The organism is Microcystis sp. T1-4 (assembly GCF_000297435.1).
GTDB lineage: Bacteria > Cyanobacteriota > Cyanobacteriia > Cyanobacteriales > Microcystaceae > Microcystis.
This window is the reverse complement of record NZ_CAIP01000421.1, coordinates 1-45,198: the sequence shown is the minus strand read 5'-3', so window position 1 is coordinate 45,198 and position 45,198 is coordinate 1. Positions and strand designations below refer to the sequence as shown.

Below are 45,198 nucleotides of genomic sequence, written 5' to 3'. Positions count from 1 at the left end.
ATCAGTTATCAGTTATCAGTTATCAGTTATCAGTTATCAGTTATCAGGAGTCAGTTATCAGTTATCAGTTATCAGTTATCAGGAGTCAGTTATCAGTTATCAGTTATCAGTTATCAGTTATCAGTTATCAGTTATCAGTTATCAGTTATCAGTTATCAGTTATCAGGAGTCAGTTATCAGTTATCAGGAGTCAGTTATCAGTTATCAGTTATCAGTTATCAGTTATCAGTTATCAGTTATCAGGAGTCAGTTATCAGTTATCAGTTATCAGGAGTCAGTCTCGATGAAAAAATTTTCACCCCCACAGATGAAAGAGGTTTCCTTCCCTACACCCCACACCCTACACCCTACACCCTCTTTCAAGTCAGGAGATTACTTTTTATTTATTCTCCCCACTCCCCAATTCATAATTCATAATTCATAATTCATAATTCATAATTCATAATTCATAATTCATAATTCATAATTCATAATTCATAATTCATAATTCATAATTCATAATTCATAATTCATAATTCATAATTCATAATTCATAATTCATAATTCATAATTCATAATTCCCAACCCCTAATTTACTAACAAGAGGTCAAATACTATGTCTAACAACAATTCTGAACGAGTAGTGCGTCGTGGTCGAGTTTTTCCGGAGATTCAATCTACAGAGGAAGAAAAGGCCAAACATCGCGCCCGACAATTAGAATTTTATCATCGTTGTTGGCCGATTTTTCAGAGTTTACAGCCCCGGTTAATGAAACATTATTATGGTTGGTACATTGCGATCGAACCCGATAGCGGCGATTATTTTATCGATCCCGATCAAGAAGTGGCCAGTAAAAAAGCAAGGGCAAAATATCCCGACAAAATCCATCATATCTTTGGCATTAATGAAACTGGAGTTAGTGGCAGAATATGATTGAAGGGAGATTTGGAACCAAAGGACAAATTTATTTTGATATCGATTTAGTTGGCGATGATGGATTGATTCTACCCGCAGAAGTTATGCTGGATACGGGTTTTACCGAGTTTTTAGCCATAAATAGTCAAGATGCTGACAGTCTTGATTGGCGTTTTTTGCGACAAAATAAATTGATAACCGCTCAAGGAGAAGCATTTTTTGATATATATTTAGGCAGAGTAAGAATTGATGGTCAGGAATACGAAATTCCCGTCTTTGCAGGGGAGGCAATTAAGGAGATTTTGTTAGGTTCGCGGTGGCTCAAACAATTTATCTTAGTAGCTAATTATCAACAAACACAGGTGACATTAGGATAATGACAAAAAAGGCGATTATTTTACTTTCTGGGGGATTAGATTCAGCGACAACAGCAGCGATCGCTTTAGCGGCTGGTTATCAATTAATTGCCCTTTCCTTTCGTTATGGACAAAGACACGAGCGTGAATTAGCGGCGGCGAAAAAAATTGCTAATTTTCTCGATATTAAAGAACATCATCTGATCGAAGTCAATCTATCTTTGTGGGGAGGTTCCGCTTTAACCGATCAATCTATTGCTATTCCCCAAGAGGGAATTAACCCGAATATTATCCCGATTACCTATGTGCCGGGGAGAAATACAGTTTTTATTTCGATCGCTCTTTCTTTAGCGGAAGCAAGGGAAGCGGAGGCGATATATTTAGGAATTAATGCGGTGGATTATTCCGGTTATCCCGATTGTCGTCCCGAGTATTTAGATGCCTTTCAAACTTTAGCTAATTTATCATCGAAAGCGGGTTTAGAAGGGAAAGCACCCCAATTAATTGCCCCTTTGGTGATGGATAGTAAGGTAGATATCGTCCGTCGTGCCGTTAGTTTAGGGGTTCCCATTGCTGATACTTGGTCTTGTTATCAAGGAGAAGTTGAACCCTGCGGTTTATGCGATTCCTGTCGCATCAGAGATCAGGCTTTAATTGAGGCCGGTTATCCCGAATTAGCCACTGCCCTGTTGAAAAACAGCCGGGGAAAATAGGGAGGATAGTGAAAAATGGAGATAATCTAGGCAATTAAATGTTCAATGAGGATTTTACTGCCGATTAATATTAAAACTAAACCGCCGAGAATTTCCACCTTTTGACTAAATAAATTACCGAATTTATGCCCGATAAAAACAGCTATAAAACATAAAGCAAAGGTAATAAAACCAATGACAGTGCAAGCTAAAAGTAAGGGAGTTTTAATCATCGATAAACCCAAACCAACTACCAAAGCATCGATGCTAGTAGCGATCGCTAATCCGATTAAAGTATAGCAATCTAGAGGATTAAATTTTTTTTCTTCGTCGTCATTTTGAACAGCTTCGTAGATCATTTTACTGCCGATCGCCCCTAAAATAATAAAAGCGATCCAATGGTCAAAAGAGGCGAGGAAATCGCGACAGGTTAGGCCGATCCCCCAACCAATCATCGGCATAATCGCTTGAAATCCCCCAAAAAACAAAGCAATTTTCAGAGCCTTATTAACATGAATATGACGAATCATCAGGCCACTGGTCAGAGAAACGGCCACGGCATCGGCGGCTAATCCCACGGCAACAAAGGAAGTGGTTAAAAGTTCGAGTGAAGTAAACATCTATAGTTGTTTATCCTTTAATTTCCCCTTATCTTAACTAATTTTTCCCCAAAAAACTTTCATATTTCTCTCATGATCCTCTCATTTATCTATCATTTCTCTAACCTAATTAGGTAGGCGTTAAAAGTTGTCAGATACCCCCCTTATCAAGGGGGGATTAAGGGGGGATCGGCACCCCCCTTATCAAGGGGGGCAGGGGGGATCGAACCTAAAATCCATTTTTAATTTAATTATAACCAGCTACCTAATTAGTGAGAGGATCGAATTGAAAACGTTTAAAACCACATTACCGGTTCCTGACCGATTGCCTCGACCTGATGGATTGCTTCTGGGGTAAAACTGATAATATCCTCAGCTTCTAGGACTTTTTCGCTCGCTACTGCCATTTTATCGGGAAATTCAGCCGTAGGAGTCCGAGTAACCAATGCTGCTGTTTCATAAATTCCCCTGAATTTTTTCCCAGACAAAGTTAAGAAAGATACTTTTTCCCATCATCGATCATCCCGTCTGCTTTTAAGGTGGCGAACGCTACCATATAGGAAAAGTGCCAAGTAAAAAATTATGATAATTTCGAGAATTACCGGAGAATGAGGTGGGAGAGAACGGTGATAAAATTAGCTAATTGACTCCCCTAACTGAAGCCCCCAATAACCGCTCACTGAAAATATGGCTGATTTTTTTACCACCTATGGTTTTTTAATTGTTTCAATGATATTTGGAGCCAGCTTAGGCATTTCAGTTTATCTGCCCTTAATGGCCGGTCAATTATCCTTAGCAACCCCCGGTTTTTACGCTTTAGGGGGTTATGTGGCCGCCATTCTTTCCACGAAAGTTTTTACTAATACCGGTGGCAATTATCCCCTGGCTTTGGTCTTTTTAGAAATGTTAATTGCTGGCATTATTGCGGGAATATTAGCCATAATTTTAGGTATTCCTGTTCTCCGTTTGCGAGGTATTTATTTAGCTATTGCCACAATCGCCTGGGTAGAAATTTTGAGAATTATTGCCCTTAATCTCGAGATAACCGGCGGTGCGGTCGGTATTTTCGCCATCCCCCAACCTTTCACCACTCAATTAGGCTACCTTTGGCTGGCTTTGCCCCTCTTATTCCTAACTATGCTGTTTCTCTACCGGTTAGAAAACATCAAAATTGGTCGGGCATTTAATGCCATTCGTGCCGATGAATTGGCAGCTGCGGCCATGGGAATTAATCCCACCTATCACAAAGTTTTATCCTTCACTTTCGGGGCAGTTTTAGCGGCAGTGGTGGGAGCGGTAAGCGCCCATTTTCTCAATACTTGGAATTCCCGTCAAGGAACCTTTGATTCTAGTATTATTTTCTTGGCTTTTGTTTTAATTGGTGGTTCAAGAACTTTTGTCGGTCCGGTGGTGGGAGGCATTGTTTTAACTGCTTTGCCCGAAGTTTTACGCGCCCTCGGCGGCGTGAATGGTTTACCAATTTGGTTGGGGAATTTCTTGCGCGATGGTCGTTTGATTATTTTTGGAATTTTAATCGTTTTGGGAACAATTTTTTATCCCCAAGGCTTAATTACACCTGAATTAATCAAAAAAATAATGCCTTTTAAAAGACGTTCCTCTCTTAGTCAAGTTGATTCCTAATTACAGTGATCAGATTTTAGTTTTCAGTTCATTGATTACTGTTTACTGTTCACAGCAAAAAACTCCCCATCTCCCCACTCCTGTCTCCTAACCCACCCTGCTGATACGGATATCCCCCTTCTGGCTAATGTAAAGATAAGGCCGTGGGTTGGATTGAGCTATCATTATTGAGCAGGTATTACCAATCGGCTCAAAAGGCGAAACCCAACCAAGATTGTGAAAATATTCCGGGAAGTTGTTGGGTTTCCTTGCGTCAACCCAACCTACGAGTTTTACTCTAAACTTGGTCTGACTGAATAAAGGGGTGGCAATGGTCGTATTTTTAGAAGCAATTTAGCCAACTTTTGTGGTTTCTTTTCCGGTGGATTTAGAGGACTTCAGTTTACGCTTGAGGGTTGAGGCTGCGCCTAGAGTACCGAGGGCGATCAGTCCGAAGGTAGAGGAAGATTCAGGTATCGTCGTGACTGTCGTGTCAACTGTAACTCTCTCAATAACAAAACCATTTTGACCTGGGTTTTGACTATGAACAAAAGATAAAGAAGTGAAGGGTGAGGCACTTGTTACAGTCAAGATACCTTTGCCATTGTCCACTCCAGTTACTTGAGTGATTGTACTCCCATCAAACACAGTGTTCTGTAGGTTTACATAGCTTAATGCAGGCAAACCAGAGGAGATACTAAAGCTACCAATTGTCTCAACAGGAAGAGGACCATTTCCACTAAGAGCATCAAATTGAAATTCTGCTAAAGTAACTGACTGAGAAAATGTTAGCGTATAAACGCCTGATGCCGTTTGTGACTGGGAAATCCAAAGGCCTGCAAATTCACCAGAAGGTAGGCTTGAAAGCACTCCTCCAGACGATGCTGATGCTGAGAGTGTAAATCCTGGCTGTAACCAGGAGAATGATCCGTTCCCTAGAGTGGTATCGTTAAATGAAATTAAAGCTGCTTGTACAGGTTTAGAAGCTAAGGCACCAGAAACTACCGTAAGACCTAAGCTCAATATCAATGCTCGATTAAGTCTGTTCATTTTTACCTTTATCCTTTAAGGAGTTTGCTGCTTGCGTAGGTCGGGTTAAGCAATAGTCTTACCCAACCCTAAAATAGTATTAAAAGCAACGACACACACACTCCCCCCATAACAGTATCCTACGCTACATTTTACTAAATCTTTAGATTTTGCTCCCTGGCAGCGATTCACCTGGGACAATAGGGACATCCCCTCCTTCCGTCAGGAAACGCCTCCTCAACGCTCAGATGAGTTTGGAGTTACAGCACAACCCGAATAACGACCAATATCAACGGACGGGACTCAAATGCCCCAATTCGACGCTCACCGCATCAAAGCGATTGTCCCCAGGGCGATAGGAGAGAATTTCCAAGCCAATCGGCTCGCCACTGGTGGAATCCTTAATTAAAATCACCCCATCCCCCAGTTCAGTACAAATCTGCTCCTTTCTGGGGGATTGCCAGAAGACAGTGAGTAATTCCATTTCTGGTTCATAGAAAACTTTTACTTGAGCCATAGCGTTTTCCCTTAAGCAGAATTCACGCCGCCTCCAGTTCATAATGCAAGACCAGAAGCTCATCGCCTGGCAGAATAGCCATCGCATATTCCCGCCCCTGACTGTCAGAAAATTCCACTAAATATTGATAGCGCGAACCTTTTTCATACACCTCAACCACTGTTCCCACCTGTCCGCTTGGCAAGCTGGGGACAGCCTCATAATCTGGCTCAACCAAAGTCAATCGCTCCCGAGGGACGGAGTTGAGGATGGCAACCGGATCTAAAAGTTTGATGTCTTTCATGGTAGTTCACTGGATAAAGGCAGAAATTAGGCGAGGGTTGGGATTAATTAAGCCGATTTCCCAGATAGTTCGCAGTTGTGTTCCTTCCCGTTCTGGTATCGTCCAATCCACTTTAAACTGCTGGCCGAATTCCGTGACCGCTTGTTGCACAACTTACCCCTCCAGGGCAGCCTGTGAGATGAGCGATCGCAAAACCTCAGCGTTCTCGGCAGTTATTCCCAGACGAGAGCGAAAGACTCTGGCTTGATTTTTTCCTCTGGAATGTTCTGGATTTAAGCAATAGCCAATCAGTTTTTCCATCGAGATTTCTGCCAGTTCCCCGTTGGGTAATTTCATCTGCGGCACTCCGAACTTTCTGACTTCCCTCAGAGCAACTCGATTCGCAATTGGCGGCCCACCACAGAAGCCGCCCGTTGGATAGTATCGAGGGAAACGCCCGTCTTTTCGGGGTCGAGGAGGCGGTCAAGTTGCGCCCGACTGGTCTGCATCCGCGCCGCCATCTCCGTTTTCGTCAGAGAGATCCGTTTCATCTCCTCAGCCAACTGCCGCAACCGCACCCGTTTGAGTGCCACCGCACTACAGTCCTCCTCAAGACCTTCTTCTTTGAGAAAAGCATCGAAATCGGAGCCAGTATGGGGGTTAGCGGTCATATTTTTCCTGTTCCTTCTTGCGCTAGTAGGGGCGAACGGCCGTTCGCCCCTACTAGATTTCCCGTTTTGGGGTTTTTGGGACTTCGCCGATGTTGCCGTGCGGCAGAATCATCTCCCCTCGGCTGATGTAAAAGATGACCCGCGTGATGCGTCTGCCCGTAGGGGCAATTCATGAATTGCCCCTACTCCGCACCTCCCATAAGTCTTGATAACCGGAAAGTGAACGGCACAGGGGCAGCCGATGGGAAAGCTAAACTCTACGTCCTTGATATCGCTGCCAATAATCCGGCAATCTTCACGGCTGAGAGTTTTCCACCAATCTTTGACTGGCTCCGACCCACCTTCGGCTCGAAAAAACTTGGCTGGCAGCCTTTTCAATCCTTACCTTCTCAGTTATATGGTACATCAATCGGATTAACGAGATCGTCAACGGTCGCCCGGAAATCACTGGGAGTACCGCCCTTCGATTGGCGAAATATTGGCAAGTTTCCCCATATTTCCGGCTGAACCTGCAAATTCGTTACGATCATCTCCCCCCGCAAGGCGCACGAAGTGGTCTCCCCCCGCAAGGCGCACGAAGTGGTCTCCCCCCGCAACGCGCACGAAGTGGTCTCCCCACTCCCCCATCACCCCACTTCATAATTCATAATTCATAATTCATAATTCCCACTCCCCACTCCTGTCCCCTAACCCACCCTACTGATACGGATATCCCCCTTCCGGCTAATGTAAAGAAAACGTTACAGTAACAGATAAAGCCCAGTAGCCAGGAAGCCGTCGATCATGTTTGAATACTTTAACCAGAAAGCTATCAAAGCGGTGATGTTCGCCCAAGAGGAAGCCCGTCGTACCGGTCACAGTGTCGTGGGTACGGAGCATTTACTGTTAGGATTGATAGGAGAAGCCACCGCCACCGCAGCCTCAATTCTCAAGGATTTAAAAGTCACCCTGCACGAAAGTCGCCGCCTGATTGAAGGAATGACCGGCCGCGGCACCGGTTACAGTCCCGTTAATATCCCTTTTACCCCGAAAGCGAAAAAGATGTTCGAGCAAGCATTTCAGGAAGCTCGACAATTAGGGGAACAGGCGATCGCACCTGAACATCTATTACTCGCTATCACCACCGATCCCGAATCCCTAGCCGCTAAAATTTTAATTATGCAGGGTGTTGATTTGATCAAACTTCGCGGACTTTTAATTAAAAATGCCGGGGAAAAAGTCGCTAGTGGTCGCTTCACGGCAAAGAGTGACTATGAAGACCAGAAAAATGCTCCCCAAGGCGGGATTTTAGCCCAATATGGTCGCAATTTAAGCCAAGAGGTCAAAAATGGCAAAATTGACCCTGTAATCGGTAGAGAGCCAGAAATCGAGCGAGTTGTCCAAATTTTAGGCCGTCGTACCAAAAGTAACCCGATTTTACTCGGTGCGCCGGGGGTGGGGAAAACAGCGATCGCTGAAGGGTTAGCACAACGCATCCATAGTGGCGATATTCCCGAACTTTTGCAGGATAAACAGGTAATTGCCCTCGATATGGGGTCTTTACTGGCGGGAACCCGTTTTCGCGGCGATTTTGAAGAACGTTTAAAGGGTGTGGTGGAGGAAGTTCGCAAATCGGGCAGTATTATCCTGTTTATCGATGAAATTCACACTCTTGTGGGTGCTGGTAGCATGGGAGGAGCTATGGATGCTTCTAACTTGCTTAAACCTGCTTTAGCTCGCGGCGAGTTACAGTGTTTAGGGGCAACTACTCTCGATGAGTATAAACAGCATATTGAGCGAGATGCGGCTCTAGAAAGACGTTTTCAGCCAGTTATGGTGGGAGAACCAACTAAAGAGCAGGCGATCGAGATTTTACGCGGTTTAAAAGCCACCTACGAGGATTTCCATCAGGTAAAATACGATCAAAAAGCGATCGAAGCTGCCGTTAATCTATCCTCTCGCTATATCAATGATCGCTTTTTACCGGACAAAGCGATCGATCTTCTCGATGAAGCGGGATCCCGCACCCATCTACGCTATTCCCTACAAAGTAAAAGTCCTGCGGAGGTTAACGAAGAATCACCCCTAATTAACCCCGAATCTTTAATTCCGGTGGTGGATGCGGAGGAAATCGCCCAAATTGTCGCCGCTTGGACAGGTATTCCCGTTACCCAATTAACTGAAACTGAGTCGGAATCGCTCTTAAATCTGGAATGTCAACTGCACGAGCGGATTATTGGCCAACAGGAGGCAGTGAATGCCGTTTCTCGTGCTATTCGTCGAGCGCGAGTAAATTTAAAGAATCCTAACCGTCCGATTGCCTCGTTTATTTTTGCCGGTCCCACGGGAGTGGGTAAAACTGAATTAACGAAAGCCTTAGCTAAGTTACTCTTTGGCTCGGAATCCAGTATGATTCGCCTAGATATGTCGGAATTTATGGAATCCCACACGGTTTCTAAGTTAATTGGTGCGCCTCCCGGATACATCGGTTACAATGAAGGCGGTCAATTAACGGAAGCAGTGCGTCGTCAACCCTATAGAGTGGTTTTGTTTGACGAAATCGAGAAAGCACATCCCGATGTTTTTAATCTTCTCCTGCAACTGTTAGAAGATGGTCATTTGACCGATAGCCAAGGTCGTCGGGTGGACTTTAAGAATACCCTAATTATCATGACCTCAAATATTGGCTCAAAAGTCATCGAAAAAGGCGGTAAGAGCTTAGGATTCGAGATTGCTGACGATTTTGCTCAATCCCGTTACCAACAGATATCTAATCGGGTGACAGAGGAGTTAAAACAATATTTCCGTCCCGAATTTCTCAACCGTCTCGATGAAATTATCGTTTTCCGACAGTTAACTCGCGAAGAAGTTACCCAGATTGCTGATATTCTGATCGCAGATCTAGCCAAACAATTGACAGAAAAAGGCATTTCTGTGCAAGTTACCGCCGCTTTTAAGGATTTGGTCATCAATGAGGGTTATGATCCTAGCTACGGTGCGCGGCCTTTACGTCGTGCTTTAACTCGACGCTTAGAGGATAGTTTAGCGGTCGCGATGTTATCGGGAAAAGTCAATTCTGGAGACCATGCGATATTAGATGTAACTGCTGAAGCTGTGGTGACAGTCTCTAGTCATCAGCGCTCTGAGCAAAGCGATATTCTCTCGCAATTACAGTTACAACCAGTGGGTTAATCCCCTCAAAAATTGCTTTTTTCGGGGTTGAAAATGTTTCAACCCCGATTTTTATCATCTAGGAAAAATAACTTCTAGGGGAGCGGGAATCATCTCGCTACGAAAGTCAAGAATCTGAACTAGGATTAAATAGGGTCTGCTGAAAAAGTTTTTCCTAGGGGCAGGGTGTGGCCCCCCAACCCCCCCGACATCGGGGGGGCAGTAGGGCTGATTCATTCTCTCAAATGTCATTCTCTCAAATCCTTATCTGGCAAAGTTTTTAGTCGATTTCTCGGAAATATATATCTGAAAATTTTTAAAAACGTCGTGCTTTGCTTACCTGATAAGCGATTAAGGGTAACAAAAAAAAGAATTAGATTCGGAGAATGAAACGACCCTAGGGGGGGCAGGGGGGTTGTCGGGTTTTACCGATTTTGAGGGGGTCAATTACCTAATTTTCAGGGAAAAAGTAGCTGAATTTCCCCCTGATCACTCCCATATCTGGTACTTTTGGATTTCAAAAAAGTCTAAAACTCTTATCCAGCAAGGTTTTTAGATTTATTCAGCCAGCCCTATTTAGGCAACCAGCGTTCTTGAATTTGATTAATCGCCCAGCTTAAAATCGCCCCCGCAATTAAAATACTAATAGCAGGATTGAATAAGGGCAGCCAAAGACGCTGAAAAAGTTTAAATCCTAGGGGAATTCCCGTGGATTCACCGATAACAGCCACGGCAAACCAGAGAAAGCCCGCTATTACCAAAAACACATCAAATATTAAGATTCTATTCAACCACTTGACAAATTGCTCTTTCATTGCCTTAAAAACTTAGGTTATTTAACAGTTTATTCAGGAAAAATTATACCACTGTCACTTTAATCCCAAGCTCTCCAGAGCCAAGCTAGTCCGGCAGTAATGATTAAAACTTTAGTTAACCAATCTCCCCAGCGCACATATAAAGTCCTCGTGTCCCGTCGATAAATTGTTTCGCTATGGATTTGATATTTATCCAAATCCGATAGCCAAAGGTGATTACCGTGGGGATCGACAAAAGCAGAATAGCCTGTATTGGTGGCCCGGGCCATCCATCGATCGGTTTCGATCGCTCGCATGGTATCCTGAGCATGGTGTTGAGCGGGCATGGCGTGGCTATAATGGGCGTTATTAGAAGCAGTAATAATAAATTCGCCTCCTCTAGCAGTTTGACGGCGAAAATGTTCGGAAAAAGCCGACTCGTAACAAATGCCCACAATGGTTTTACCGAAAGGACTGTCAATAATTTGATCGGGATTTCCCTGGATTAAATGCGCTTGCAGAGGAGAAAGGCGATCAACAATTCCGCCCAAAATTTCCTGAAAAGGAACGTATTCGCCTAAAGGCACGAGAATTACTTTATCATACCGACTAATCACCTGTCCCTCGCCATCGATGGTCAAGAGACTATTGTTATAACCCTTGTCCACCTTGCCGAATGCACCCAACCAGATCGGCGTTTTTTTGGCTAAAATTGCCGAATAAATCGAGCTATTATTAACTAAGTTCTCCCAATAGTAGGGTAAGGCGGTTTCAGGAGTTAAGACGGCATCTACTCCTTGAGCGGCGAGAATTTGATAACCAGTGGTGTAACCTTCGAGGGCCTTTTGAAATCCTAGGGGCGAAAGTTTGATCGTGTTGGGAATATTGCCCTGAATTACGCCAATTTTTATCCCTAAATCCCTTGACTTTTCGATCGGTTTATGGTATGCGTTCCATCCCCAGAGATGGAGGCTAAAACAAATGAGGAGGGGTAAAGAGAGAAAAGCGAGATTTTGCCGCGATTGACGGATTAGGAGCAAGCTTTCAGCGATTAAACCATTAACTGCCACAATTGCCGCCGTTACCGTCGTAAAACCCGATAATTTGCCCAATTGCAGAATCAATAAATTATGGGGACTTTGGCTATAAGCAAGGGTAGTCCACCAGAGAGGGGATTGACTCCAGAGAGATTCTAACCCACACCAGAGGGCAGTGCCGATGAAAACCCGCAGGAGGGCATCCCTAAAAGATGACTGATTAACACTTTTGTTGACATAAAACATAACTAACGTCCAAGTTAGCACGATCGCCGTTCCCCAAAAAGCGATAAACAACCAACAAAACAGGGCAATTGACAAACTGGCTAACCAGGGGACACCCATCCACGTCATCGGGTGAATTCCCGTGATCCAGAATAAAGCCAGACCATGGTAGGCAAAACCCCAGCCAAAACCGTATAAAAGCTGTTTTTTTAGGGATTTTTCCCCTAATATCGCAACCATCCACAGGGGGACTAGAGAAATCCAAGCGAGTAACCACCAGGAAACCGGTGCTACTGTTATCCCCATCCCCACACCCCCCAAAATTGCCCAGAGAAAACGCACCATCTTTCACCCCAGTCAGGTTGAACTCCTCTGACCTACTAGATCTCAGAGTAGCTAGAGGGAAGACAAAAAACAAGAGACAGACAGAAGTTTTTCAGCACATATACAATAGAGCAGTTAACGAGCAACAAAAGCCCTTCCATGAGATGCTATGGCAAGCTATAGACTCAGACAAACAAGGAGATGGGGAATGTCACCCTCACCCTAAAAGCCTAAACTCGGACTGAATAAGTGATTGAATACATGGATAATTTTAACCCCAAAATAACGGCTCTGGCTCTGGTCTTGAATGTCGAGGAAAATCTCGAAGATATTTTTCGGAAAATAGCTAGTACAAGCGCGCAGCAATTGCGGGCGCAGCACTGTTCAATTATGTTAAGCTCTCCACAGGAATTAAAGGGGGAAATTACCGATTATCTAGAAGTTTTTGCCCATTATGATGGTCTCTCACCTTTGGGGGATCAAGAAATAATTAAACTCGATCAAGCTATTGCCGGCACTGTGGCAACTACAGGAAAACCTCTACTAATTAAGGATATCACTCGATCGCCATTGGCCAGTGCAGCCGGTTATACCAGAAAATCAAATAATAACAGTTTTATAGCCGCACCGATTATCCTAAACGAGCAGATAATCGGAGTAATTAATCTCAGTTTTCCCCTAGACAAAAAACATTTTGAACCATTCGATTTAGAAATCTTGCAGTTATTCGCTCAACAGGCATCCCAATCCCTGCAAATTTTTCATTTGCAAGGGATGTTAAAATCTCGTTTTGTGGCTATGGCAGTGACTAGAGAAATAGCAGAAATTCAGTGCGAACATTCGATCGCTGTCCATCCTTATCCCCCGAAATTAGCCAAAATTGTCGCCAAGGCTTTTTTTAAAGAATTAACTCAGGCCGGTTTTGGCACCCATGAAGTTATTGAGATTGCTAATGAGGTTTTGAATTTACTACAAAAGACTCTTAATAAACATAAAAATCGTCTGGAAGCAAAAGATTGAGTGCTAATCAAGGGTTAAAATCAACTAACTTGCCACTCCCGTACAGTCGGCAGCAGTAATTGAGATAGTTAACAGCTTAATTGACCGATGTTTACTGATTGCCGCTGCCGTCCTGCCGTCCTAATTCATAGACACCGGAGGCAACACAGGCGAGAATGCCGACACTAATCGGCCAACTTTTTCCTAAACTAATCTCGATTAACCAATCGGAGAAACCGCCGATAATGAGAAAGGGAATAATACTAAAGATAGAAGCATAAAAAGCATTTTGGGATTCTCTGGCGACGCGAGTTTTTTCAAACTCCTCTAGGGAAGTATAGAGGAAACGCTCGGCAAAATTAAACCAGCCATAGAAAATTTCTATAAACCAATTTCGCACCCCGGCTAATCCCAGATACAATGCTAAAGACCAGAGACAGCTACCGGCAATAAAGGCTGGGGAAATATTGATAGTGAAGGGCAGAAAGTCGATTACCATAGATGAGGGCCACAGAATTGGTAAATTTGAGCGAGCGGCTTGATCAATCTTAACAAGTCTTGACCCTGGCACCAAAAAAAGGTGATTTCCAAACCTGACCATTTGGGTTTCTGCTTGCGGTCCTTGGGGGTTTCCCAGCTGCCTTATGCCATTTTTCTTTATTCGTGGCAGACATCCTACTCCCCTCTCCCCCCCTTGCTCCCCCGACATCGGGGGGGTGGGGTGAAGGTAATTAACTATCTCTGCCATTACTTTAGAAAAATGCTATGACGTTCTGGCATATATCCTGTAAATGCGCTAGTATTTAACAGTAAATCCGACCTAGAACGGGGGGTTTCAGACCCAATTTTTTCGATGAAAAGTTTTTTTAAGAAACCTTATCGGTTGGGAATTTTGATGCTTGTATCGACAAGTTTAATGGCCTGTAGTTCCTTAAACTATAGCTCTTTTGCGGAACTCGTACCATCTTTCTCTCCCTCTCCTTCTCCCTCTCCTTTAGATGCGGCAACTTTACAGGTTTTAGAGAATAAAATCTATCAACAGGTCAATCGCTATCGTCAATCTCGCAATTTATCTCCCCTACTGTTAAATCGGGCAATTTCCCAACAGGCAAGATTACATAGCCAACGTATGGCTGCCGGTTTAGTTCCTTTTAGTCATCAAGATTTTGACCAAAGAGCGCAAACTATTGGCGTTTCCGTTCCCTATCAAGCGGTGGGGGAAAATCTGGCAGTTAATCAAGGTTATGATGACCCGGTAATGATTGCGGTGGATGGCTGGATTAAAAGTCAAGGTCATCGGGAAAATATCGAGGGTGATTTTGATAGTACCGGGATTGGAGTAGCGACGGATAATCAAGGAAAATTGTACTTTACTCAAATATTTTTAAAACGTCAATCCCCTGCCGTTTCTCCTAATCACCTTAGCTACGATCCTATCGGGAATCAATCTTTTTTCATTACCCTCGAAGAAAACACTAATTATCAAGTTAATCGCTACCGAATTTCTCAAAATTTACCGCCCCTACGTCTCGATGCTCGCATTAGTCATGAAGCTCGCTTATTTAGTCAAAAAATGGCCAATCAACAGGCTCCTTTTAGTCATGATGGTTTCGAGGGACGAGTCAAGGCAGTACAAAGGAAGATTCCTTTAGAAAAAATGGGCGAAAATTTGGCTTTTATGAAGGGATATACTGACCCCGTTAGTGTTGCCGTCAAGGGTTGGATTAATAGCCCCGGTCATCAAAAAAATATGGTTGGTGATTATAACCTCACCGGTATCGGTATCGCTAAAAATAATGCTGGTGAATATTATTTTACACAACTTTTTGTTAAAAAGCGTTGACAAAATTACACCGATGATACCTAAAATTAATTACCAGTCTTTAGCTATCAGCCTTTTCGGTGATCAGTTATCAGTTATCAGTGATCAGTGATCAGGGAAATAAAGGCACTCGTGCAATAGGCAAAAGCATTACAAATTTCCCTCCTGTCTCCTGTCTCCTGTCTCCTATCTGCTAACTATATGAACTTAGACAATTTTCAAGTGTGCGATCGAGATTTAAGCGATGACCTATTATCCCGTTATCTAGGGGTTAATTCGATCGCTGTAGATACAGAAACTATGGGATTAATACCGGGGCGCGATCGACTGTGTTTAATTCAACTCTGTGATCCCAGTGGTTTTGTCACCGCTATTCGCATTTTTAGGGGGCAAACAGAGGCTCCTAATCTCAAAAAGGTCATGGAAGATGAGCGGATAGAAAAAGTCTTTCATTTCGCCCGTTTTGATGTGGCTCAATTATTCCATACTTTTGCCATTGCCACGCAACCAATTTTCTGTACCAAAATCGCCAGTAAACTGGCTCGGACTTATACCAGCAGTCACGGTTTAAAAAGTCTCGTGCAGGAATTGGAAGGCATAGAATTAGACAAAACCGCTCAGAGTTCTGATTGGGGAAATGCCGCTAATCTTACCCCACAACAACTGAGTTACGCCGCTAACGATGTGCGCTATTTACTGTCAGTGCGAGATAAATTAATTGTGATGCTGCAAAGAGAAGAAAGATGGGAATTAGCCCAAAAATGCTTTAGTTGTATCCCCATCTTCACCGCTTTAGATTTACAGCAATACAAGGATATATTTGAGCATTAGTCGGCAAAATTTACGGTCTAGTTAATAAGTAAATAGAAGATAGATTTTGTCTTTAATCCTCCCTCACCCTGATCAGGTGGTGCCGCTCCCCCTTTAATCCCTCCTTAATAAAGGGGGTATCTGACAATTTTTAACACCCACCTACTTAGTCTGATTGACTGCCAATCGAACTTTAAAAACCCAGTTATGGATTGTTTCTCCCCACTCCCCACTTCCCCACTGGCCACTTCCAGCACTGGTTACTGATCACTGCCAATGCTCCCTAGGACCAAAAGCTGCCAAGATCACAAAAAAGACCGCTATGATCCAAAATAGAATTAATCGTCATTGGTAGAGAATAGGTAAAAAATCTATGACATCTTATGCGGCCTCCTCTGCACGAGCCGAAATGAGCGAACTTCGGCGCCTAAAAACCCTACTACCCCCAGAATTACAAAGTTGGGTAACGGTAGAAGGTTCCACAGAGATTAACCCCCCCCTGATCCGTTGTGAAGAAATTGGCAGAGACGAGGTAGAAATTCAGATAGATTTAGCCAAATGGGAGAATTTAGCCATCGATCAGCGTAATTTGCTCTTTTGGCATGAAGTGGCCAGGATTCAAAATGATAGTATTCCCCGGGAAGGCTGGGAAATGGCCGCCCTCGCTATCGGCCTAGGTGGTGCAGTGGGGGAATTATGGGTACAGGACGGGTTATTATTGCTTTTGGCCATGGGATTATGTGGGATTTCCGGTTATCGTCTCTGGCGCAAAAATAATGGCGATAAAATTCTCAAAGAAGCGATCGAAGCCGATGAAAAAGCGATCGCCTTGGCCACCCGTTTCGGTTATTCTCTCCCCAACGCCTACAAGAGCCTAGGCAGTGCCTTTAAAACCCTAATCGAACAAACACCTAACCGTCGTCTGCGTAAGCGTTATGAGACCCGTTTAGATGCCCTGAGAAAGAGTGCAGCCAAAGCGAAAGCCCAAACCCAAGGCCGTCCGCCCCTAGGCGAGATTCGTTAGCTGATCACAGGTAATCTCTGACATCACCCATTGGTATTTGGGGAAAAGTGTAGTAAACATTAGGTAGGTCAACAGGCCTTGTTCATCCATCAAATCATCTTTTTGTGTCGATGACTTCCCAAATTCCTGAAACACGTTTTCTGATCATTCCGATGGAGTATCCGGTTTTGCGGATGCCGGATCGCTTGACTGTCCTGGAAGCAGTACAGTTCAAAGATATCTTTCACCATCTCATCGTCCAAACACCCACTCCCGAAAAAGTCATTCTCGATCTCAATGCCACTCAATTTATGGATAGTAGTGGTGTGGGTGCTTTAGTGCATAATCTCAAAACGGCCAGGGCAAAAAATATCGAGTTAGTACTGGCTAACGTCCACCCCCCGGTGATGGGGGTTTTATCGATTACGGGACTAGATCAATTATTCACCTTCCAAACCTGTCCCCTAGCACCCCAAGAAAATGACTTTACTGCCACTGAAAACCATCTACCCGAAACCCATCCCTCGATTCGCAGTTGCTTAAAGCGCGGTCTTGACATTGTTGGTGGAATCGTGGGTTTATTAATTACGGGGCTTATTTTTATCCCCATTGCCATCGCTATTAAGTTAGACAGTCCAGGTCCAATTTTTTTCAGTCAAACCCGCTGCGGTTGGTTGGGAAAGGAATTTAAAATTCTCAAGTTTCGTTCCATGTGTGTGGATGCAGAAGCACTCAAGGATCAAATCCCCAATCAAGCGGAGGGAGCCTTTTTTAAGAATAAAAATGATCCCCGGATTACCCGAGTAGGAAAATTTTTACGTCGTACCAGCTTAGACGAATTCCCCCAGTTTTGGAATGTGATCACCGGTGAAATGAGTCTTGTCGGCACTCGTCCCCCCACACCCGATGAGGTGGAACGCTACGATGTTCCCCAATGGCAACGTTTAGATGTAAAACCAGGTATGACGGGGGAATGGCAGGTGAATGGTCGCTCTCGGGTGCGTAATTTTGAAGAGGTAATTCAACTAGATTTGCGCTATCAAGAAAATTGGAGTTTAGGCTACGATCTACAACTGATTTTTAAAACAATTTTGATTCTCTTTCAAAAAAACAGTGGTGCCTTCTGAAGTCTTAAATTCCCCTTCTTTCCCCCTCCAATTCCATCTACAAGTCCAGACGGAATTGGCAGCTTTAATCCCGGTCCTACAATGGTTTGAATCTCACGGCCGCTCTTTTCTACCCGACTCGGTGCTTTGGCAGTGTAAGGTGGCTTTAGCGGAAGGATTTACTAATGCTGTCCGTTACGCCCACAAACATTTACCACCGACTACACTGATCGAGCTAGAATTAACTTTACAGTACCATTCTCTAGAAATAAGAATATGGGACCGGGGTCAACCTTTTGATCTGCAAGCAAAACTTGATTCTCTACAACAACGTCCCCTCGCACCTTTGGAAATGGAAAGCACTCGCGGATTACTTTTCATGCGTTCTCTTACTGATACTTTACAATATATCCGCACTGGCGAAGGCAGAAATTGTTTAATTCTCCAGAAAAGTTTTTAAGCCAATTTATCCTTTGCTAGAAACTATGTCCATGGTACAGGTTTCCAGGCGAGAAAAAAGAATTATGCCACCACCCACACCCCACACAAGGGTGGGAAGATGTCCAGAGGGTGCTTTGAGAGAGAAAGTAATTTGATCGTAGTATAACCACTTGTTATTAACTCGCCAACCGACTTTTGACCCAAAATCGTTCCATTTTTGTTGATCATAATTACCGCTTCCTCCCAAACTTTCATAGATTCTTTTCTGAACAGATATACCGAATTTTCCCTGACTATATTTTAACCAAAGTTGATTTATAGTGGCTAAATCTTCACAGGGAAAGTTATCTATATCTTCTATCTTAAGATATTTTTCTTTAGTTCGATCGGCAACTTTTAAAAATAGATTAGCCGTTTCTTGATCTGCCTCTTGCCATTTTTCTTGCGCTAAGAAATCCCGTAGGTTAGTGTAATCAATTTCCTTGGCACTTTTGAGGTTAATTTCCTCCCTGGTGGCGGACGGAAAAACTGGCAAAATCGTTTCTTGAATTGTGACCTGTGATCGAGGTTTTGGCGGAATCACTACGGCTAATTTTACTGCTAACTCTTGCAGGACTTCCCCGGCTGATTGATAACGTTTTTTGGTGCCAAATTCAATTAATTTATCTAAAATTTCACCTAATTCAACAGTAACAGGATTATTAAATAGGTGCTGTCTCCATACCCATTCATGTTCACTCATATCGAATAATTGCAAGGAAGATATTCCCGTTAATAAATAGATACAAGTGACTCCCAAACTATATAAATCACTGCTATTAATCGCTTTGCCATTGCCTTGTTCTGGAGCGATATATCCCGCCGAACCGATCACTGTTCCTGTCAGGGAAAGATTAGCAATGGTCATAAATTTAGAGGCACCAAAATCCACTAAAATTATTTTATTATCGCTGCGTCTCCTAATTATATTAGCGGGTTTAACATCCCTATGAATGACTCTTTTAGCATGGATAAAATCAAGAATTGGCAAAATTTCTAATAAAAGATGTTTGATCTTTTCTTCATTAAAAACTCCCTCGCTTTGTAATTCTTGTTCTAGATTTTGTCCCTCAATATATTCTTGCACAAGATATTGTCGCCCATCATTGCTGGTAAAATAGGCATAGAGGGAGGGAATTTGTGGATGTTGACCGAGATTATCTAAACTAATCGCTTCTTCTTTGAATAATTCCGCTGCTTTCTTGAGGGCATTACTACCTTGAGCGCTAGGAAAAAATTGTTTAATCACACAATAAGGTTTAGAAGGTTTATCCTCATCAATTGCTTGAAAAGTTTTACCGAAACCTCCTTGACCAATTAATTTTATAGCACGATAACGATCTTTGAGTAATAATTGAAAGCAACATTTTTGACAGAATTTATCCGTAGGAGCATTGTTATGCAGACAATCGGGATTAAGACATAAACTCATGGCTGGTTTCAACAGGGATAGGGAAATCATAAATTATAAATTATAAATTATAAATTATGAAGTGGGGAGTGGGGAGTGGGGAGCTTTTTTTCAGTGATCAGTAAACTGATAACTGATAACTGATAACTGATAACTGATAACTGATAACTGATAACTGATAACTGATCAGTGATCACTGATCACTGATCACTGATCACTGATAACTGATAACTGATAACTGATAACTGATAACTGATAACTGATAACTGATAACTGATAACTGATAACTGATAGCTAAATCGAGGTTTCTTCCTCTGGCCAAAATTCTGGCTGTTGATTTAATAAAAGCTGGGCTGCCTCTAACATATCATCAACAATATCGCGCAAATCTTCCTTATTATCGATATAAGCTTTTAACGCCTCCATCGGATCTAATTGATTACCCACCCCTAATTCTGGTAAACGGGGACGGGTTAATTGACTAATTAACTCAGCCCGAATACTATAACTATGGGCAGGTTTTAACGCCTCATCAAGCTGATTGGTGTTGATTAGCTCTAATTGTTCACTGCGAATTTTATAAACTAAGCGGATAACTGCTTCCTGAATATCGTATTTTTTGAGAGCTTTCAGCAATTCTTTTTGGGGGTTTGCTGCCTGGGAAACATCCACCTCGATGGAACGGAAAGGACGCACAGGTAAAGGGCAAAATTGCCATTTAACCTCTCCTTTAGCCACTTCTATTAAAACATAGCCCTTATCTTCTTTTTCCTCGCTAAAATCTACTCGATCGATGCTCCCAGGATAGACAATAGGCGGATCATTGCTAGGATTAAGATTCTGGTGTTTGTGAACATGACCGAGGGCAACATACTCGAATTGTGGACGATTTAGCAACGATAAAGGCACGGTAAAACCTTTACCAACCGCTAAAAATCTTTCTGCTCCTAAACTAGCTCGATCAGCCATTAAATGGGCTAATAAAACTGTTGGTAAACTTGTATCTAATTGGCGAATTTCTCCTTCTAAAACTGGCTCCAAACGGTTAATTAATAATTCATTTACCCCACTCAAGGATAACCCCTCGGTTTCGGGACGGGTTAAGAGAGTGGCGCGGGTTAACCAGGGTAAAGTAATGACTTGGATATCGCCGTTGCGGGTGGCGATGCGATGGGTGGTTAGGCGATCGCCAACAATAAACCCCGGCACCGCTAGGGTACGATAGATGGAGAGACTGACACCGCCATTACCCTGAGAATGTTGATCGTGATTACCCACTAATAACACCGTCGGGATCTTAGCATCGGCAAGACGACGGAATTGACTGGCAAAAGCTTCGTGAACAAAAGGAGGAGGAGTGGCATCGGGAAAGGCATCTCCCCCAAAAAGCACTAGATCCACAGGGGAGGCAATAGCCCGATCGATACAGAGGCTTAAACTGCCCATAAAATCCTCTAAACGCGTGTTTAATCCCGTTTTTGGATTTAAACGACCATGGGAAAAACCGCTCCCCATGTGAATATCCGATAAGTGCAGTATTTTAATCATAAGTAGTAGGCAAAAGGCAAGAGGTGGTGAGATATGTCTAATTAATTGCGTCTAGCTACTTAAGACCTCCTGAAAAAGTAAGTTCTAGAACCGCTATCTAGTCAAAATATCTAAAAACTCAGATAAATCTGACATAATCTTAGGTTTTGTGGATAGCATAGTTGTTTCTTGTCTTTTTTATCCTCCTGTCTCGGATTATCCTATCGACCGTCTCCTCACCTAACGGAAGATTTTTGATTTTTGCAGGAAATCTATAGTAAAGGAAAAACAGGCGTAATTAAGTACACCTGTTCGGGATTATTTTCCTAATTTTTTATCGCCATCTTGGCGACGGCGATCGCGCCATTCTGTAGTCGTCAGGTAGAGAATGCCACCACTGACGATAACGAGGAGAATTAAGGCGACTAGAAAGAGAGTGTTGAGAATCAAGGATGTTTCCATGGTATCTATAGATTACCTAGAAACCGTTACGACCCCAAACCACCATGGCGATCGACCAAGTGAACAGGGCGAGAATGCTAACCCAACCAAGTGTCAAAATATCCATAATTGCCTTTGTTAAACGAATTACTTAGGAGTTGACACTCTCCGCACTTTTAGGGCGGAGATTCTTGGGCTGAATCTTGCCGCTACTAGCAAAGCTAATTTTGGTCTTACAGTTTCATGTCTAGTCCGACTACACCTACAAGGTAAGCACCCTTAAAGACTACTCCCCAAGCGTAAATTTCTGTGTGTCCCACAGTATTTAATTGTTTTTCGCTCTTACCATGTGGACTTAGGATGAAAGCTTTTGTACCAGTGATGGTTAGAGATTTAGGGATTACGGAGTGTCGCTTGTTTCCTGCGTTCCCAAAGTCAACGACTCAATTTAATGCTAACATAAAGTCGCCCTAAAGGGCGAGGTTTTCAACCCAAATTTTCGATAATACTCCATCAGTGACTCCGTTTTAGAGAGGCGATCGTGCAAATTACGCTCAAGGAAAGAATCGAATCCATACAGGTGGGGAGTATCTCGGCGCTGGCTTTCCTGGTTCCCTATCTGCTATTTTTAACTGTTGATCGACTATTTTTAGGGGAATCGCTCACAGTAATTGGCGCTTTTGTCAAGATATCCGGGGCGATAATTAGCGGATTTCTCTTCGGTGTCACCTATCGTTATGTCGTCCGTAACGATGATAATCCCCATCTCAAAGATGGTACAGTGGCAGCTTTTGCCCTAGTCCGCGGCCTAGTTCCCCTACAATTATCCACAGACTTGATCGCTGACGCTTGGCAATTAAGTCTCTTTCTGGGAGAGAGCTTTATCTGTTTTTTATCCTGTCGTCTGCTCTTAGAGTTGACTAAGCTGCGTCAATAACCGATCATCTTTTTGGCTATCGGGAGTCAGGAGTCAGGAGATTATTTTTATTTATTCTCCCTGCTCCGGCACTCCCCATCTCCCTACCTCGCAATTCATAATTCATAATTGATAATTTATAATTACCACACCCCATGGCTATTTGTATTCCCGTTAATTTACCTGATCGCTCCTATAATATTCTGATCGAGAAGGGCAGTTTAGCTAATCTCGGTGCAGAAATGAGCCAGTTAAGCTTAGGCAAAAAGGTTTTATTGGTTTCTAATCCCGAAATTTTTGACTATTACGGACATAAAGCCGTTAATTCCCTAGAAAAAGCGGGATTTGTCGTTTTTACTCATCTGATCCCCGCCGGCGAAAATTATAAAACCCTCGATGCGATCGCCCAAGTTTATGATAGCGCCCTCGCTCACCGGCTGGAACGTTCCTCGACTATGGTTGCCCTCGGTGGTGGTGTAATCGGTGATATGACGGGATTTGCGGCAGCCACATGGTTACGAGGCGTTAATTTTGTCCAAGTTCCCACCACTCTGTTAGCGATGGTGGACGCTTCCATCGGGGGTAAAACCGGTGTTAATCATCCCCAGGGCAAAAATCTGATCGGGGCGTTTTATCAACCGAAATTAGTTCTGATCGATCCTAGCGTGCTTAAAAGCCTACCCGTGCGAGAATTTCGGGCTGGAATGGCAGAAGTGATTAAATATGGTGTAATTTGGGATGCTGAGTTATTTCAACAGTTGGAAGACTCGGACAATTTAGCCAGTTTTTCTCAGATCGATGGCGAGCTATTGCAAACAATTATTACAAAGTCTTGCCAAGCTAAAGCAGATGTGGTAAGCAAAGACGAAAAAGAGGCGGGTTTGCGGGCGATCTTAAACTATGGTCACACGATCGCCCACGGCATTGAAAGTTTAACGGGATATACTAGGATTAACCACGGGGAAGCGGTGGCGATGGGGATGGTGGCGGCAGGAGCGATCGCTGTTAAACTGGGAATGTGGACCGCCGGGGAAAATCAACGTCAAACCGATTTAATCGAAAAAGCTGCCTTAGAAACCCGTATGCCGCCTTTAAATGCCGATGAGATGGTCAATGCTCTCACTGCCGATAAAAAGGTTAAAGATGGCAAGGTTAGATTTATTTTACCAACGGCAATCGGCCAAGTCACCATTAGCGATCGAGTCACCCCTACCCTGGTGCGGGAGGTGTTATCACCAACCGAATCCGGGCAGTAAAAGCTTTTTCAATTGTTGCATCGCTTGTTCCGTAACATCCCGGTATTTTAAATCTCCCACGAGAATACGTCCCATCAGTTGACCGGCGATCGGCCGTTTAACGGCGACATTGTAGGCGATTTGGGTAAATTGATAGAATAAACTGGCTAATTTGGCCGCTAAAGCCATATCTTCCCCCCATTCTTCCCGAATTATCCGACTATAGCTCGCCAAAGCCCGATTATCTCCGGCTAAAGCTCGATCGATCGCCTCGGCTGCCTTAACTCCCGTCAAAATTGCCGGACGGATACCCTCCCCGATGAGCGGATCGAGAATACCCGCCGCTTCTCCTGTAATTAGGGCATTTTGGGCGTGTAGCGGTTGATTTCCGTTCCAAAGGGCTAAAGCATACTCACTATAGCGATAATCCTCTAAATTCCAGCCCTTTTGACGGGCATAATTTAACAGTTGTTTTTTTAGCTCCTCGGATTTGATGCTGCCCTTAAAACAACCACCGCTAATTGTGTAACCATTAGACTTGGGAAAAGCCCAGATATAACCATTTTTTAGGGAACCAAAATCAAAAAAAGCTTTTTGGGGGGGAATAGTCACTTCTGCGTTAGTAATTTCGAGAGTAGCCCCGATCGCTTGGTTTTTCGCTGGTAATCCTAACCAGCGACTGGTATTGCCCTTAACACCATCGGCAGCAATCAGATATTTGCCTGAAAATGTTCCCTGGGATGTGGTAACTTGCCAGTGATCTTGAAGGAATTTGATCTGGGTAACTTCGCTGTTATCTTGGATGGTTGCCCCGACTGCGATCGCCTGTTGACCTAAAAAATCATCGAAACGATCCCTTTGTACCATCCACATCGGTTCTAGCATATTTAACTTAGTGGTGACGGTATCCCCCTGTTTCCAAGTAAACTGTACTTGCGTGACGGTATTCTCGATCACGGGGGTAAAGTCAAAATCAAACCACTGCTTAATTGCCGGGGATACCCCCCCACCACAGGGTTTATAACGGGGTAATTTCGCTTTATCAAGGATCAGGACAGATCGTCCCCTTTTAGCTAGATGATAACCCGCCGTCGTTCCTGCTGGTCCCGCACCGATGATAATACAGTCAAACATTTGTACTAATTTAAGTCGTTGAACAAATTTATAGACAATTTACGCTATTTTGGGCAACTTGTCTTGAGTCTGGTTTCTTGTCCCTTCTTCAGACGGTTGATCTGGCCTCTCTAGTTTCTAGCTGATTTATCCCCCCATGTCCAAGAGAGCCTAATCTCTGGCTTTTTTGACTAATTGATCAATTATCTTCACCTGATCAATCGTATAATCAAAAAAACTATAACGGCTCGATTATATCATGAAAATTGTTTCTATTAAAATAAAAAACTATCGTATGTTTAAAAACATACACATAAGAGATATTCCCCCTTTTTGTGTGATTATTGGAGCTAACGGCACGGGAAAATCTACTCTATTTGATATTTTTGTGTTTCTGCGAGATGCCCTCAAAAACAACATTCGCCAAGCCTTACAAATTCGCGGCGGTTATAGAGAAATTATCACTAGAGGTCAAGAACAGGAAGATATTGAAATCGAGCTGCAATTTCCCATGAAAATCTTAGATACAGAACGTCTGGTTACTTATCAAATCATAATTGGACAAAACAATAATCGCCCCGTTATCAAACGCGAAATACTTCGCTATAAACGGGGTGAACACGGTAAACCTTTTCATTTTTTAGATTTTAAACTTGGTCAAGGATATGCTATCACCAACGAAGAAGATTTTAGTAAACCAGATAAAGACCTTGATCGAGAAGAACAACAGCTAGAATCTAACGACATACTAGCGATCAAGGGAGTAGGACAATTTCAACGTTTTAAAGCCGCTACAGCCTTTCGTTCTCTGATTGAAAATTGGCACGTTTCTGACTTTCATATTAGCGAAGCTAGAGGAAGTAAAGAAATATCTTATGCTGAACACTTATCCCCCACTGGCGACAACATAGCTACAGTTGCTCAATATATTTATCAACAATATCCCGAAATTTTTCAGCAAATTCTCGAAAAAATGAAAGAACGAGTTCCGGGTATTTCCTCTGTAGAAGCCAAAGAAACCGAAGACGGTCGCTTGATTTTACGTTTTCAAGATCAGGCCTTCAAAGACCCTTTTATTGATCGCTATGTTTCTGACGGGACTATGAAAATGTTTGCCTATTTAATATTACTATTCGATCCCAATCCTCATCCCCTACTCTGTGTCGAAGAACCAGAAAACCAACTTTATCCTACTTTATTAAAAGAACTAGCCGAAGAATTCGCCCACTATAGCTATCGGGGGGGTCAGGTATTTATTTCTAGCCACTCCCCCGATTTTCTCAATGCGGTTCCACTAGCTAGTATTTTCTGGCTAATTAAATCCCAAGGTATCACCCAAATCCATAGGGCTGCCGATAGCGAAATCATCAAAAACTTAGTAGCGGAAGGCGATTTACCCGGCTATCTTTGGAATCAAGGCTGGTTTGAAGGAGTAGCACCATAATGAACTATGATATCGTATTTTTGCTAGAAGAGTCATCTATAGAAAATGTGTTAAACGAACTTTTGCCTAAACTTATTCCCCCAGAAATAAGGTATAAATGTATTAGTAATCAAGGCAAACAAGACCTAGCCAAATCTATTCCTATAAAACTCAAAGCTTTCAATAAATCTAGTCCCAATACCAAATTTATTATTGTCCACGATCAGGATTCCCACGACTGTCAAAAACTCAAAAAAGACCTAGGGCAAATTTGTCAAAATTCCAGTGATGCTCAAGTCTTAATTCGGATTATTTGCCATGAATTAGAATCTTGGTTTCTGGGAGATTTAGCAGCGGTGGCCAAGGCCTATAATTTAAATAGTCTCGGTCAAAAACAAAATAAAAGTAAATACAGAGAACCGGACCGGCTTAACTCGGCTAAACAAGAATTAAAAAAGCTAGTGAAAGAGTATTATGCAGGAACCCACTCTAAACAGATTGCCCCCCATCTTTCCCTAACTGAAAATAAATCCCGTAGGTTTCAAACTTTTATCCAAGGTATCAAAAATGTTGTGGAAATGATAGGCTCTTCTAGGTTCTGTGTGATCAGTTTAACTTACAATATGATCGATCAATCTTTGTGTCCTTTGTGTCTTTGTGGTTCGTTCCACTCACTCGCCAGCAGTACTGTATCCTAGAATACATTTTACCCACCAAACCTGGGAGAGCCAATGATACAACACCCGAATCCGAACCCGAACTAGAATAGACCTCGACCTAATATAATTAAAAGCCTATAAACTCCTAACTAGGGTAATAATTTCTCTGGGTGTCATTTTTAGTCCCAAAAATATTCCCCCCGGCAGAACCGAGGGGAAAATGGCAAAAAAACCTCTAGATTAGCAGTTTAAGGCTAAGTCTTGGGATTCTTTTTTCAAGAGATTAACCAGGGTTTCGTCACCATTGTCTTCAGCGATTTGTAAACGAAGTTCCAAACGACGACGAATATTGTTCAGATGGATGCTAGAAAGAGTTTCCTCTTGGACGACAATAGGGGGTTTGACAACGGGTAACGGACAAGTGTTCGGGATGACTTGCCCAGCAAGATGAGGACGGGTACTGTAGGCAACTCCGCGATACTGACGATGCAGTTTCGGTTCTAATTGGAGCATATGGCGAGGATAATGGTGATTCCAGTCTTGACCTCGGTATTTACCCCCGATATCTCCAGTCTTCATCTCCAAGGGGAGAGAATCCCTTTCGTACTTAACTCCTCGATAAACTAACGTCATATCACCGACTCCCTGCAATGCTTTAAAGTGACTTTAATCCCTCTTGTCGCCCCTATATAGGGACAACAAATGAAAAGATTTTATTTCTTATTCTGTATCTATTTTTACATTTTGCCCAGGAAATTGAAAAAACTTTATAAAAATTTAATATTTTCTAGCTGGCCATAGTATCCTTTTCCGGCTGGGTTTGGTCGCCTGCCAAACTAGCCTCTAGGGGTTTGAGGATTAATTTGGGTTGTTCGTCCTCATCGATGAGACGAATTTGAATTTGCGGGCCGGAGGCGGCTAAACGAACCACCATACCATCGACGACGGCGGTTTTCTCGATCAGTTTGCCATTGAGAAACGTCCCATTTGCCCCTAAATTTTCCAATTCCCAATCATTGCGATCATTACGGCGGATTTCTAAGTGCCGCCTCGAAACCACAGCACTATAGAGAACTACATGACTATCCAGCGCCCTGCCGATGAGAATGGTTGATTGATCATTGTCAAATTGCCAATGCTGTAGGGACGTGGCTTGACTGGGGTGTAAAAGAGTTAAAGTGATCACGGTGACTGTTGGCGGCACGATAGGGGCGGTGGACAGGATAAATCTTATTTGCTGTCAAGATTCGTCCTGGCCATTAAGTCTTCAGTCCTAGCAATGAATATCTCTAGTTAATTGACTCAGCCCTTTATTCCTATTGTCTCATACTTTCCCATTCCCTCGGAACCGACCTTGCCCAGAAAATCTAGCCAGTTCGCCCTAGTATTAATAAAACCGATGGGGGATGATTTCCAGATTTTGACCAAATCTTAACCTCTTCAGGGATAAGATAGTGCTTGTGTCCCCTAAACATCCATCTATGAGCGGCTTTATCATCAAAATAATCTTGATATCGGCTTTGATTTCCCTGGGAATTAAATATCTTGCCCCTTTATTATCGATCGCTCCTGGTCCTCTTAACACTTTAATTCTGGTTTTTACCCCTTTCCTGCTCACGGTTTTTGCCCTCTGGAGACGGACCATAACTGATTAGGAATTTTTCTCCTTACTCATCATGACTTTTGGCAGCAGCCTCGGTTTAGTCCTGTTAGTCTTTTGTCTGCTGATTCTCTGGCAGATTCGACAGATTCTCTTATTATTATTGATGGCGATTCTTCTGGCGCAGATTTTAAATTTGGCTGTGACTTGGTGGCAGCGTCATCACCTCAAGCGTTCCCATGCCCTAATTATCACCCTTTTAAGCTTCTTTATTGGTATTATCGGTATTTTTGTGGGGATTATACCCGCTTTAGTCCAACAATTTCGCCAATTATTTAGTTTACTGCCCCAAGCGGTAGAAAGACTCTGGGGACAAGTCCATAGTCTTGAGGATTATCTCGATCCTAGTCTGGCCAGTGTCTTCCCGGATTTTAAAACGCTGCTGGCTCAATTACAACCCCTGATTAACCAAATTGCTGGGCGGGGTTTAAGCATTTTTTACGGTACTTTCGGCATTATCCTCAGCTTACTGCTAATTGTTGCCCTGAGCTTGATGATTCTCGCCGATCCTGCCGCTTATCACCGTTGTTTTCTGCGTTTATTTCCCGCTTTCTACCGTCCTAGGGTACGATCGATCCTAGAAGATTGCGATCGAGATTTAAAAGCTTGGCTAAAAGGGATTTTCTGTCATATGTTGATTATGACCTTGGGCAGTTGTCTAGGTCTATCCCTGATCGGCATTCCCCTCGCTTTTTCCCAATCTATTCTGGCGGGATTTCTCACCTTTATCCCCAACCTTGGGCCGGTTTTAAGCACGATTTTACCCTTTTCTATCGCCCTTCTGGAAGCTCCTTGGCAACCCTGGGCGGTTTTACTACTCTACAGCAGTATTTATCTGTTAATTCAATATTTCGACCGTCATTCACCGCTGCCCATTTTAACAGTGCGGTCGCTCAAGCTCTTACCCGCTTTTACCCTGTTGGCCCAGTTGTTTTTTGCCTCGATTTTTGGCTTTTTAGGGCTATTTCTGGCGGTTCCCCTGACGCTTATCGGTCGTATTTGGCTAAAGGAAGCTTTGATCAAGGATATTCTCGACCATTGGCGGCTTAGGGATAAAAAATACTAAACTGGGGATCTAGGATTCGAACCTAGGAAATGGCGGGACCAAAACCCGCTGCCTTACCGCTTGGCTAATCCCCATTGCACAGACCTTTTTAATATTAGCATTTATCTCCCGGGTTTTGTCAAGAAGTTGATAAAAATTTTTTACTTAGGGTTTGCGGCAAAAAGTTTTTCGTGGGGGCAGGGTGTGGGGTTTGGGGTAGGGTTGATTCATGAATCAACCCTACTATGAATCAACCCTAGGGTTTGGGGATTAAGGAGAAAAATCTATGGATAATAGCCCACAAAACTGGTACATTGTCCGGGAAAATACCGGAATTTGTCAGATTATAGCCCTAGAAAAGGGAAAACCCCCAGTCAATGGTCAATACTGGGGTCCTTTTGCCGAACGGGGAGAAGCGATCGCCCGTCGGGTGGGTTTAATTCGAGCGGGCAAATGTCAACCTATTGTTTAGCGGTATTGGTGGGTTTTTTCTTGGCGTCTGCGATTTCTTGCTCGAGGATTTCAAAAGCCTTCTTGAATTGCGGATCTTGGAAGGTTCCCACCTGATCCCGCTCCTGTTGAAGATTTTTGCGATCTTCCTCGCTTAGTTCCGACTCCACATCGGGATGAATACCATCTTTATTGATGTCCCGTCCGTCGGGGGTGAGATACTTGGCAATCGTCACCGCTAATCCGGAACCGTCACTGAGACTGCGTACCGATTGCACTAATCCCTTACCAAAGGTTTTCGTACCGACAATAACCGCCCGATCATGATCCTGTAAAGCTCCGGAGAGAATTTCACTGGCGCTGGCGGAACCCCCATCGACGAGGACAACCAGAGGTTTATTAGTCAAAGCTTGATTGTTGGCCCGTTGACGTTCCGTCACCCCTTTGCGATCGACCGTAGAGACGATTAAACCATCGGGTATCCACATCCGAGCGATTTCGATGCTGGCGTAGAGTAAACCGCCGGGGTTAGAACGCAGATCGAGAATATAACCCTTCACCTCTTCGGCTTCTAATTCGCGAATCGCTTGACTCATATCCCCACTAGCCTGGGCGCTAAATTGATTGAGACGGACATAACCGATTTTACCGATCGGGGTGTTTTCCGTGCGGGCCCGGACTGGGTGAATTTCAATTTTGGCCCGGGTAAGAGTCAATTCTTTTTTCTCCTCACCCCGTTGAATCGTGATCTTAACACTTGTCCCCACTTTGCCGCGGATCATGCTCACCGCTTGCTCCAGTTCCATACCTTGGGTAGATTTACCATCGATAGCGATAATCACATCTTTGGGCAGCACACCGGCTTTAGAAGCAGGTGTATCCTCAATGGGTGAAACCACGACTAACTGCTTAGTTTTCTCATCTTTGGTCAGTTGAATCCCTACCCCAGTCAATTCTCCCGATGTATCGATCTTCATATTGTTAAACTCTTTGGGATCCATAAAACGGGTATAGGGATCATTGAGAGTTTTCAACATCTCGCGGATAGCGGTGTATGCTTCCTCTTGATTTTTGTAGGAACGATTTAAATACTCACTGCGGATGGCGTTCCAGTCCGATTGATTAAAAGTGCCATCTAAATAAGTGCGGTTGATGATCTGCCAAACCTCATCAACGGTTTCCTTGGGACTTTCCTGAAAAAAAGCTTGACTTTGGGAGAGACGGAATCCCGCCCCCGTGACGGCGACGGTAGACAGGACCACTGCTGTAGCACCGAGAACAAGTCCGCGTTTGTTGATAACCATAGGTAATTTTCAGATAAATTAGGCTGTTCTTGCCGGAACGCTCTTTCGGGCTGACCGTCGAAATATCTTGGCAAAAAGGAGCGTTTAGGTTTCTTGGAGACAGACAAAAGAACGCCTGTAGACTAATACTGTTATAACATTGATTATCTCTTTCTTTGTCAAACTGATTACTTGAGTGGCGATCGAGTTGCCAGCGGCCCACCTCGCGACCTAAGATAACAGCAAAACTGCCCGAGATTTTCCCCATGAGCGATCAAATCCTTTCTTCCCTCTCCCTGGAACAAAAACGACAAAACCTGCGCCACCAAAGGCGATCAAAGGTGTGGCAAGCCCTAGGTCGCTTTCTGGTGGTTAGTGGTTTAGCGGCGGGATTAGCTTGGGGGATGACTTCGCCCTATTGGACAATTAGCAAGGCCGGACAGGTGGAAATCGAAGGCACGGAATTAATGTCGCCCCAGTCGATTCGCGCTTGGCTGAAATTAAGCTATCCCCTGTCTCTCTGGGAATTACCCACCCATCAATTGCGAGCAAAACTAGCGGCTATTCCCGCTATTGCCGACGTTAAGATCGAGCGGCAATTATTACCCCCGAAAGTGATTGTTTCCATTCAAGAAAGAAAACCTGTTGCCCGTTGGCGTTCCCATCAACAGCAAGGCTTTTTAGATGCCTCGGGAACGATAATTCCTCAAAACTATTATGGTCGAACTCTACCCAAAAGCCAATTACCTAGCCTAGAAGTGCTTGGTTACGACCGACAATATCAACAACAGTGGCAGAAAATTTATCCTTTAATTGACAACTTATCGATTAAAGTTACCGCCATCGATTGGCGCAATCCTAGTAATCTTGTACTAAAAACTGAACTGGGGCAGGTCTATTTAGGTTTTTATAAGGATAGATTGCCCGAAAAGTTAACCGCTCTCGTACAATCACGGCAATTGTCATCCAAGATACCCCTAGCGCGAATTATCTACATTGACCTGAGCAATCCCGATGCTCCCACTGTACAATTAAAACCGCAGCCAGCCCCTATGGTTGCCAAAGTAACGGCAACTGGTCGAGATTAACTGGAATTGATCAGCAAAAAACCGCAATTATTCCCTTTAGGTATTGGCAAAAACCACAAATTATGATTTTCTGAAAAAGAAACTGATACTGTAGATACTGGAACAGACATAATATTAGTGATAGTGTTAACGGTGCATCTCTGATTCATCAAACCAATAACAGAATCTTGTACTAAGAGTGTTCCAATTCCAATGACATCGATTAATGAAATTGTTTCCATCTATCCCAATCTGAACAGTAACGATTATGCCAGTTCAGCTATGAGCGAAGATAATCATTACTCTCAGAATAATGCTGGAGTATTATTTACTCGTCCCCATGAATCACAGATGACACCCCGAGAAGAAAGTCGTAGCAATCGCATCGTGCCAAGCAATGTCGCCAAGATCAAGGTGATCGGGGTCGGCGGTGGGGGCTGTAACGCCGTTAACCGCATGATCGCCAGTGGCGTGACCGGAATCGAATTTTGGGCAATTAACACCGACGCGCAAGCCCTAGCCCATTCCTCCGCCCCCCAGAGGTTACAAATCGGGACAAAATTAACCCGCGGCCTAGGGGCGGGCGGCAATCCGGCCATCGGACAGAAAGCGGCGGAAGAATCCCGGGATGAAATCGCCCAGGCATTGGAAGGAACCGATCTAGTCTTTATTACCGCCGGCATGGGCGGCGGCACGGGAACGGGGGCCGCTCCAATTGTGGCCGAAATTGCCAAAGAAATCGGCTGTTTGACCGTGGGAGTTGTCACTCGTCCCTTTACCTTCGAGGGTCGTCGTCGCACTAATCAGGCCGATGAAGGGGTGGGCGGTTTACAAAGTCGGGTCGATACCCTGATTATTATCCCCAATAACCAGTTATTACAGGTAATACCCGCCGAAACTCCCCTACAGGAGGCTTTTCGGGTCGCCGATGATGTGCTGCGCCAAGGGGTACAGGGCATCTCGGATATTATCACTATCCCCGGTCTGGTGAATGTGGATTTCGCCGATGTGCGGGCAGTGATGGCCGATGCGGGTTCAGCCCTAATGGGCATCGGCATCGGTTCCGGAAAATCTCGGGCTAAGGAAGGAGCGATCGCGGCTATATCCTCACCGTTACTGGAATCCTCGATCGAAGGGGCGAAAGGTGTGGTCTTTAACATCACTGGTGGTCAAGACCTAACCCTACACGAAGTCAATGCCGCCGCTGAAATTATCTATGAGGTGGTTGATCCCAACGCTAATATCATCTTTGGGGCAGTAATTGACGAGAAAATGCAGGGAGAAGTCAGAATTACCGTCATTGCCACCGGTTTTTCCGGCGATTCCCCCTCTCGTCCCACCAGTAACAAGGTGGTGATTAATACCCCCGCACCCAGTCCGGCCCCGACTCCCGAACCAGCAAAACCCGCAGGATTAGATATCCCCGAATTCTTGCAACGTCGTCGTCCTTTTGATCGCTAACCTCCTATGACTGCCATTGCCCTCACCATCGCCGGTTCCGATAGTGGTGGCGGGGCGGGAATTCAAGCTGATTTGAAAACCTTCGCCTTCCACCGAGTTCACGGCACCAGCGCCCTTACCTGCATTACCGCCCAAAATACCCTAGGGGTCGAGCGCGTCGAGTCCCTAAGTCCAGAAATGGTAACGGCCCAAATCGATGCCGTGGTCAGGGATTTCGGTGTGTCAGCGGTCAAGACGGGAATGCTGTTCAGCAGCGAGATTATCGAAGCAGTGGCCGAGGCGATCGAGCGCTGGCGTTTAATCAGTTTAGTGGTGGATCCGGTTATGGTTTCGCGGGTAGGAGCCAAATTAATTGATGATCGGGCTATAGATAGTCTTTTTAATAGTTTAATTCCCCTAGCTTCGATTGTTACCCCTAATCGTTACGAAGCACAGCTTTTAAGTGGCATTGAGATCAATGATTTTGAGACGATGAAAGCGGCCGCCGAAATTATTTTCCAGAAGTCGGCCACACCGGTATTAGTGAAGGGGGGAGGCATGAAAGGTCGGCTGCGTGGGGTTGATATCTGCTTTGATGGACAGGAATGGGAAACTTTTCAGACCAGAAGCGTCGAAACCAATAACACTCACGGAACTGGTTGTACCCTATCGGCAGCGATCGCCGCTAACCTCGCTTTGGGTGATGACCTGAAAATAGCGGTGAAAAAAGCCAAGGAGTACGTTACTAACGCCCTTGAGCATTCCCTCGCCATCGGTCAAGGAACCGGTCCTGTGGGGCATTTTTACCGCTTAAAAGCCCTAAATTAGTCGATTCATGACCACTACGCCGCGTATTTCCCCCCAAAGACCCCAGGGTTTCACCGGTCGCCCCTCGGTTCCCCTCTCGGTCTATCGGGAATTAGTCAAAGAATTGCAGGCCACCCAGGCACGGGTGGAATTTCTAGAAGCACAAAACCAGCAACTTGTCAAGAGTAATCGGCAATTACGTCAGGAAATCGAGACAGTAGTTGATCAGGGAAGACGATTAGAAAAAGTGGTAAAGAGTTTTGAGAGGAATCCCGTCGAGGAACCCTCCTTCGTCATCCCGGTTCCTCCCCGTTTGGTTACACCCCCCTCTTCTTCGCTGCGGGTTAAGGAAGAAATCCCGGTCACTCGTCCCATCACCGTTACTGCTTCAAAACAGCCATTTTCTAAAAATAGTTGGTTATTGGTCGGGTCAATTATTGTCGTGGTTCTTACCTCCGGTTTAGGGGCTTTTTGGCTTATTTCTGCCTCTAGAAACCCGGGTTCGACCGACTGATTGACTACCACCTCGGCATTTTAAGCTTAATTTCTTGCCCTTAGTCGGTTTTAACAGTCAGGGAAGTGGCTCTTCTGGGTTCTGTGTGATAAGTTTAACTTACAATATGATCGATCAATCTTTGTGTCCTTTGTGTCTTTGTGGTTCGTTCCACCCCCTCGCTAGAAGGAATGTATCTTAGAATACATTTTACCCACCAAATCCAAGAGAGCCTGGAAGTTACCCCCCTGACAATTCTCTTAAACTCGGTTTCAGTTCCCATCTGTTGCCCCTAGGCTTTCTGTTCCTGTTTAGATTTATGTAGGGGATCCATATAAATCTCTAAGCGCTTAAATACCACGGAGGAAAGGGTAGTTAAAACCAAATAAACTAAAGCAACAGCGATATAAATCTCGAAAGCTTTATAGGTAGTGGCTACCATTAACTGACCTTGCCGGAATAATTCTTCAAAACCGATTACTGCCGCTAAACTGGTATCTTTAATTAGGGTGATAAATTCATTCCCCAAGGGGGGCAACATCCGGCGAAAAGCTTGGGGAAAAATCACCTCGCGCATGGTTTGCACTGGGGACATTCCTAGACTAGAACAAGCTTCCCATTGACCATTATCGATCGATTGAATACCGCCGCGCATAATTTCAGCTAAATAGGCCGCTACATTTAAACTTAGGGCAAATAGGGCCGCCGGTAAACGATCTAAGTCGATATTTAAGCCAATTTCTCGGAACAACCCTGGCAAACCAAAATAGATCAAGAATAATTGCACCAGCATCGGTGTTCCCCGAAAGAAATCCACATAGATGCGGCAAATTATTTTTAACCATTTGTAGGGAGAAATCAGGGCAATGGCCACTAAAGTTCCGCCGATTAACCCGAACAGAAAAGACAGAACCGTTAACAGAATTGTCCAGGGAACCCCTTTGAAAATCAGGTTATAGAATAATTCTCCCCAGTTAAAACTCGATTCCTGTAAATTCTTTAAAGCTGGGGCAACTAAGGGTAATTCTGGCGGTTTTTCTCCAAACCATTGCCGAAAAATAGCATCGTACCGACCACTTTCTATGACTCGACCGAGAGCATCATTAATTAACTGGAGATAGGGGGAATTTTGGGGTAAAGCAATCCCGTAGAATTCCTCTGTTAATAATTCTCCGACTACTTTTACTCCCCTTAAACCCGCTTGTTTAATTGCATACAAAGTCACGGGTTTATCGTTAACTACCGCCTCAACTCGACCATTAATTAATTCCTGCAAAGCTAAGGCCGCCGAGTCAAATTGACTAACTGTTGCCCCCGGTATTTTTGTCGCTTCTAAGGCTCCCGTTGTGCCAATTTGGACGGCAATTCTTTTGCCTTTTAAGTCTTCAAAATTTTTAATCGTCTTATTATCTTCCCGAACAGCGATCGCTAAACCAGCCCTAAAATAAGGTCGAGAAAAAGAAATCGCTTGGGCCCGTTCGGCGGTGATGGTCATGCCACTAATAGCGGCTTCCACTGTTCTCGCTTGTAGAGCCGGAATAATGCCATCAAAGGGTAAATTTCTAAAGTCAATATTGAGATCAGCTTCCTCTCCAATCGCTCGCATTAAATCGATATCAAATCCGGTTAATTGTCCCCCTTGTTGAAATTCAAAGGGTGGAAAAGTTGCTTCTGTGGCGACTCGAAAAGGATTAGGAGGAGTCTGGGAAAAAGCGGGAATAACACTTAATCCAAGCACCAAGACTAATCCTAACAAGGCAAAGATAACTCTCTGTACCGCCCGCCCTCGCCAAAATTTAATCATTTTTTAATTTTTTCTCCTTGATTTTTTTACTCAATTAAGTTAAGGATTTCGCCCTACTTGCCACCTAAGACAGATGTAGAGAGACTATTTGAGTATTATGATTATTCCTCTTGATAAAATGTCGTCAAGGATACAATCTAGCAGAAACTAATCTGGATACTTTTATACAGAATGTAAAATTTTTTACGAGAGGACATCATGACCACTACCACCCCTGTGATTGTTAGTGAAGGTTTACGCAAAAGTTACGGCTCTTTAGAGGTACTCAAAGGAGTTACAGGCACTCTTTATCAAGGGGACGTGGTATCGGTAATCGGTCCCTCTGGCTGCGGCAAAAGTACCTTTTTACGCTGTCTCAATCGTTTGGAAACAATTAACGGCGGCCGCTTGGAGGTGATGGGAATTGACATCTCTTCCCCGAAGTTAAATCAATCAGTCCTCCGCAAGTTACGCAGCCGGGTAAGTATGGTGTTTCAACACTTTAATCTTTTTCCCCATCTCACCGTTTTGCAAAACTTGATGTTAGCGCCCAAGCAAGTGTTACACCATCCGGAAAATGAGGCTAAGGATACGGCTATTCATTATCTGGAAAAGGTGGGATTAGCACCAAAAGCCGATGTTTATCCCGACCAATTATCGGGAGGACAAAAACAACGGGTGGCGATCGCTCGCAGTCTCTGCATGAAACCAGAGGTGATTTTATTTGATGAACCCACTTCGGCCCTGGATCCGGAATTAGTCGGGGAAGTGTTAAACGTTATGCGTCAATTGGCCGATGAGGGGATGACTATGGTAGTCGTCACCCACGAAATGCAGTTCGCCAAGGAAGTCTCTAACAAGGTTTTGTTCTTTAATCAAGGTGTCATCGAAGAAGCAGGTGATCCCGACACTTTCTTTAATAATCCCCACAGCGAGCGCTTACAAGCCTTTTTAAGTCGTATCAATAGTAATTAGGGTTTGCTCAATTCAGGAGACAGGAGACAGGTTTTAGGTGTTGGGGGTTGGGGTTTTAGGGTTTTAGGGTTTTAGGGTTTTGGGGTTTTGGGGTTTTAGTTCAATTTCCCCACTTCCCCACCCCCCCACCTCCCCACTTCATAATTCATAATTCATAATTCATAATTCCCCCTCCCCACTTCATAATTCATAATTCATAATTCATAATTCCCCCTCCCCACTTCCCCAACAATTGTAAAGAAATATTACAATTATGCCGTTATAACAGCTTACCATCTTGACAGGAGGGAAAGACAGTGGTTATAGTAGGGACACATACCCGGGTAAACCAATTTAGTGATATGCAAGACAAGCAAAAAGTCACACTGTACCTTCCCCCTGGAGTCCATCGTCAACTAAAAATAAGGGCCGCAATCGATGAAGAATCGATGTCAGGGCTGGTGGAGAAAGCGATCGCTTTCTACCTAAAATACCCCGAAAAGGTAGAAGAAATCGAAGCCGCCGCCTATGGCAAAACCTATCAGGTTCATGTCTGTCCCGAGTGTGATGCCGCGTTAGTAATGAAAGAAGATCGGCTAAGGTCGATCAAACGCCAGCCCGCAATAGTGGGCGACGACTTCCCGCTCGAAGTTCCCGAACCCGTTGGCGCTCAAGGAACCGCCGAAGGAGAAGCGGCCTTAGTTCCCTGCTAAACTCTCAGTAGCCGAACAAGGCATCCACAGCCATCAGCCGCCCAAGGTCAAAACCGTTACCACAAATAGGGTCGATGTTATGAAAGAAGAGCTAGGAATTCTCGTCAAGGCTCAGTATCCCCTGATTTACCTCGTCACCTCCGAGGAGGAAAGGGCGGAAGAAGCCATCAGCAAAATAGCCCAACTAAATACACAACATCGACGGGTGTTTGTCTGGACTGTTACCCACGGCATGATCGAACTGGGTCAACCGCGCCAAACCAGTCAACATAATACCGTGTCGCCAGAAGCGGCGATCGAATGGGTAGTGCGTCAACGGGAAGCGGGCATCTACATCTTCAAAGACCTGCATCCGTTCATCACTTCCGCTCCGGTCAATCGCTGGTTAAGAGATGCGATCGCCAGCTTTAAAGGAACCGAAAAAATCATTATTTTAATGTCTCCCCTGCAAGAAGTCCCCATAGAACTAGAGAAAGACGTAGTAGTTATAGATTTTCCCCTGCCGGACATGGGAGAGTTAGATACAGTTCTCTCGCAACACCTAGGCAAAAATCAAAATCGTCGTACCACCACAGAGGTCCGGGAAAAACTCCTGAAAGCGGCCTTAGGCTTAACCAAAGATGAAGCCGAAAAAGTTTACCGCAAAGCCTATGTAAAAGCGAACAAACTCACGGAAGACGAGGTAGAAATCGTCCTCTCCGAGAAAAAACAACTGATTCGCCGCAACGGAATTTTAGAATACGTTGAAGAAGACGAGACCATCAATGCCGTCGGCGGTCTGGAAGAACTAAAAAAATGGTTAAAACAGCGCTCAAATGCCTTTACAGAAAGAGCCAGAGGTTACGGACTCCCCCAACCGAAAGGAATGCTAATTTTAGGAGTACCGGGCTGTGGTAAGTCCTTAATTGCTAAAACCACCTCGCGCCTCTGGGGTTTACCGCTCCTGCGCTTAGATATGGGAAGGGTTTACGATGGTTCCATGGTGGGACGGTCTGAGGCTAACCTGCGTAATGCCCTAAAAACTGCTGAATCCATCTCTCCGGCCATTCTTTTCATCGATGAATTAGATAAAGCTTTTGCCGGTGGCACAGGATCCGCCGATTCCGATGGGGGAACCTCTAGCCGCATCTTCGGCTCCTTCCTGACTTGGATGCAGGAAAAAACCTCGCCCGTCTTCGTCATGGCCACAGCTAACCGGATTGAACGGCTACCCGGGGAATTTCTCCGCAAGGGGCGCTTCGATGAAATCTTCTTTGTCGATTTACCCAATTCCGAAGAAAGACAAGATATCTTTAATATTCACCTGACTAAACGACGCTCCGACATTTCTCGCTTCGATTTGGAGCAGTTAGCCAAGGTATCCGATGGGTTTTCCGGTGCGGAAATAGAACAGGCGCTGATTGCCGCCATGTATGAGGCCTTCGCCCAAGATCGCGAATTCACGCAATTGGACATTATTGCGGCGATTAAGGCGACTCTGCCCCTATCTCGCACCATGACCGAACAGGTGACGGCCCTGCGTGATTGGGCCAGACAACGCGCCCGACCTGCTTCGGCCTCCGTCGCTGAGTACCAGCGATTGGAGTTCTAACAGACTTTCGCCCGCTCCCAACGGGATGAAAGGCTAGTTCTCAGGGACTAGCAATGCCTCGAAAAGCCGCTTGGCGGCACTCTTTAACTCTCAATCTGTTGTTGTTGATTCTTATCTACAAAGAGGAAATTCCAATGTCTCATTTTAGCACTCTCCGGACCAAAATCACCGATGCCGAAATCCTCAAAGCTTCTCTCCGCGACCTCGGCATTAGCGTAAAAACCGAAGCTGATGTTCGTGGTTACAACGGTCAACGGGTTCGCTCCGACATCGTTGCTGTTCTCGATGGCGAATATGATCTCGGTTGGTCCCGCAATACCGACGGCAGTTTCGATTTAATCGCTGACCTCTGGGGTGTAGCCAAAAAACACAATCAAACCGAATTGATCAACTCGATCAACCAAAAATACGCTGTGAACAAAACCCTATCCGAAGTGAAACAGCGCGGTCTGCAAAACGCTAACGTTAAGCTAGTCGTTCAAAGCTAAGATTTACAGCGCGTTCCCAAGCCTAGGGGTTGACCAGTTCGGTTAACCCTTTTTTCTGTCTCTGGGGTATGTTAAGAATAGTAAAATTAACTTGACAAAAATGCTCCGACCCGAAGAAAGAACTAAACTCGATCCGACCAAAGACAGCGATTTTTATGCTTTTCCCCGCTTCGTCACCCACGTGGATGAGGGTTTTATCGATCGATTAACCGCTCTCTACCGAGAGATCTTATCGCCGAATACGCGCATTTTAGACCTGATGAGCAGCTGGGTGTCCCATTTACCGGAGGAGATGGAATTTGAGCATATCGAAGGTCACGGGATGAATGGGGAGGAGTTAGCCAAAAATCCCCGCTTGCATAGTTATTTTGTCCAGGACCTCAATGCACAGCCAAAATTGCCCCTAGGGGATAGTTCTTTTGATGCGGTGTTAATCACGGTGTCGGTGCAGTATTTGCAGTATCCAGAGGCGATTTTTGCGGAACTGTATCGCATTTTAAAGCCTAATGGTCTGGTGGTGGTCAGTTTTTCCAATCGGATGTTTTACCAAAAAGCGATCGCTGCTTGGCGCGATAATAGCGATTTAGGCCGGGTGGCCCTAGTGAAATCCTATTTTAAATCGGTGGCGGGATTTAGGGAAGTACAGGCGATCGTTCGTCCTGCTACTACCCCCAGTTTCCTGCAAATGTTAGGAATTATGGTTGCTGATCCCTTCTATGCAGTGATAGGAAAAAAAGAATCCTCTCTAGGATTATAGTCACCGTTAACACTCAGAGGGTGTAGGTCTAACGTTGCCCATCACCCGCCGCCAATGACTTGGGATGATTTAGATAACTTTAGCATAAGGTCGGGTGCAGTGATTTGTTAGATCGCTTCTAATTCTTACCTAGAATCTTGTCATACTCGGAGTGCGATCCAACCCAGAACCAAACTATCTTTTCTTCCTCTGAATTCTTAATCCCTAATGCTCGCCATCCAATGCCGACTCTGACTGACCAGATTTTTTCTCTTGGTTTCACCTCTTTGAACTCTAGGCTGGGGTGAAATGGATTTTCTTTCCAAATCTGGTAATTTTTCTTGGCTGTTTCTTGTACCCTTTGCGGCAAACTTAGAAAAAGTTGACGAAACCTCTTGGTTCTGGATGACTTCATTCTTCCCCAAAGCCTTTATCTTCTGTTCTCCCCTCTTGTTCTTCTATCAGAGCTTCCTGTGCCATTGTTATTAAAGCTCCCAATTCCAGATCCTCGTTGGAAAGGCTTTTCTGCCATTTTAATTCACCTTCAATATCTTCCAGCAATTGTTGAGCAAGTTCATCTTGAAGATGCTCTGGCAGTTTCTGGATTTCTGTGAATGCTTTTTGCAATAGAGTAGTCATGTTTTGTTCATGTTTTACGGGTATTGAACTATTTTACTACTTTTTCTACTCTTGCAATCTAACGGTTTAAGTTTGTCTAAGTAGGTGGGTGGAATTAAATATAAAATGAACGTAGGTTGGGTTGAAGCATGAAACCCAACGCCCGCATGGGTTACGCTACCGCTAACCCATCCTACAAATAATTGTGCCTACCTACTTATAGCTTTATTGTCAACGACTTTAGGGAATAACGGGCTTCAATAAAAGGGCTTCTGAGGGCTGCTCAAGCATTAATAAGCTGTTCGTAATTTAAATTGCTTGTTGAGACGAGGCAAGAGGCAACAGTAAAGGAATTGGAGGAGATTCGGCTAATCTAAGAATAAGCAGTTTAAATAGGGTTTGCTGAATAAATGTGAAATGTAGGCAAGGTAGGGGTTTTGTGGCTTTACGAGCGAAACAGGTGCAAGATTTTTGCGTCTTCATCGGCCCGCGTCCTGTAGGGGCGAAGCATTCGGGCAATAACCTATCGGTGAAACCGGAGATTTTCTATCCGAATGCTTCGCCCGTACTTTTTGCCGCAAACCCTAAATATGTCTTAGCTTACCAGCGCGTCCGCTTCGCTCTAATCTCAATCCTGTTGTGGCAACGATATCAGAGTTTTGTTTTTTACTTTTTGAACAGTCAACCAAACATTTAAACCGTCCACAACTGCTGTTGCCGTTGTGCTAGAATGGCGAAAAATTCTCGCAATTGATAATTATGTTAGCCGAATTAGCCGCCGCCGAAATCGCTAAAATCGCCTTTGAAGCTGTTATCGGTAAATTAACGGAAGGAGCAATGGATAAAGGTGTAGAATTGTGGCAAAAAATTAAGCAAAAGTTACAAAAGGAACCCACCGCCGCTCAGGTTTTAGCGGCAGCCGAACAAACCAAATCCGAGGCGATGATTGAACAGCAAGTGGTTCCTTTTTTACAGGTAGAAATGCTCAAAGATCCCAATTTTGCCCAAGAAATCCAAACCCTAGCACAACAAATTAAACAAGTTATCAACAGTGGCAATCAAGAAAATATCGCCATGAATGCCACAGCTTATGATAATAGTACCGTTAAAATGGTAGGAAAAATTGAGGCTGATACAGTTAGTTTCTAAATCCTAATGGCTCTCTTGGGTTAGTTGGGTAAAATGTATCACTGAATACATTTTATTATTCCCTATTTGCCAGAAGAGAAGGATGAACCACAAAGGCACAAAGGACACAAAGAGTAACTAGCGATCGATTAATCAAACTTATCACAGGAAAGACAAGAGAGCCATCCTAATTTTTATCTCAAGAAAACCCCCAATTTTTCTCATGACTTCAGAAACTAATTCCAACGAGATTAATCTATCGGCAACGGCACAGGCTCAATCTAAAGTAAATTTAATTGGCAAAATCGAGACTAAAAATCTAATACTTTCCGAGGAACTTTTAAACCGATTGGAAACTCCATCGGGGGGTATTTTCAAGGGAGGAGATGCTCGAAAAAGTCTCGTCCATTGGCAGGGAAGGGAGGAGGAAATCACCCAAATTAAGCAGTGGTTTAATGATCAAAATGTTGCGATGATTGGCATCAAAGGAGTTGGAGGAATTGGAAAATCTACCCTAGCCAGTAAAATTTTTGAGGAGGAAATTACCCTCGATCCTTCCCTAGGGGACGATGAAGATTTATTCCCAAAACGCTTTTGGTGGGAAGCGGGAAATCTGGGGGGATTTAGTGGTTTAGCTCGCCAATTCCTGACGGAATTTGGTTATCCCGTCCCCAAAGAAGAAATAGATTTACAGGAAGCTTTAATCAGACAATTGCAACGCCATCGCCACCTAATTATTATCGATAATCTAGAGAGTTTATTAGGGGAAGATGGTTCTTGGAATAATGAATTTTATCAGCAGTTTTTCACTGCTTGGATAGAAAAAGGTGACACCAGCAAAATTATAGTCACCACCAGAGAAAAGCCAAAAACTAGGGGTTTTAACCGTTGGATTGAGCTAAAAGGTTTGAAACCTCCTGAAGGGGCGCAATTGTTAGCGGAATCGCAAATAACAGGGGATCTAGAGAACTTTTCTCGACGGGTGGATGGTCATCCATTACTCCTGCGATTGGTGGCGGATTTAATCTTAGCAGAATTTCCGCAAAACCCCAGTTTAGAAAGGTTAGAGGATTTAGGATTAGGAAATTTATCGCAACTTTTGAGCGATCCGCAGGTGGTGGGGAGTCATCGTCAAGAGACAGTGGGAATTGCTTTAGTTTTAGATGCTAGTTTTCAGCGACTTAGCCAAAGACAGCAGGAATTATTCACTAAAACCAGCATTTATCGCCGAGAATTTGATTCTCTGGCAGCCAAAGCGGTGATGGATAATTACCCAGAGATCGCACTATCCGAGATCACGGCAGATCTGCGAGAATTACAGCGACGATCATTATTAGAAGAAAAAGAGGAAAATCGCCAGCGAATTTTTAGTTTTCAGCCTTTAGTTTGGGAATATGCACAATACAAAGCCGGCGATCAAAGGGAATTACACCAAAAAGCGATCGCCTATTATCTTTCTATTGCTCAACCCGACTCCTGGGAAATCCTCAACGATGTGCAACCTTACCTAGAAATTTTCTATCATCGCTATCAGTTAACCGAGTACGACAATGCTTTTGATATTCTCCGTGCTATCGAGGATTTTCTCACCCGACGGGGGTATTATCAAACCCGGGCCGATTATTACCTTGAATTAGTCACTGTTTACCAACAACAGGAGGAGCAAACCAACTGGAAATATACCGCATCCCTCACCAGTTTAGGCAATGTTTACTATTCCCTAGGAGAATACCAAAAAGCGATCGAGTTTCATCAACAATCCTTAGCAATCGATCGGGAAATCGGTGATCGGGGGGGTGAAGCGGTATCCTACAATAATTTAGGCA

General features: G+C 44.2%; 51 protein-coding genes, 1 tRNA gene and 2 pseudogenes. 31 read left to right on the top strand and 23 right to left on the bottom strand.

All coding sequences use genetic code 11. From position 1 onward, the window contains the following. From MICAI_RS27455 to queC, 4 genes are all read left to right on the top strand, one after another. Positions 1–417: hypothetical protein (locus MICAI_RS27455; RefSeq protein ID WP_232306248.1), on the top strand; the 417-nt coding region annotated here is incomplete at its 5' end. A gap of 178 nt (positions 418–595) precedes the next feature. Further along, on the top strand, positions 596–913 hold the full coding sequence (locus tag MICAI_RS20965; protein ID WP_002736011.1) for a hypothetical protein: 318 nt from the start codon (positions 596–598) through the stop codon (positions 911–913). Next, entirely contained in the window at positions 910–1,272 is a 363-nt protein-coding gene (locus tag MICAI_RS20960; RefSeq protein WP_002781773.1) for a hypothetical protein, read from the top strand. Before MICAI_RS20965 ends, MICAI_RS20960 begins: the two co-directional genes overlap by 4 nt. After that, the gene (queC, locus tag MICAI_RS20955) at positions 1,272–1,964 is read left to right on the top strand and encodes a 7-cyano-7-deazaguanine synthase QueC (RefSeq protein ID WP_008206815.1); all 693 of its coding nucleotides are present in this window, start codon (positions 1,272–1,274) and stop codon (positions 1,962–1,964) included. Before MICAI_RS20960 ends, queC begins: the two co-directional genes overlap by 1 nt. 26 nt (positions 1,965–1,990) lie before the next feature. Here the strand turns inward: queC and MICAI_RS20950 are convergent, their stop codons facing one another. Together MICAI_RS20950 and MICAI_RS20945 are read right to left on the bottom strand one after the other, a co-directional pair. Then, on the bottom strand, positions 1,991–2,563 hold the full coding sequence (locus MICAI_RS20950; RefSeq protein WP_008206813.1) for a manganese efflux pump MntP: 573 nt from the start codon (positions 2,561–2,563) through the stop codon (positions 1,991–1,993). Between the two features lie 275 nt (positions 2,564–2,838). Further along, on the bottom strand, positions 2,839–3,030 hold the full coding sequence (locus MICAI_RS20945; RefSeq protein WP_039900637.1) for a hypothetical protein: 192 nt from the start codon (positions 3,028–3,030) through the stop codon (positions 2,839–2,841). A 199-nt stretch (positions 3,031–3,229) separates the two neighbouring features. Here MICAI_RS20945 and MICAI_RS20940 point away from each other — a divergent pair, with 199 nt between their 5' ends. Continuing rightward, a complete protein-coding gene (locus MICAI_RS20940) occupies positions 3,230–4,183 on the top strand; it encodes a branched-chain amino acid ABC transporter permease (RefSeq protein WP_008206809.1) in 954 nt (317 codons plus the stop codon). A 333-nt stretch (positions 4,184–4,516) separates the two neighbouring features. Here the strand turns inward: MICAI_RS20940 and MICAI_RS20935 are convergent, their stop codons facing one another. From MICAI_RS20935 to MICAI_RS26125, 6 genes and pseudogenes are all read right to left on the bottom strand, one after another. Beyond that, positions 4,517–5,212, bottom strand: coding sequence for a hypothetical protein (locus MICAI_RS20935; RefSeq protein WP_008206807.1), 696 nt, complete (start codon positions 5,210–5,212; stop codon positions 4,517–4,519). 268 nt (positions 5,213–5,480) lie between these two features. Beyond that, positions 5,481–5,708 (bottom strand): hypothetical protein, encoded by a 228-nt coding sequence (locus MICAI_RS20930; protein ID WP_008206805.1) that lies wholly within the window; start codon positions 5,706–5,708, stop codon positions 5,481–5,483. Between the two features lie 22 nt (positions 5,709–5,730). After that, on the bottom strand, positions 5,731–5,991 hold the full coding sequence (locus tag MICAI_RS20925; RefSeq protein ID WP_002765844.1) for a DUF4926 domain-containing protein: 261 nt from the start codon (positions 5,989–5,991) through the stop codon (positions 5,731–5,733). A gap of 6 nt (positions 5,992–5,997) precedes the next feature. Further along, positions 5,998–6,327, bottom strand: a pseudogene (locus MICAI_RS28025) (DUF6883 domain-containing protein). Positions 6,328–6,356: 29 nt separating this feature from the next. Next, positions 6,357–6,641 (bottom strand): helix-turn-helix domain-containing protein, encoded by a 285-nt coding sequence (locus MICAI_RS20915; RefSeq protein WP_008206799.1) that lies wholly within the window; start codon positions 6,639–6,641, stop codon positions 6,357–6,359. After that, a complete protein-coding gene (locus MICAI_RS26125) occupies positions 6,638–6,814 on the bottom strand; it encodes a hypothetical protein (protein ID WP_157221775.1) in 177 nt (58 codons plus the stop codon). The genes MICAI_RS20915 and MICAI_RS26125 overlap by 4 nt, the downstream gene beginning before the upstream one ends. Here MICAI_RS26125 and MICAI_RS26120 point away from each other — a divergent pair. Further along, the gene (locus tag MICAI_RS26120; protein WP_039900636.1) at positions 6,813–7,148 is read left to right on the top strand and encodes a hypothetical protein; all 336 of its coding nucleotides are present in this window, start codon (positions 6,813–6,815) and stop codon (positions 7,146–7,148) included. The two genes, MICAI_RS26125 and MICAI_RS26120, sit on opposite strands and share 2 nt — an antisense overlap. 276 nt (positions 7,149–7,424) lie before the next feature. Beyond that, positions 7,425–9,812 (top strand): ATP-dependent Clp protease ATP-binding subunit, encoded by a 2,388-nt coding sequence (locus MICAI_RS20905; RefSeq protein ID WP_008206797.1) that lies wholly within the window; start codon positions 7,425–7,427, stop codon positions 9,810–9,812. A 551-nt stretch (positions 9,813–10,363) separates the two neighbouring features. Here MICAI_RS20905 and MICAI_RS20900 read toward each other — a convergent pair. Beyond that, positions 10,364–10,606 (bottom strand): hypothetical protein, encoded by a 243-nt coding sequence (locus tag MICAI_RS20900; protein WP_008206795.1) that lies wholly within the window; start codon positions 10,604–10,606, stop codon positions 10,364–10,366. Between the two features lie 59 nt (positions 10,607–10,665). Further along, positions 10,666–12,192: an apolipoprotein N-acyltransferase gene (gene lnt / locus MICAI_RS20895; RefSeq protein WP_008206792.1), complete on the bottom strand. Its 1,527-nt coding sequence runs from the start codon at positions 12,190–12,192 to the stop codon at positions 10,666–10,668. A 240-nt stretch (positions 12,193–12,432) separates the two neighbouring features. On the opposite strand from lnt, the gene MICAI_RS20885 reads away from it, so the two are divergent. After that, on the top strand, positions 12,433–13,191 hold the full coding sequence (locus MICAI_RS20885) for a GAF domain-containing protein (RefSeq protein WP_008206790.1): 759 nt from the start codon (positions 12,433–12,435) through the stop codon (positions 13,189–13,191). A gap of 91 nt (positions 13,192–13,282) precedes the next feature. On the opposite strand, the gene MICAI_RS20880 is transcribed toward MICAI_RS20885, so the two are convergent. Further along, positions 13,283–13,669: a hypothetical protein gene (locus tag MICAI_RS20880; protein ID WP_039900644.1), complete on the bottom strand. Its 387-nt coding sequence runs from the start codon at positions 13,667–13,669 to the stop codon at positions 13,283–13,285. Between the two features lie 354 nt (positions 13,670–14,023). Here MICAI_RS20880 and MICAI_RS20875 point away from each other — a divergent pair, with 354 nt between their 5' ends. The 5 genes from MICAI_RS20875 (at position 14,024) to MICAI_RS20855 (ending at position 18,371) form a co-directional block, all read left to right on the top strand. Then, entirely contained in the window at positions 14,024–15,013 is a 990-nt protein-coding gene (locus MICAI_RS20875; protein ID WP_039900634.1) for a CAP domain-containing protein, read from the top strand. Positions 15,014–15,193: 180 nt separating this feature from the next. Then, positions 15,194–15,823, top strand: a complete 630-nt coding sequence (locus tag MICAI_RS20870) for a ribonuclease D (RefSeq protein ID WP_008206784.1) — start codon at positions 15,194–15,196, stop codon at positions 15,821–15,823. Positions 15,824–16,175: 352 nt separating this feature from the next. Continuing rightward, on the top strand, positions 16,176–16,826 hold the full coding sequence (locus tag MICAI_RS20865) for a DUF3318 domain-containing protein (RefSeq protein ID WP_002781787.1): 651 nt from the start codon (positions 16,176–16,178) through the stop codon (positions 16,824–16,826). 110 nt (positions 16,827–16,936) lie between these two features. Continuing rightward, positions 16,937–17,932 (top strand): anti-sigma factor antagonist, encoded by a 996-nt coding sequence (locus tag MICAI_RS20860; protein WP_008206782.1) that lies wholly within the window; start codon positions 16,937–16,939, stop codon positions 17,930–17,932. Beyond that, entirely contained in the window at positions 17,919–18,371 is a 453-nt protein-coding gene (locus tag MICAI_RS20855) for an ATP-binding protein (protein ID WP_008206779.1), read from the top strand. The genes MICAI_RS20860 and MICAI_RS20855 overlap by 14 nt, the downstream gene beginning before the upstream one ends. Positions 18,372–18,377: 6 nt before the next feature. Here MICAI_RS20855 and MICAI_RS20850 read toward each other — a convergent pair whose 3' ends face one another. The 4 genes from MICAI_RS20850 to petN all read right to left on the bottom strand — a co-directional run bounded on the left by MICAI_RS20850 (position 18,378) and on the right by petN (position 21,897). Continuing rightward, the gene (locus MICAI_RS20850; RefSeq protein WP_039900643.1) at positions 18,378–19,823 is read right to left on the bottom strand and encodes a serine/threonine-protein kinase; all 1,446 of its coding nucleotides are present in this window, start codon (positions 19,821–19,823) and stop codon (positions 18,378–18,380) included. A 273-nt stretch (positions 19,824–20,096) separates the two neighbouring features. After that, positions 20,097–21,350: an exonuclease subunit SbcD gene (gene sbcD, locus MICAI_RS20845; protein ID WP_008206775.1), complete on the bottom strand. Its 1,254-nt coding sequence runs from the start codon at positions 21,348–21,350 to the stop codon at positions 20,097–20,099. A gap of 297 nt (positions 21,351–21,647) precedes the next feature. After that, positions 21,648–21,791, bottom strand: a complete 144-nt coding sequence (locus tag MICAI_RS26625; RefSeq protein ID WP_002736416.1) for a hypothetical protein — start codon at positions 21,789–21,791, stop codon at positions 21,648–21,650. Positions 21,792–21,807: 16 nt separating this feature from the next. After that, the gene (gene petN, locus MICAI_RS24630; protein ID WP_012265708.1) at positions 21,808–21,897 is read right to left on the bottom strand and encodes a cytochrome b6-f complex subunit PetN; all 90 of its coding nucleotides are present in this window, start codon (positions 21,895–21,897) and stop codon (positions 21,808–21,810) included. 414 nt (positions 21,898–22,311) lie between these two features. On the opposite strand from petN, the gene MICAI_RS20840 reads away from it, so the two are divergent. Together MICAI_RS20840 and aroB are read left to right on the top strand one after the other, a co-directional pair. Continuing rightward, a complete protein-coding gene (locus MICAI_RS20840; protein WP_008206772.1) occupies positions 22,312–22,707 on the top strand; it encodes a hypothetical protein in 396 nt (131 codons plus the stop codon). 134 nt (positions 22,708–22,841) lie between these two features. Next, positions 22,842–23,942 carry a 3-dehydroquinate synthase gene (aroB, locus tag MICAI_RS20835; RefSeq protein WP_008206770.1) on the top strand — a complete coding sequence of 367 codons (1,101 nt, stop codon included), beginning with the start codon at positions 22,842–22,844 and terminating at the stop codon, positions 23,940–23,942. On the opposite strand, the gene MICAI_RS20830 is transcribed toward aroB, so the two are convergent. Then, on the bottom strand, positions 23,919–25,055 hold the full coding sequence (locus tag MICAI_RS20830) for a geranylgeranyl reductase family protein (protein WP_008206768.1): 1,137 nt from the start codon (positions 25,053–25,055) through the stop codon (positions 23,919–23,921). The two genes, aroB and MICAI_RS20830, sit on opposite strands and share 24 nt — an antisense overlap. A 238-nt stretch (positions 25,056–25,293) precedes the next feature. Between MICAI_RS20830 and MICAI_RS20825 the strand changes: the two genes are divergently transcribed. Further along, positions 25,294–26,478: an AAA family ATPase gene (locus MICAI_RS20825; RefSeq protein ID WP_008206766.1), complete on the top strand. Its 1,185-nt coding sequence runs from the start codon at positions 25,294–25,296 to the stop codon at positions 26,476–26,478. Further along, positions 26,478–27,008 (top strand): annotated as a pseudogene (locus MICAI_RS20820) (DUF4276 family protein); the annotation flags it as partial. The gene MICAI_RS20825 and the pseudogene MICAI_RS20820, both read left to right, overlap by 1 nt. A 348-nt stretch (positions 27,009–27,356) precedes the next feature. On the opposite strand, the gene MICAI_RS20815 reads toward MICAI_RS20820, so the two are convergent. Both MICAI_RS20815 and MICAI_RS20810 read right to left on the bottom strand, forming a co-directional pair. After that, positions 27,357–27,749, bottom strand: coding sequence for a DUF4278 domain-containing protein (locus MICAI_RS20815; RefSeq protein WP_008206762.1), 393 nt, complete (start codon positions 27,747–27,749; stop codon positions 27,357–27,359). A gap of 154 nt (positions 27,750–27,903) precedes the next feature. Beyond that, a complete protein-coding gene (locus tag MICAI_RS20810; protein ID WP_039900640.1) occupies positions 27,904–28,302 on the bottom strand; it encodes an FHA domain-containing protein in 399 nt (132 codons plus the stop codon). A 295-nt stretch (positions 28,303–28,597) separates the two neighbouring features. Here MICAI_RS20810 and MICAI_RS24625 point away from each other — a divergent pair, with 295 nt between their 5' ends. Both MICAI_RS24625 and MICAI_RS20800 read left to right on the top strand, forming a co-directional pair. Next, a complete protein-coding gene (locus MICAI_RS24625) occupies positions 28,598–28,771 on the top strand; it encodes a hypothetical protein (RefSeq protein ID WP_199309408.1) in 174 nt (57 codons plus the stop codon). A 21-nt stretch (positions 28,772–28,792) separates the two neighbouring features. Beyond that, a complete protein-coding gene (locus MICAI_RS20800; RefSeq protein WP_008206755.1) occupies positions 28,793–29,842 on the top strand; it encodes an AI-2E family transporter in 1,050 nt (349 codons plus the stop codon). 1 nt (position 29,843) lies between these two features. On the opposite strand, the gene MICAI_RS20795 is transcribed toward MICAI_RS20800, so the two are convergent. After that, positions 29,844–29,916, bottom strand: a tRNA-Gln gene (locus MICAI_RS20795). A gap of 191 nt (positions 29,917–30,107) precedes the next feature. Between MICAI_RS20795 and MICAI_RS20790 the strand changes: the two genes are divergently transcribed. After that, a complete protein-coding gene (locus MICAI_RS20790; RefSeq protein ID WP_008206753.1) occupies positions 30,108–30,293 on the top strand; it encodes a hypothetical protein in 186 nt (61 codons plus the stop codon). On the opposite strand, the gene ctpC is transcribed toward MICAI_RS20790, so the two are convergent. Further along, positions 30,283–31,575, bottom strand: a complete 1,293-nt coding sequence (gene ctpC / locus MICAI_RS20785) for a carboxyl-terminal processing protease CtpC (RefSeq protein WP_008206751.1) — start codon at positions 31,573–31,575, stop codon at positions 30,283–30,285. The two genes, MICAI_RS20790 and ctpC, sit on opposite strands and share 11 nt — an antisense overlap. Before the next feature lie 245 nt (positions 31,576–31,820). Between ctpC and MICAI_RS20780 the strand changes: the two genes are divergently transcribed. From MICAI_RS20780 to MICAI_RS20765, 4 genes are all read left to right on the top strand, one after another. Continuing rightward, complete coding sequence (locus tag MICAI_RS20780; protein ID WP_008206749.1) at positions 31,821–32,642, top strand: cell division protein FtsQ/DivIB; 822 nt, start codon at positions 31,821–31,823, stop codon at positions 32,640–32,642. Positions 32,643–32,834: 192 nt separating this feature from the next. After that, on the top strand, positions 32,835–34,082 hold the full coding sequence (gene ftsZ / locus MICAI_RS20775) for a cell division protein FtsZ (RefSeq protein ID WP_008206746.1): 1,248 nt from the start codon (positions 32,835–32,837) through the stop codon (positions 34,080–34,082). A 6-nt stretch (positions 34,083–34,088) separates the two neighbouring features. After that, positions 34,089–34,889 carry a bifunctional hydroxymethylpyrimidine kinase/phosphomethylpyrimidine kinase gene (gene thiD / locus MICAI_RS20770; RefSeq protein WP_008206744.1) on the top strand — a complete coding sequence of 267 codons (801 nt, stop codon included), beginning with the start codon at positions 34,089–34,091 and terminating at the stop codon, positions 34,887–34,889. A gap of 7 nt (positions 34,890–34,896) precedes the next feature. Continuing rightward, positions 34,897–35,382 (top strand): bZIP transcription factor, encoded by a 486-nt coding sequence (locus tag MICAI_RS20765; RefSeq protein WP_008206742.1) that lies wholly within the window; start codon positions 34,897–34,899, stop codon positions 35,380–35,382. Positions 35,383–35,653: 271 nt separating this feature from the next. Here the strand turns inward: MICAI_RS20765 and MICAI_RS20760 are convergent, their stop codons facing one another. Further along, entirely contained in the window at positions 35,654–37,165 is a 1,512-nt protein-coding gene (locus MICAI_RS20760; RefSeq protein ID WP_008206740.1) for an ABC transporter permease subunit, read from the bottom strand. Between the two features lie 198 nt (positions 37,166–37,363). On the opposite strand from MICAI_RS20760, the gene MICAI_RS20755 reads away from it, so the two are divergent. From MICAI_RS20755 to MICAI_RS20735, 5 genes are all read left to right on the top strand, one after another. Continuing rightward, a complete protein-coding gene (locus tag MICAI_RS20755; RefSeq protein ID WP_008206739.1) occupies positions 37,364–38,119 on the top strand; it encodes an amino acid ABC transporter ATP-binding protein in 756 nt (251 codons plus the stop codon). Between the two features lie 296 nt (positions 38,120–38,415). Beyond that, complete coding sequence (locus tag MICAI_RS20750; RefSeq protein WP_008206736.1) at positions 38,416–38,811, top strand: hypothetical protein; 396 nt, start codon at positions 38,416–38,418, stop codon at positions 38,809–38,811. Between the two features lie 79 nt (positions 38,812–38,890). Next, a complete protein-coding gene (locus tag MICAI_RS20745) occupies positions 38,891–40,402 on the top strand; it encodes a stress-responsive protein Ycf46 (protein WP_008206734.1) in 1,512 nt (503 codons plus the stop codon). Positions 40,403–40,536: 134 nt separating this feature from the next. Then, entirely contained in the window at positions 40,537–40,890 is a 354-nt protein-coding gene (locus MICAI_RS20740; RefSeq protein WP_002731874.1) for a DUF1257 domain-containing protein, read from the top strand. A 100-nt stretch (positions 40,891–40,990) separates the two neighbouring features. After that, positions 40,991–41,647 (top strand): class I SAM-dependent methyltransferase, encoded by a 657-nt coding sequence (locus MICAI_RS20735; RefSeq protein WP_002756909.1) that lies wholly within the window; start codon positions 40,991–40,993, stop codon positions 41,645–41,647. Positions 41,648–41,765: 118 nt separating this feature from the next. On the opposite strand, the gene MICAI_RS28020 is transcribed toward MICAI_RS20735, so the two are convergent. Together MICAI_RS28020 and MICAI_RS20725 are read right to left on the bottom strand one after the other, a co-directional pair. After that, a complete protein-coding gene (locus tag MICAI_RS28020) occupies positions 41,766–42,041 on the bottom strand; it encodes a ParE family toxin-like protein (protein WP_012265764.1) in 276 nt (91 codons plus the stop codon). Next, positions 42,038–42,265 (bottom strand): hypothetical protein, encoded by a 228-nt coding sequence (locus MICAI_RS20725; protein WP_002756907.1) that lies wholly within the window; start codon positions 42,263–42,265, stop codon positions 42,038–42,040. Before MICAI_RS20725 ends, MICAI_RS28020 begins: the two co-directional genes overlap by 4 nt. 738 nt (positions 42,266–43,003) lie before the next feature. Between MICAI_RS20725 and MICAI_RS20720 the strand changes: the two genes are divergently transcribed. Beyond that, on the top strand, positions 43,004–43,393 hold the full coding sequence (locus tag MICAI_RS20720) for a hypothetical protein (RefSeq protein ID WP_008206731.1): 390 nt from the start codon (positions 43,004–43,006) through the stop codon (positions 43,391–43,393). A 202-nt stretch (positions 43,394–43,595) separates the two neighbouring features. Continuing rightward, the coding region (locus MICAI_RS20715) for an NB-ARC domain-containing protein (protein WP_039900627.1) at positions 43,596–45,198 on the top strand (1,603 nt) is incomplete at its 3' end.

What these genes read in the sequence shown, in the direction of transcription:
- MICAI_RS20965 (WP_002736011.1), top strand. Translation starts at nt 596, where the DNA reads ATGTCTAACAACAATTCTGAACGAGTAGTGCGTCGTGGTCGAGTTTTT.
- MICAI_RS20960 (WP_002781773.1), top strand. Translation starts at nt 910, where the DNA reads ATGATTGAAGGGAGATTTGGAACCAAAGGACAAATTTATTTTGATATC.
- queC (WP_008206815.1), top strand. Translation starts at nt 1,272, where the DNA reads ATGACAAAAAAGGCGATTATTTTACTTTCTGGGGGATTAGATTCAGCG.
- MICAI_RS20950 (WP_008206813.1), bottom strand. Translation starts at nt 2,563, where the DNA reads ATGTTTACTTCACTCGAACTTTTAACCACTTCCTTTGTTGCCGTGGGA.
- MICAI_RS20940 (WP_008206809.1), top strand. Translation starts at nt 3,230, where the DNA reads ATGGCTGATTTTTTTACCACCTATGGTTTTTTAATTGTTTCAATGATA.
- MICAI_RS20935 (WP_008206807.1), bottom strand. Translation starts at nt 5,212, where the DNA reads ATGAACAGACTTAATCGAGCATTGATATTGAGCTTAGGTCTTACGGTA.
- MICAI_RS20930 (WP_008206805.1), bottom strand. Translation starts at nt 5,708, where the DNA reads ATGGCTCAAGTAAAAGTTTTCTATGAACCAGAAATGGAATTACTCACT.
- MICAI_RS20925 (WP_002765844.1), bottom strand. Translation starts at nt 5,991, where the DNA reads ATGAAAGACATCAAACTTTTAGATCCGGTTGCCATCCTCAACTCCGTC.
- MICAI_RS20915 (WP_008206799.1), bottom strand. Translation starts at nt 6,641, where the DNA reads ATGACCGCTAACCCCCATACTGGCTCCGATTTCGATGCTTTTCTCAAA.
- MICAI_RS26120 (WP_039900636.1), top strand. Translation starts at nt 6,813, where the DNA reads ATGAATTGCCCCTACTCCGCACCTCCCATAAGTCTTGATAACCGGAAA.
- MICAI_RS26125 (WP_157221775.1), bottom strand. Translation starts at nt 6,814, where the DNA reads ATGAATTGCCCCTACGGGCAGACGCATCACGCGGGTCATCTTTTACAT.
- MICAI_RS20905 (WP_008206797.1), top strand. Translation starts at nt 7,425, where the DNA reads ATGTTTGAATACTTTAACCAGAAAGCTATCAAAGCGGTGATGTTCGCC.
- MICAI_RS20900 (WP_008206795.1), bottom strand. Translation starts at nt 10,606, where the DNA reads ATGAAAGAGCAATTTGTCAAGTGGTTGAATAGAATCTTAATATTTGAT.
- lnt (WP_008206792.1), bottom strand. Translation starts at nt 12,192, where the DNA reads ATGGTGCGTTTTCTCTGGGCAATTTTGGGGGGTGTGGGGATGGGGATA.
- MICAI_RS20885 (WP_008206790.1), top strand. Translation starts at nt 12,433, where the DNA reads ATGGATAATTTTAACCCCAAAATAACGGCTCTGGCTCTGGTCTTGAAT.
- MICAI_RS20880 (WP_039900644.1), bottom strand. Translation starts at nt 13,669, where the DNA reads ATGGTAATCGACTTTCTGCCCTTCACTATCAATATTTCCCCAGCCTTT.
- MICAI_RS20875 (WP_039900634.1), top strand. Translation starts at nt 14,024, where the DNA reads ATGAAAAGTTTTTTTAAGAAACCTTATCGGTTGGGAATTTTGATGCTT.
- MICAI_RS20870 (WP_008206784.1), top strand. Translation starts at nt 15,194, where the DNA reads ATGAACTTAGACAATTTTCAAGTGTGCGATCGAGATTTAAGCGATGAC.
- MICAI_RS20865 (WP_002781787.1), top strand. Translation starts at nt 16,176, where the DNA reads ATGACATCTTATGCGGCCTCCTCTGCACGAGCCGAAATGAGCGAACTT.
- MICAI_RS20860 (WP_008206782.1), top strand. Translation starts at nt 16,937, where the DNA reads ATGACTTCCCAAATTCCTGAAACACGTTTTCTGATCATTCCGATGGAG.
- MICAI_RS20850 (WP_039900643.1), bottom strand. Translation starts at nt 19,823, where the DNA reads ATGAGTTTATGTCTTAATCCCGATTGTCTGCATAACAATGCTCCTACG.
- sbcD (WP_008206775.1), bottom strand. Translation starts at nt 21,350, where the DNA reads ATGATTAAAATACTGCACTTATCGGATATTCACATGGGGAGCGGTTTT.
- MICAI_RS26625 (WP_002736416.1), bottom strand. Translation starts at nt 21,791, where the DNA reads ATGGAAACATCCTTGATTCTCAACACTCTCTTTCTAGTCGCCTTAATT.
- petN (WP_012265708.1), bottom strand. Translation starts at nt 21,897, where the DNA reads ATGGATATTTTGACACTTGGTTGGGTTAGCATTCTCGCCCTGTTCACT.
- aroB (WP_008206770.1), top strand. Translation starts at nt 22,842, where the DNA reads ATGGCTATTTGTATTCCCGTTAATTTACCTGATCGCTCCTATAATATT.
- MICAI_RS20830 (WP_008206768.1), bottom strand. Translation starts at nt 25,055, where the DNA reads ATGTTTGACTGTATTATCATCGGTGCGGGACCAGCAGGAACGACGGCG.
- MICAI_RS20825 (WP_008206766.1), top strand. Translation starts at nt 25,294, where the DNA reads ATGAAAATTGTTTCTATTAAAATAAAAAACTATCGTATGTTTAAAAAC.
- MICAI_RS20815 (WP_008206762.1), bottom strand. Translation starts at nt 27,749, where the DNA reads ATGACGTTAGTTTATCGAGGAGTTAAGTACGAAAGGGATTCTCTCCCC.
- MICAI_RS24625 (WP_199309408.1), top strand. Translation starts at nt 28,598, where the DNA reads ATGAGCGGCTTTATCATCAAAATAATCTTGATATCGGCTTTGATTTCC.
- MICAI_RS20800 (WP_008206755.1), top strand. Translation starts at nt 28,793, where the DNA reads ATGACTTTTGGCAGCAGCCTCGGTTTAGTCCTGTTAGTCTTTTGTCTG.
- MICAI_RS20790 (WP_008206753.1), top strand. Translation starts at nt 30,108, where the DNA reads ATGGATAATAGCCCACAAAACTGGTACATTGTCCGGGAAAATACCGGA.
- ctpC (WP_008206751.1), bottom strand. Translation starts at nt 31,575, where the DNA reads ATGGTTATCAACAAACGCGGACTTGTTCTCGGTGCTACAGCAGTGGTC.
- MICAI_RS20780 (WP_008206749.1), top strand. Translation starts at nt 31,821, where the DNA reads ATGAGCGATCAAATCCTTTCTTCCCTCTCCCTGGAACAAAAACGACAA.
- ftsZ (WP_008206746.1), top strand. Translation starts at nt 32,835, where the DNA reads ATGACATCGATTAATGAAATTGTTTCCATCTATCCCAATCTGAACAGT.
- thiD (WP_008206744.1), top strand. Translation starts at nt 34,089, where the DNA reads ATGACTGCCATTGCCCTCACCATCGCCGGTTCCGATAGTGGTGGCGGG.
- MICAI_RS20765 (WP_008206742.1), top strand. Translation starts at nt 34,897, where the DNA reads ATGACCACTACGCCGCGTATTTCCCCCCAAAGACCCCAGGGTTTCACC.
- MICAI_RS20760 (WP_008206740.1), bottom strand. Translation starts at nt 37,165, where the DNA reads ATGATTAAATTTTGGCGAGGGCGGGCGGTACAGAGAGTTATCTTTGCC.
- MICAI_RS20755 (WP_008206739.1), top strand. Translation starts at nt 37,364, where the DNA reads ATGACCACTACCACCCCTGTGATTGTTAGTGAAGGTTTACGCAAAAGT.
- MICAI_RS20745 (WP_008206734.1), top strand. Translation starts at nt 38,891, where the DNA reads ATGAAAGAAGAGCTAGGAATTCTCGTCAAGGCTCAGTATCCCCTGATT.
- MICAI_RS20740 (WP_002731874.1), top strand. Translation starts at nt 40,537, where the DNA reads ATGTCTCATTTTAGCACTCTCCGGACCAAAATCACCGATGCCGAAATC.
- MICAI_RS20735 (WP_002756909.1), top strand. Translation starts at nt 40,991, where the DNA reads ATGCTCCGACCCGAAGAAAGAACTAAACTCGATCCGACCAAAGACAGC.
- MICAI_RS28020 (WP_012265764.1), bottom strand. Translation starts at nt 42,041, where the DNA reads ATGAAGTCATCCAGAACCAAGAGGTTTCGTCAACTTTTTCTAAGTTTG.
- MICAI_RS20725 (WP_002756907.1), bottom strand. Translation starts at nt 42,265, where the DNA reads ATGACTACTCTATTGCAAAAAGCATTCACAGAAATCCAGAAACTGCCA.
- MICAI_RS20720 (WP_008206731.1), top strand. Translation starts at nt 43,004, where the DNA reads ATGTTAGCCGAATTAGCCGCCGCCGAAATCGCTAAAATCGCCTTTGAA.